51 protein-coding genes and 1 pseudogene (2 of these 52 running past the window's edge) are annotated in these 57671 nt (G+C 63.7%); 31 read left to right on the top strand and 21 right to left on the bottom strand.

Annotated elements, in window-relative coordinates:
• The 7 genes from ACVIN2_RS03580 to ACVIN2_RS03550 form a co-directional block, all read left to right on the top strand.
• Positions 1-173: the final stretch of an N-acetylmuramoyl-L-alanine amidase gene (locus tag ACVIN2_RS03580; protein ID WP_456764515.1), read on the top strand. It extends 1120 nt beyond the left edge of the window; 173 of the gene's 1293 nt are visible here — the last part of the coding sequence; its start codon lies beyond the left edge, outside the window; its stop codon occupies positions 171-173.
• A gap of 333 nt (positions 174-506) precedes the next feature.
• Positions 507-3008 carry a penicillin-binding protein 1A gene (locus ACVIN2_RS03575; RefSeq protein WP_354054830.1) on the top strand — a complete coding sequence of 834 codons (2502 nt, stop codon included), beginning with the start codon at positions 507-509 and terminating at the stop codon, positions 3006-3008.
• A 111-nt stretch (positions 3009-3119) separates the two neighbouring features.
• Positions 3120-4251 (top strand): peptide chain release factor 2 gene (gene prfB, locus ACVIN2_RS03570; protein ID WP_456764514.1). Its coding sequence is split into 2 segments (ribosomal slippage): positions 3120-3188 and positions 3190-4251, totalling 1131 coding nucleotides; the frame shifts between segments, so codons are not numbered across the junction.
• Entirely contained in the window at positions 4251-5132 is an 882-nt protein-coding gene (locus ACVIN2_RS03565; protein WP_456764513.1) for an NAD(P)-dependent oxidoreductase, read from the top strand. Before prfB ends, ACVIN2_RS03565 begins: the two co-directional genes overlap by 1 nt.
• Before the next feature lie 14 nt (positions 5133-5146).
• A complete protein-coding gene (locus ACVIN2_RS03560) occupies positions 5147-6022 on the top strand; it encodes a DMT family transporter (protein ID WP_456764512.1) in 876 nt (291 codons plus the stop codon).
• A gap of 79 nt (positions 6023-6101) precedes the next feature.
• Complete coding sequence (locus ACVIN2_RS03555; RefSeq protein ID WP_456764511.1) at positions 6102-7013, top strand: DMT family transporter; 912 nt, start codon at positions 6102-6104, stop codon at positions 7011-7013.
• 106 nt (positions 7014-7119) lie between these two features.
• The gene (locus tag ACVIN2_RS03550) at positions 7120-8355 is read left to right on the top strand and encodes an ABC transporter substrate-binding protein (protein WP_456764510.1); all 1236 of its coding nucleotides are present in this window, start codon (positions 7120-7122) and stop codon (positions 8353-8355) included.
• A 149-nt stretch (positions 8356-8504) separates the two neighbouring features.
• Here ACVIN2_RS03550 and ACVIN2_RS03545 read toward each other — a convergent pair whose 3' ends face one another.
• The 3 genes from ACVIN2_RS03545 to ACVIN2_RS03535 form a co-directional block, all read right to left on the bottom strand.
• On the bottom strand, positions 8505-8990 hold the full coding sequence (locus tag ACVIN2_RS03545; protein WP_456764509.1) for a low affinity iron permease family protein: 486 nt from the start codon (positions 8988-8990) through the stop codon (positions 8505-8507).
• A 98-nt stretch (positions 8991-9088) separates the two neighbouring features.
• Entirely contained in the window at positions 9089-10447 is a 1359-nt protein-coding gene (locus ACVIN2_RS03540; protein WP_456764508.1) for a peptidoglycan DD-metalloendopeptidase family protein, read from the bottom strand.
• A 110-nt stretch (positions 10448-10557) separates the two neighbouring features.
• On the bottom strand, positions 10558-11250 hold the full coding sequence (locus ACVIN2_RS03535) for a peroxiredoxin (protein ID WP_456764507.1): 693 nt from the start codon (positions 11248-11250) through the stop codon (positions 10558-10560).
• Positions 11251-11454: 204 nt separating this feature from the next.
• Here ACVIN2_RS03535 and ACVIN2_RS03530 point away from each other — a divergent pair, with 204 nt between their 5' ends.
• Positions 11455-15252, top strand: a complete 3798-nt coding sequence (locus tag ACVIN2_RS03530) for a YhdP family protein (RefSeq protein WP_456769636.1) — start codon at positions 11455-11457, stop codon at positions 15250-15252.
• Between the two features lie 185 nt (positions 15253-15437).
• Here the strand turns inward: ACVIN2_RS03530 and ACVIN2_RS03525 are convergent, their stop codons facing one another.
• The 4 genes from ACVIN2_RS03525 to tyrS form a co-directional block, all read right to left on the bottom strand.
• A complete protein-coding gene (locus ACVIN2_RS03525) occupies positions 15438-17132 on the bottom strand; it encodes a methyl-accepting chemotaxis protein (protein ID WP_456764506.1) in 1695 nt (564 codons plus the stop codon).
• A 397-nt stretch (positions 17133-17529) separates the two neighbouring features.
• The gene (locus tag ACVIN2_RS03520) at positions 17530-17934 is read right to left on the bottom strand and encodes a DoxX family protein (RefSeq protein ID WP_007609771.1); all 405 of its coding nucleotides are present in this window, start codon (positions 17932-17934) and stop codon (positions 17530-17532) included.
• Between the two features lie 222 nt (positions 17935-18156).
• Positions 18157-19428, bottom strand: a complete 1272-nt coding sequence (locus ACVIN2_RS03515; RefSeq protein WP_456764505.1) for an MFS transporter — start codon at positions 19426-19428, stop codon at positions 18157-18159.
• A gap of 57 nt (positions 19429-19485) precedes the next feature.
• Entirely contained in the window at positions 19486-20739 is a 1254-nt protein-coding gene (tyrS, locus tag ACVIN2_RS03510; protein WP_456764504.1) for a tyrosine--tRNA ligase, read from the bottom strand.
• A gap of 164 nt (positions 20740-20903) precedes the next feature.
• Here tyrS and ACVIN2_RS03505 point away from each other — a divergent pair, with 164 nt between their 5' ends.
• The 3 genes from ACVIN2_RS03505 (at position 20904) to ACVIN2_RS03495 (ending at position 23125) form a co-directional block, all read left to right on the top strand.
• Positions 20904-22007: an anhydro-N-acetylmuramic acid kinase gene (locus ACVIN2_RS03505; protein WP_456764503.1), complete on the top strand. Its 1104-nt coding sequence runs from the start codon at positions 20904-20906 to the stop codon at positions 22005-22007.
• A gap of 106 nt (positions 22008-22113) precedes the next feature.
• A complete protein-coding gene (locus ACVIN2_RS03500; protein WP_456764502.1) occupies positions 22114-22791 on the top strand; it encodes a glutathione S-transferase family protein in 678 nt (225 codons plus the stop codon).
• Between the two features lie 10 nt (positions 22792-22801).
• Positions 22802-23125, top strand: a complete 324-nt coding sequence (locus tag ACVIN2_RS03495; RefSeq protein WP_456764501.1) for a DMT family transporter — start codon at positions 22802-22804, stop codon at positions 23123-23125.
• Here ACVIN2_RS03495 and ACVIN2_RS03490 read toward each other — a convergent pair.
• Both ACVIN2_RS03490 and ACVIN2_RS03485 read right to left on the bottom strand, forming a co-directional pair.
• Complete coding sequence (locus tag ACVIN2_RS03490; RefSeq protein WP_456764500.1) at positions 23122-23634, bottom strand: DUF1697 domain-containing protein; 513 nt, start codon at positions 23632-23634, stop codon at positions 23122-23124. The genes ACVIN2_RS03495 and ACVIN2_RS03490 overlap by 4 nt on opposite strands.
• Positions 23635-23641: 7 nt before the next feature.
• Positions 23642-24289, bottom strand: coding sequence for an alpha/beta hydrolase (locus ACVIN2_RS03485; protein ID WP_007591562.1), 648 nt, complete (start codon positions 24287-24289; stop codon positions 23642-23644).
• Between the two features lie 344 nt (positions 24290-24633).
• Between ACVIN2_RS03485 and ACVIN2_RS03480 the strand changes: the two genes are divergently transcribed.
• The 8 genes from ACVIN2_RS03480 to ACVIN2_RS03445 all read left to right on the top strand — a co-directional run bounded on the left by ACVIN2_RS03480 (position 24634) and on the right by ACVIN2_RS03445 (position 32247).
• A complete protein-coding gene (locus ACVIN2_RS03480) occupies positions 24634-25773 on the top strand; it encodes a cysteine desulfurase family protein (protein WP_456764499.1) in 1140 nt (379 codons plus the stop codon).
• A gap of 116 nt (positions 25774-25889) precedes the next feature.
• Positions 25890-27386 carry a Fe-S cluster assembly protein SufB gene (sufB, locus tag ACVIN2_RS03475; RefSeq protein WP_007609805.1) on the top strand — a complete coding sequence of 499 codons (1497 nt, stop codon included), beginning with the start codon at positions 25890-25892 and terminating at the stop codon, positions 27384-27386.
• Between the two features lie 131 nt (positions 27387-27517).
• Positions 27518-28267: a Fe-S cluster assembly ATPase SufC gene (sufC, locus tag ACVIN2_RS03470; protein ID WP_027569859.1), complete on the top strand. Its 750-nt coding sequence runs from the start codon at positions 27518-27520 to the stop codon at positions 28265-28267.
• An 11-nt stretch (positions 28268-28278) separates the two neighbouring features.
• Positions 28279-29583 (top strand): Fe-S cluster assembly protein SufD, encoded by a 1305-nt coding sequence (gene sufD / locus ACVIN2_RS03465; RefSeq protein ID WP_456764498.1) that lies wholly within the window; start codon positions 28279-28281, stop codon positions 29581-29583.
• The gene (locus tag ACVIN2_RS03460) at positions 29580-30827 is read left to right on the top strand and encodes a cysteine desulfurase (protein WP_456764497.1); all 1248 of its coding nucleotides are present in this window, start codon (positions 29580-29582) and stop codon (positions 30825-30827) included. The genes sufD and ACVIN2_RS03460 overlap by 4 nt, the downstream gene beginning before the upstream one ends.
• Positions 30824-31195: an SUF system Fe-S cluster assembly protein gene (locus tag ACVIN2_RS03455; protein WP_007591551.1), complete on the top strand. Its 372-nt coding sequence runs from the start codon at positions 30824-30826 to the stop codon at positions 31193-31195. Before ACVIN2_RS03460 ends, ACVIN2_RS03455 begins: the two co-directional genes overlap by 4 nt.
• Before the next feature lie 61 nt (positions 31196-31256).
• Positions 31257-31667 (top strand): HesB/IscA family protein, encoded by a 411-nt coding sequence (locus ACVIN2_RS03450; protein WP_456764496.1) that lies wholly within the window; start codon positions 31257-31259, stop codon positions 31665-31667.
• A 136-nt stretch (positions 31668-31803) separates the two neighbouring features.
• Positions 31804-32247: a TfoX/Sxy family protein gene (locus tag ACVIN2_RS03445; protein ID WP_456764495.1), complete on the top strand. Its 444-nt coding sequence runs from the start codon at positions 31804-31806 to the stop codon at positions 32245-32247.
• A 3-nt stretch (positions 32248-32250) separates the two neighbouring features.
• Here ACVIN2_RS03445 and fabA read toward each other — a convergent pair whose 3' ends face one another.
• From fabA to ACVIN2_RS03425, 4 genes are all read right to left on the bottom strand, one after another.
• Positions 32251-32781 (bottom strand): bifunctional 3-hydroxydecanoyl-ACP dehydratase/trans-2-decenoyl-ACP isomerase, encoded by a 531-nt coding sequence (fabA, locus tag ACVIN2_RS03440; protein ID WP_456764494.1) that lies wholly within the window; start codon positions 32779-32781, stop codon positions 32251-32253.
• A gap of 108 nt (positions 32782-32889) precedes the next feature.
• A complete protein-coding gene (locus ACVIN2_RS03435; protein WP_456764493.1) occupies positions 32890-33957 on the bottom strand; it encodes a GGDEF domain-containing protein in 1068 nt (355 codons plus the stop codon).
• A 166-nt stretch (positions 33958-34123) separates the two neighbouring features.
• Positions 34124-35728, bottom strand: a complete 1605-nt coding sequence (locus tag ACVIN2_RS03430) for a DEAD/DEAH box helicase (RefSeq protein ID WP_456764492.1) — start codon at positions 35726-35728, stop codon at positions 34124-34126.
• A gap of 299 nt (positions 35729-36027) precedes the next feature.
• Entirely contained in the window at positions 36028-36993 is a 966-nt protein-coding gene (locus tag ACVIN2_RS03425; protein WP_456764491.1) for a helix-turn-helix transcriptional regulator, read from the bottom strand.
• Between the two features lie 210 nt (positions 36994-37203).
• On the opposite strand from ACVIN2_RS03425, the gene ACVIN2_RS03420 reads away from it, so the two are divergent.
• Positions 37204-38718 carry a caspase family protein gene (locus ACVIN2_RS03420; protein WP_219680313.1) on the top strand — a complete coding sequence of 505 codons (1515 nt, stop codon included), beginning with the start codon at positions 37204-37206 and terminating at the stop codon, positions 38716-38718.
• 66 nt (positions 38719-38784) lie between these two features.
• Here ACVIN2_RS03420 and ACVIN2_RS03415 read toward each other — a convergent pair whose 3' ends face one another.
• On the bottom strand, positions 38785-38919 hold the full coding sequence (locus tag ACVIN2_RS03415) for a hypothetical protein (protein WP_456764490.1): 135 nt from the start codon (positions 38917-38919) through the stop codon (positions 38785-38787).
• 118 nt (positions 38920-39037) lie between these two features.
• Between ACVIN2_RS03415 and ACVIN2_RS03410 the strand changes: the two genes are divergently transcribed.
• Both ACVIN2_RS03410 and ACVIN2_RS03405 read left to right on the top strand, forming a co-directional pair.
• Positions 39038-40294 carry an FAD-dependent oxidoreductase gene (locus ACVIN2_RS03410; protein WP_456764489.1) on the top strand — a complete coding sequence of 419 codons (1257 nt, stop codon included), beginning with the start codon at positions 39038-39040 and terminating at the stop codon, positions 40292-40294.
• 179 nt (positions 40295-40473) lie between these two features.
• The gene (locus tag ACVIN2_RS03405; RefSeq protein ID WP_456764488.1) at positions 40474-41241 is read left to right on the top strand and encodes an outer membrane protein; all 768 of its coding nucleotides are present in this window, start codon (positions 40474-40476) and stop codon (positions 41239-41241) included.
• 110 nt (positions 41242-41351) lie between these two features.
• Here the strand turns inward: ACVIN2_RS03405 and ACVIN2_RS03400 are convergent, their stop codons facing one another.
• The 4 genes from ACVIN2_RS03400 to parE all read right to left on the bottom strand — a co-directional run bounded on the left by ACVIN2_RS03400 (position 41352) and on the right by parE (position 45845).
• Positions 41352-42122, bottom strand: coding sequence for an SDR family NAD(P)-dependent oxidoreductase (locus ACVIN2_RS03400; protein WP_456764487.1), 771 nt, complete (start codon positions 42120-42122; stop codon positions 41352-41354).
• A 21-nt stretch (positions 42123-42143) separates the two neighbouring features.
• A complete protein-coding gene (locus tag ACVIN2_RS03395; protein WP_007591540.1) occupies positions 42144-42329 on the bottom strand; it encodes a hypothetical protein in 186 nt (61 codons plus the stop codon).
• Between the two features lie 225 nt (positions 42330-42554).
• Positions 42555-43337, bottom strand: coding sequence for an outer membrane protein (locus ACVIN2_RS03390; RefSeq protein WP_456764486.1), 783 nt, complete (start codon positions 43335-43337; stop codon positions 42555-42557).
• Between the two features lie 465 nt (positions 43338-43802).
• Complete coding sequence (gene parE / locus ACVIN2_RS03385) at positions 43803-45845, bottom strand: DNA topoisomerase IV subunit B (RefSeq protein WP_027569873.1); 2043 nt, start codon at positions 45843-45845, stop codon at positions 43803-43805.
• 273 nt (positions 45846-46118) lie between these two features.
• Between parE and ACVIN2_RS03380 the strand changes: the two genes are divergently transcribed.
• The 5 genes and pseudogenes from ACVIN2_RS03380 to ACVIN2_RS03360 all read left to right on the top strand — a co-directional run bounded on the left by ACVIN2_RS03380 (position 46119) and on the right by ACVIN2_RS03360 (position 50289).
• Positions 46119-46649 carry a DedA family protein gene (locus tag ACVIN2_RS03380; RefSeq protein ID WP_027569874.1) on the top strand — a complete coding sequence of 177 codons (531 nt, stop codon included), beginning with the start codon at positions 46119-46121 and terminating at the stop codon, positions 46647-46649.
• A 223-nt stretch (positions 46650-46872) separates the two neighbouring features.
• Positions 46873-47541, top strand: a complete 669-nt coding sequence (locus ACVIN2_RS03375; RefSeq protein ID WP_456764485.1) for an FMN-binding negative transcriptional regulator — start codon at positions 46873-46875, stop codon at positions 47539-47541.
• Positions 47538-48533, top strand: coding sequence for an N-acetyl-gamma-glutamyl-phosphate reductase (gene argC / locus ACVIN2_RS03370; RefSeq protein WP_456764484.1), 996 nt, complete (start codon positions 47538-47540; stop codon positions 48531-48533). Before ACVIN2_RS03375 ends, argC (ACVIN2_RS03370) begins: the two co-directional genes overlap by 4 nt.
• A 99-nt stretch (positions 48534-48632) precedes the next feature.
• Complete coding sequence (gene argC / locus ACVIN2_RS03365) at positions 48633-49679, top strand: N-acetyl-gamma-glutamyl-phosphate reductase (protein WP_456764483.1); 1047 nt, start codon at positions 48633-48635, stop codon at positions 49677-49679.
• Positions 49680-49693: 14 nt separating this feature from the next.
• Positions 49694-50289 (top strand): annotated as a pseudogene (locus ACVIN2_RS03360) (class I SAM-dependent DNA methyltransferase).
• 195 nt (positions 50290-50484) lie between these two features.
• Here the strand turns inward: ACVIN2_RS03360 and ACVIN2_RS03355 are convergent.
• The 3 genes from ACVIN2_RS03355 to ACVIN2_RS03345 form a co-directional block, all read right to left on the bottom strand.
• Complete coding sequence (locus ACVIN2_RS03355) at positions 50485-51252, bottom strand: outer membrane protein (RefSeq protein WP_456764482.1); 768 nt, start codon at positions 51250-51252, stop codon at positions 50485-50487.
• A gap of 181 nt (positions 51253-51433) precedes the next feature.
• The gene (locus tag ACVIN2_RS03350; protein ID WP_027517739.1) at positions 51434-51832 is read right to left on the bottom strand and encodes an MAPEG family protein; all 399 of its coding nucleotides are present in this window, start codon (positions 51830-51832) and stop codon (positions 51434-51436) included.
• 65 nt (positions 51833-51897) lie between these two features.
• On the bottom strand, positions 51898-53706 hold the full coding sequence (locus ACVIN2_RS03345; RefSeq protein ID WP_456764481.1) for a PHA/PHB synthase family protein: 1809 nt from the start codon (positions 53704-53706) through the stop codon (positions 51898-51900).
• 253 nt (positions 53707-53959) lie between these two features.
• On the opposite strand from ACVIN2_RS03345, the gene ACVIN2_RS03340 reads away from it, so the two are divergent.
• The 4 genes from ACVIN2_RS03340 to glpX all read left to right on the top strand — a co-directional run.
• Positions 53960-54235, top strand: coding sequence for a hypothetical protein (locus ACVIN2_RS03340; protein ID WP_027517741.1), 276 nt, complete (start codon positions 53960-53962; stop codon positions 54233-54235).
• 215 nt (positions 54236-54450) lie between these two features.
• Positions 54451-55671 carry an LL-diaminopimelate aminotransferase gene (locus ACVIN2_RS03335; protein ID WP_018454429.1) on the top strand — a complete coding sequence of 407 codons (1221 nt, stop codon included), beginning with the start codon at positions 54451-54453 and terminating at the stop codon, positions 55669-55671.
• A 29-nt stretch (positions 55672-55700) separates the two neighbouring features.
• Positions 55701-57017: a homoserine dehydrogenase gene (locus tag ACVIN2_RS03330; RefSeq protein WP_456764480.1), complete on the top strand. Its 1317-nt coding sequence runs from the start codon at positions 55701-55703 to the stop codon at positions 57015-57017.
• 157 nt (positions 57018-57174) lie between these two features.
• Positions 57175-57671, top strand: the start of a protein-coding gene (gene glpX / locus ACVIN2_RS03325; protein ID WP_007609885.1) for a class II fructose-bisphosphatase. It continues 505 nt past the right edge of the window; 497 of the gene's 1002 nt are visible here — the first part of the coding sequence; its start codon is at positions 57175-57177; its stop codon lies off the right edge, out of view.

The following is a 57671-nucleotide window of genomic DNA, read 5'->3' as shown; positions in this document are numbered from 1 at the left end:
TGAAGGCGCCCGACGTGCCGTCGGTCCTGGTCGAGATCGGTTATGTCTCCAACAAGGGCGACCTCGAGCATCTGGTCTCCGAGGGATGGCGGTCGCGTGCCGTGGGTTCGATGGCGCAGGCGATCGACGGGTTTTTGGCCAAGCGGATGGCCACGGCCGGATCGTCCAATTGACGACCGGCCGGATCGTCGAATTTACGACCGGGGGATCGTCATATTGACGACCCGGGGATCGTCGAATTGAGAGTGATTTTCCGTCCCACCGCAAAAGCCCTAGTTTGGCCACAGCGGGCGCTTTATAAAAACGCCGCAGGGGGTTCCGGAATCGGCGAGAATCCCGCTCGGCAAGCGTCTTGGGTCCGGCACTGCTAGTATTGAGTAAGGCCGGTGAATTCGCGATGGTTTGGTGCCTGTTTTCGGGTGCTGAGGGCTGATCTTAAGCTGGTCTTGGGCTGATCTTTGGGCTGATCTTTGGGCTGATCCAGAGTTTGAACGGATAAACAGATAATGCGCTTGCTGGTGCGGTTCATGGGCTTCCTGTTCGCCGCGGGAACGGTGTTGTTCCTTGTCGGGGTCGGTGCCATCGCAGGCCTGATCTGGCATTTCTCCAAGGACTTGCCGGACTACTCTCAGCTTCAGGATTACGAGCCGCCGGTGATGACCCGCGTGCACGCGACCGACGGCTCGCTGCTCGGCGAATACGCCAAGGAGCGGCGGCTTTACCTCCCGATCCAGGCGGTGCCGAAGCTCGTGATCAATGCCTTCCTCGCGGCCGAGGACAAGAATTTCTACGAGCATGGCGGCATCGACTACACCGGCATGGCGCGCGCCGGCGTGGTCTACATCCAGAACTACGGCTCCAACCGCCGTCCGCAGGGCGCTTCCACGATCACCCAGCAGGTCGCCAAGAACTTCCTTCTGACCAACGAGGTCTCCTTCGCCCGCAAGATCAAGGAAGCCTTGCTGGCGATGCGGATCGAGAAGACCTACTCGAAGGACAAGATCCTCGAGCTGTATCTGAATGAAATCTATCTGGGCCTAGGTGCCTACGGAATCGCGGCGGCGTCCCTGGTTTATTTCGACAAGTCGGTGAACGAGCTGACGGTGGCGGAGGCGTCCTATCTGGCGGCGCTGCCGAAGATGCCCGCGACCCTGCATCCCGTCCGCAACCGCGACCGCGCCATCGAGCGGCGCAACTACGTGATCGATCGTCTGGTTGAGAACGGCTGGGTCAAGCAGGCCGACGCCGACAAGGCGCGCAAGGAGCCGCTGGCCGTGACCAGCCGTTCCAATGGCGCCCACACCTTCGCCGGCGAATATTTCGCCGAGGAAGTGCGCCGCGACATCTTCGAGCGCTATGGCGAGAAGAAGCTGTACGAGGGCGGCCTCTCGGTCCGCACCACGCTCGATCCGAAGATCCAGGTCATGGCGCGCAAGACCATGGTCGCCGGTCTCGTGAACTATGACGAGCAGCAGGGCTATCGCGGCGCCATCAGCAAGCTCGATATTTCAGGCGACTGGGGCGTGAAGCTCGCCGAGATCAAGTCTCTGTCCGATATCTCGCCGTGGCGCATGGCGGTGGTGCTGGAGACCAGCGATCAGTCGGCGCGCATCGGCTTCCAGCCGAGCCGCGAGCTCGGCGGCGCCGTCAGCAAGCAGCGCGAGACCGGTCTCATCACGCTCGACGGTATCAAATGGGCGAGAGCGGCCTCGGGGGCTGCGAAGGGCAGGGCGGCAAGCGCAGTGTCGCAGGTGCTCCAGCCCGGCGACGTGATCTACGCCGATCCGCTATACAAGGACGCCCAGCCTGTCGAAGGCCAGTACCGGCTGCGCCAGATTCCCGAAGTGTCCGGCGCGATGGTGGTGATGGACCCCTGGACCGGCCGCGTGCTGGCGATGGTCGGCGGCTTCTCGTTCGACCAGAGCCAGTTCAACCGCGCCACGCAGGCCTATCGGCAGCCCGGTTCGTCGTTCAAGCCGATCGTCTATTCGGCCGCGCTCGACAACGGCTATACGCCCTCGACTGTCGTGCTCGACGCGCCCATCGAGATCGACCAGGGCCAGGGCGCGGGCGTGTGGCGGCCTGAAAACTTCTCCTCGGGCAAATTCCAGGGGCCGGTGACGTTGCGCAATGCGCTGCGGCAGTCGCTCAACACGGTGACGGTGCGCCTCGCCCAGGACATCGGCATGCCCCTGATCGGTGAATATGCCCGCCGCTTCGGCGTTTATGACGAACTGCCGAACTATCTTTCCTACGCGCTCGGCGCCGGCGAGACCACGGCGATGCGCATGGTCACGGCCTATTCGATGCTCGCCAATGGCGGCCGCCGGGTGAAGCCGACCCTGATCGACCGGATCCAGGATCGCTACGGCCACACCATCTTCAAGCACGACCAGCGCGAATGCCGCGGCTGCGACGCTCCGGGTGGTTGGAAGAACCAGAACGAGCCGCAGCTGATCGACCGCCGCGAGCAGGTGCTGGATTCCATGACCGCCTATCAGATCACCGAGCTGATGGAAGGCGTGGTCCAGGCCGGTACCGCGACCGTGGTCAAGCAGGTCGGCAAGCCGATCGCCGGCAAGACCGGCACCACCAACGAGGCCAAGGACGCCTGGTTCGTCGGCTTCTCGCCCGACGTCGCCGTCGCCATCTATATGGGCTACGATAAGCCGCGTCCGCTCGGCAAGGGTAACGCTGCGACCGGCGGCCATCTGGCAGCTCCCATCGCACGCGACTTCCTTCAGCTCGCGCTCGCCGACAAGCCCGCGGTCCCGTTCAAGGTGCCGGCCGGCATCAAGCTGGTGCGGGTCGTCGCCAAGTCCGGCATGCGCGCCGGTCCGGGCGAGACCGGCGGAACCATCCTCGAAGCCTTCAAGCCGGGCACGGCGCCGCCGGATAATTATTCGGTCATCGGCGTTGCCGATGCCGACGGCCGCATGCCGGCATCGCAGCAGCAGCAGCCGGATTCCGGTTTCTTCATGCGGCCGGGCACCGGCGGGCTGTACTAGGGCTTAGGACAAGACAGATGTTCGTCGCCGCGGCGGTTGCGCTTTGCAGCCGTCGCCGCTACATCCCGATGTCATTAGACGCGGAACAATCCCGCGAGACCAGAGAATCACATGCGCGCCGAAATCGAACGGTTGGTAGAAGAGATCAAGCAGTCTGTCGGGCTGCTGAGGAGGCATCTTTGACGTCGAGAAATCGACGGCGCGCCTCGCTGAGCTGAACAAGCTCGCAGAAGATCCCAACCTCTGGAACGATCCCCAGAAAGCCCAGAAATTGATGCAGGAGCGCACCTCGCTTGAGGATGCGCTCTCCGGCATCGGCAAGGTCGAGCAGGAGCTCGAAGACGACATCGGCATGATCGAACTCGGCGAAGCCGAGGGCGATGAGGGCGTCGTCAAGGAAGCCGAAGCCGCGCTCAAGACCCTCAAGAAGGAAGTCGCCCGACGCGAGCTCGAGGCGCTGCTGTCGGGCGAGGCCGATAGTTTCGATTCCTATCTCGAAGTGCATGCCGGCGCCGGCGGCACCGAGAGCCAGGACTGGGCGCAGATGCTGCTCCGCATGTACTCGCGCTGGGCCGAAACCCGCGGCTTCAAGGTCGAGATGTTGGAAGAGTCCGAGGGCGAAGAGGCCGGTATCAAGTCCGCGACCATCCAGGTCTCCGGCCACAACGCCTATGGCTGGCTCAAGACCGAGGCGGGCGTGCACCGCCTGGTGCGGATCTCGCCGTTCGATTCCAATGCGCGGCGGCACACCTCGTTCTCATCCGTAGCTGTGTTTCCGGTGATCGACGACACCATCAAGATCGACATCAAGGAATCCGACGTTCGCGTCGACACCATGCGCTCCGGTGGTGCCGGCGGCCAGCACGTCAACAAGACCGAGTCCGCGGTACGGCTGACGCATATCCCGACCGGCGTCGCCGTGGTCTGCCAGGCCGGCCGCTCGCAGCACAAGAACAAGGCGCAGGCCTGGGACATGCTGCGCGCCCGGCTTTACCAGATCGAGCTGAAGCGGCGGGAAGAGAAAGCCGCCGCCGACCAGGCCGCCAAGACCGACATCGGCTGGGGCCACCAGATCCGCTCCTACGTGCTGCAACCGTACCAGATGGTGAAAGATCTGCGCACGGGTGTGCAGACCTCCGACACGTCGGGCGTACTCGGCGGCGATCTCGACGACTTCATGGCCGCGACCCTGGCGCAGCGCGCCTTCGGCACTCCCGGCGCCGATATCGAGGATGTCGACTGATGCCGCGGATCGCCTTCATCGGGCTTGGGCGGATGGGCCATGGCATGGCCGGCCGCTATCTCGATGCTGGCTTCACGGTGACCGTGTGGAATCGCAGCAAGGCCAAGGCGGAAGATCTGCTCGCGCGCGGCGCGCAGTGGGCGACCTCGCCTGAGGACGCGGCGATCGACGCCGACGCGGTCGTGACCATGGTCGCCGATGACGAGGCCTCGCGCGCCGTCTGGCTCGGGCCCGAGGGCGCAGCCAAGACGGCGAAGGCCGGCACCATCGCGATCGAATGCTCCACCGTCTCCTATGACCATGCGCGCGAGATGGGCCGCGAAATGAATGCGCGCGGGCTGATCTATATCGATTGCCCCGTGACGGGATTGCCGGATGCGGCCGCCAGCGGAAAGCTGACGCTGCTCGTTGGTGCCGATGCCGCCGATCTCGAACGCGCGCGGCCCTATCTCGAACCGATCGGCTCGACCATCCGCCATTTCGGCGCGGTCGGCGCCGGCACGGTCTACAAGCTGATCAACAATCTGATGGGCGCGATCCAGATCGCCGGCCTCGCCGAGGGGCTTGCCATTGCCGAGCAGGCCGGGCTCGACATGAATCTCGTGCTGGACTCGATTCAGGCTGGCGTTGCCGCAAGTCCGCAGGTGCAGCGTCACTCCAGGCGCATGGTCGCCCGCGATTTTTCCGGAGCGACGTTCACGGCGTCGCTGCGGCACAAGGATGCCGCCTACGCGGTGAAGCTCGCCGAGAGCCTGCTGGCCGACAAGCCGCTGGTCGCACGCGCCGCGGTCGAGGCCTACGCGCAGGCGAAGGCCGCGATGCCTGACGACGACGAAGGCAAGATGATCGAGCTGGTGTCGCGGCCGAAGAAACCATCTTAGCGGATCACATCGAGATGGGGCAGCCTCGTTCGGAACGCGGTCTCGGCATTGCCCTCGTCATATCAGCCGCGATTGCCTGGAGCACGGCGCCGTTCTTCACGCGGCTTCTGCCGTTCGATCCCTGGACCATCCTGTTCTGGCGCGGCCTGTTCGGCGGCAGCCTGATCACGGTGTTTCTCGTCGTGATGCAGGGACGCGGCGCGCTGCGGAAATTGGTCGTTCCGGGGAAGGGCGGCTTGCTCGTCGCGTCATTGTCCACGGTCGCCATGGTCTCCTTCATTCCCGCTCTTCAGATCACCAACGTCATGAATGTCGCGGTACTGATCGCAACGCAGCCCTTCGTTGCGGCTGCGCTGGCATGGCTGTGGCTGGGTGAGGCCGCGACATGGCGGACGCTGATCGCGAGCCTGATTGCTTTTGTCGGCGTGGCCGTCACGGTGGGCGGCGTGCAGGCCGGCGCCGATCTCGGCGGCGTCGCTCTGAGCTGCCTGATGGTGCTCGCCGTCTCCGCCATGACGGTGGTCATCCGGCGCTACCGGCAGACGTCTATGGTGGCGGCAGCCGCACTCTCCAATTTCCTGGGAAGTCTCGTCAGTCTGCCGTTTGCCCGCGATCTCGCACATGTGGGCGGAGCTGATCTTCTGACTCTCGCTATGTTCGGCTGCCTCCAGGTCGCACTCGGCCTGACGCTGTTCGTGCTCGGCTCGCGCTTCTTGCCGTCGAGCCAGTCGTCCCTGATCGCGACGCTGGAGACGCCGCTGATGCCGTTCTGGATCTGGCTTGCCTTTCGCGAGATACCTGCGGTCCACGCCCTTGTTGGCGGTGCCCTGGTCATTGGGGCGGTGGTTGCGGATATCGCGGTTGACGCGCGAAGTCGCGATCGATCCTGAATCTCGCCCTTTCCGCGGAAATCGGGTGGCAATTTTGGTCGCGCAGTCCTAGCAGGTCGGACCATCGCTGTGAGACGCCATGCCCTCGAACGACAACCGGATCGACACGCGAGACTGGTCGCTGCTCGCTTTGCTCTCGGTGCTCTGGGGCGGCTCGTTCTTCTTCAATGGCGCGGCGTTGCGCGAATTGCCGCCGCTGACGTTGGTGCTTTTGCGTGTCGCGCTTGGCGCGGCCGTTCTGCTGCCGCTGCTCCGCATGCAGGGCATCAGTTTCCCCCGGGGCATCGCCGGCTGGAAGCCGTTCGTCGCGATTGGGCTCCTCAACAACGTCATCCCGTTCTCGCTGATCGTGATCGGCCAGACTTTCATTCCAAGCGGGCTGGCGTCGGTCCTGAATGCCACCACGCCGCTGTTCACGGTGATCGTGATGGCGGCGGCAGGCGAAGAGGCCTTACGGCTCCGCCGCGTCGCCGGCGTAGCACTGGGCCTCGCCGGCGTGATCATCCTGCGCGGATGGGGCGTCGAGACACGGGCGGGGCAGGGGCTGGGCATCCTGCTCTGCCTCGGCGGCGCCTTCAGCTATGGCTTTGCGGCGCTGGCAGCGCGACGGTTGTTGAGGGACTCCCCGCCGCTGGGGACGGCAGCATTTCAACTGATGGCTTCCACGGTGATGATGTCGATCGTCGCCGGCGCAGTGGAGCAGCCGTGGCGTCTACGAATGCCGGGCGTGACGATTTGGCTGGCGGTGCTCGGCCTTGCCGGCCTGTCGACGGCGCTCGCCTATATCGTCTTCTTCCAGATCCTGCGGCGGTCGGGTGCGACCAATGTGATGCTGGTGACGCTGCTCATTCCCGTCACCGCCATTCTTCTGGGATGGCTGGTGCTGGGCGAGCCGATCTCCCTGCGTGAAATCGCGGGCGCGATCGTGATCGGCAGCGCATTGCTGGTGATCGACGGGCGCGTTCTGAACCTGCTGCGGCGCGGCACATAGTTCTGGAGCGCTCGTTTCACCTCACGGAAAATCGCGGCGCTTGCCAGCCGTAAGCGAGCTTGCGACACTGCCGGCAAAACAAGACTATAAAACAGGGGAGAGAACGATGCCGGGTCGTCGCAATAACCTTGCTGCCCTCGCCATTCTAGCTGCCGGCGTGCTCGTCACGACACCGGCCCTGGCGCAGAAAAAGTACGATCCCGGCGCCACCGACACTGAAATCAAGCTTGGCAATATCATGCCCTATAGCGGGCCGGCGTCGTCCTATGGCGTGATCGGCAAGACCGAGGCCGCGTTCTTCAAGATGATCAATGACCAGGGCGGCATCAACGGCCGCAAGATCAATTTCATCAGCTATGACGACGCCTATTCGCCGCCAAAGGCGATCGAGCAGGCGCGCAAGCTGGTCGAGAGCGACGAGGTGTTGCTGATCTTCCAGCCGCTCGGCACGCCTTCGAACTCCGCGATCATGAAATACATGAATTCCAAGAAGGTGCCGCAGCTCTTCGTCGCCTCCGGCGGCACCAAGTTCGGCGACCCCAAGAATTTTCCATGGACCATGGGATTTCAGCCGAACTACCAGAGCGAGGGGCGGATCTACGCGAAATATATCCGTGACAAGTTTCCGAACAGCAAGATCGCGGTGTTCTGGCAGAACGACGACGCCGGCAAGGACCAGTTCAAGGGCCTGAAGGACGGGCTTGGCGACAAGGCCAATATGATCATCGCCGACAAATCCTATGAGGTCAGCGATCCCTCGATCGACTCGCAGATCGTTGCGCTTCACGATTCCGGCGCCGACATCTTCTTCTCATGGGCCGCGCCGAAAGGCTCGGCACAGGCGATCCGGAAAGTCGGCGAACTCGGCTGGAAGCCAAAATTCTTCCTGGCTAACACTGCGACCTCGGTCGCCTCGGTGCTCAAGCCCGCCGGGCTCGACTATTCCAAGGACATCATCTCGACCGTCTATCTGAAGGACCCGACCGATCCGACCTGGGACAAGGATCCTGCGGTGATCAAATGGCGCGAGTTCATGGACAAATATTACCCTGACGGCGACAAGGCGAATTCCAACAATGTTTACGGCTACGTCCAGGCCGAGGCGATGGCGCAGGTGCTGAAGCAGTGCGGCGACAATCTCACGCGAGACAACGTGATGAAGCAGGCCACGAACCTGAAGGATTTTCACACCGACCTGATGCTGCCCGGCATCATGGTCAACACCTCGGCCGACGATTATTTCCCGATCGAGCAGATGCAGCTGATGCGCTTCAACGGGCAGGCCTGGGAGCTGTTCGGCGACGTCATCACCGGTGAGGTCGGCCACGAGCGCGGCCAGTAGTCAAAGCTGGCTGCGGAGTGAAGTCGCGCAACTCTCCTCCGCGCCGCCTAAAAATATTTCCGGATCACAGCAGGATCGCTGGCGAGCAGAGCCTGCCGAAATGCTGCGATTTCGAACGAAGCTGCGCGCCTCGTCGTTTTCGGCCCCGCTTATTCGGTGACGAGATCGGCGGCGCGTTTCGCCTTCTTGCCGGCACTCTTGACCGTCTCTTCTCCGACCTTCTCGGCCTCGGCGCGAAGCTCACATTTGGTGCGGATCTCGTCGAGCTCGTCGTCGGTCAAATGCTCGATTCCTACGAATGAATTGTGCGCCGCGCTCACCCGGATCAGTTCGTCGAGCTTCACCTGGATCGCCGCGCTATCGCGATTCTGGGAATTCTGAATCAGAAAGACCATCAGGAACGTCACGATTGTGGTGCCGGTGTTGATCACCAACTGCCATGTGTCGGAGTAATGGAAGACAGGACCGGTGACCGCCCAAACCAGGACGATGCCGGCGGCAATCATGAATGTCAGCGCGCGCCCGGCAGCTTGAGATGTTCGGTTAGCAATATTGCTGAAGAGTTGAGCCGCGCTGTTGCGTGGCTGGTCCGCTTTACCCTTGGCCGGACGAGTTTTCGTATTGGTCGGTTGCATCAGAAGATCGCGCCATTGAGGACCTGCGACCTAACGCGGAGGGAACTCCGAAGTTCCGCGATGTAAACAGCGACTAGGCGAGCGCGCTCTCAACGAGCCTAGCCCGCACTGAGTCGCACGCCGGCGCGCAAGAACTTCTGCGGATCGACCGCTTCGCCGTCGATGCGGGTTTCATAGTGCAAATGCGGGCCGGTGGATCGGCCGGTCGACCCGACGAGACCAACGACCTGGCCGATCTTCACGATCTCGCCGACCCGGACATTGATCTCGGAGAGATGGCCGTAGCGGGTCGCAAGACCATTGCCGTGATCGACCTCGATCATGCGGCCGTAGCCGCCGGACCAGCCGGCGGAGACGACCTTGCCGTTGGCAGTGACGCGAACGGGATCGCCGCTCGCGGCGCGGAAGTCGAGCCCGGTGTGCATCGCGGGCCGGCCGAGGAACGGATCGCTGCGCACGCCGAAGCCGGAGGTGAACTCGACCTCGCCGATGACGGGCTTGCGATAGGGCACGAGTGCGAGCGTGCGATTGAGCCGGTCCATCTCGGCGCGGGTGCTGTTGATGCGATAGAGCTGCTTCTCGAACGGCCCCGAACTGGCGGTGAGCTTAACGGGTACGAAAGGCCCGCCCATTGCCGTGCGCGGTACGGCGGCTTCGAGATTTGCGAGGTTCAGGCCGAGATCGCTGACGACGCCGCGCATCCGGCGCATGCGCGAATCCATGCCTTCCTCGACGGCGTTGAGCGCCGCCATCTGGCGACGCTCGACCTGGTCCAGCGAGGTCGTGAGCCGAACGACGACGTTGTCGAACCCTTGATTCTTGGCGAATTGATTGACGGGCGGAGCTGCGAGGGTCGGCGCGCGCGACTCGAGCCGCGCTTCGCGATCCGGCGGTGCCACGAAGATGACGGTGTCGCTAATTGGCGAAGGCTTAGGCGTGCCCTGCGTCGTCTGGCTGGCATCGCCACGCTGCGGGGTGGAGCGGGGAATCGATCCGGTCACGTCCGGCATGGACCCGAGCGCCGTGGCACGGGACTCCAGCGCCGTCTGGCGCTTCATGATCTGGTCGAGCTTCTGGTCGAACTGCTCCTGGTCGAGCAACTGCCGGCTGGTGGTGCGGTCGACTTTGGCGCGTAGCTCGGCGATGCGGTCCTCATAGGCGTATTGCATCTCGGCCTGCCGGGCGATCAGCCGGGTGAGGACGTCGTCGCGGAAGGCGAAATAGGTCGCGGTTGCGGCCGACCAGAGCCCGAGCAATACGATCGTGCCGACCACGATCCAGAACACCACAGGCCCCAGGCGAACCTGCTTGCCGTGATGCACGATAGTGTAGGCATCGTCGGTGTCCGGAAGGGGAAGCGCGGTTGCCACCGCGGCAGCACGGCGATGAAAGGCGCGTCCGTGGTCGTGGGGGTGATGTTGGGGGTACTGCGAGAATTGGGCAGAACTTTTCGACATCGGCACTCCCGCGCCGATCGGATGAGTCCGTGCGGCCTAATTGCCGCGGCAATCTGGGCCGGTCATGGTTAATTTTCCGGAAACGGAACCGCTTGAATTTAAATGATTGGTTAAAGGCTCCTTGCGGCTTCCAGCACCTCGTCGGCGTGGCCGTCGACCCGGACATTGCGCCAGATCCGGGCGATCTTGCCGTCGGCGCCAAGCAGCATCGTGGTGCGAAGAACTCCCAGGAAGCTCTTGCCATACATGGACTTTTCGCCCCAGGCGCCGTAGGCCTCCAGCATCTCGTGCGTCTCGTCTGAAATGAGGGGCACGCCGAGACCGTGCTTGTCGCGAAACTTGTCCTGAGCCTTGACCGGATCGGCGGAGATACCGAGCACGGCGGTACCAGCCTTGGCGAAGGCGCCGGTCAGCCGGGTGAAGTCGATGGCTTCCCTGGTGCAGCCCGGCGTGTCGGCGCGGGGGTAGAAGAACAGGACCAGCTTCTGGCCGGCATAATCCGACAGCGCGACGACACCGCCACCGTCGCGGGGCAGGCGGAAGGCGGGGGCCTTCTGACCCTCGGCCAAGCCGGCCTTCGCCGTCGCTTTGGGCGCTGATGCCGATTTGGAAGAATTTAACCGTTTCGATGCGGCCTTATGCGATGCTGTCTTTGCTATGGTCCCAGTTGATTTGCTCGCCGGTGTCCGCTGTGTTTTCGCGGACTTGGTTTGAGTCGCAGCCCGCACTTTCACGGGTGTCTTTTTAGCCGTCGGACTGCCGGAGGGCGTTTTGGACGATTTCTTTCGGGATTTCTTGGACATACGCCTTCCTTTCGTCGCTTTCGGCGGGTCAACCAAAGCGGTATTGCAGCCCTTTTCCGCTATGCCGGAATCGTGCCCTCTGCGGGGGGAGTCTGACGACGCCGGAGTCTGGTTACAAGGAATTCCACGCACCACCCCACTGCTCGTTGAACGCGCTCCCGGGGCGACATGACGAACAGAAGGAATATTCGAGGTATGGCGGCAATGCCGGCGCGGGAGGCTTCGCTTCCCGTCGACGGCTGCGGCCCCGGCGGCGCTCAATCCCACGACGGGCGCCTGTATCGAGAGGCAATGGCAAGGAATACGTCGCCCCAGGATTACAATCGGGATTCGGATCGGCGCGGCAGCCAACCAGAGCAGCAGCAATGGGACGACGCCGATTGGGATCCGGATCAGGAAGCGGCGGCGGGCTATCGGGCGCGCCGGCTGCTGTCGCGTTCCAACTCGGGCTTCCATCGCTTCGCTGACGGGTTTGGGCCGCTGCGCCGCTGGCTGGGCGGCGGTCGCTGGCTGAAGCGCGTGGCCGTGGTCGTCGGTGCCCTGATCGTCATCTTCGTCGGCTGTTTCGGCGCACTGTGGTGGCGGCTCGGCGCCGGTCCCATCAATCTCGACATTGCGACGCCGTGGCTCGCGGCCGCGATCGAGGACAATATCGGTCACGGCAATACCGTGGAGGTCGGCGGCACGCAGATCGAACGGGCCGGGCGGATCCGGATCGCCGTGCGCATCCGCGATATCGTCGTGCGCGACCACGATCACGTCATTGTCGCCACGGCACCGAAGGCCGAGGTGAAGCTGTCGGGTGCAGGCCTGCTGATGGGGCATCTGCGCGCCGAAAGCCTCAACCTCGTCGATGCCGAGCTCGCGATCCGGATCGCGCCTGACGGCACCGTCACGGTATCTGCTGGCGACACCGCAAAGCCGCTCGCAACCGGCGTCGCATCCAAGAAGGACGCGGGGCTGCCGCCGACTTTCCCGCGCAACGGTGTGCCACCGCCGCCATTCGCCACCGAGCCTGCGACCTCCGACGCATCGCAAGCCGCGACCCAGGTCACGGCTCCGACCGGCATTCTTCAGAGCCTCGACTGGCTCGACAGTCTGAGCATGACCGGCCTCGACGGCCAGAATCTCAACGAGATCGGCCTGAAGAACGGCAATCTGATCGTCGACGACCAGCAGCGTGGCAGCAAATGGACGTTTGAGAATATCACGCTCAGCCTGCGCCGACCGAGCCGTGGTGGCGTCGCGCTCAGCCTCGGCGAGGAGGGCGCGCGTCCGTGGTCGCTGCGTGCCACGATCGGCCCCACCGAGAACGGGGTGCGCTCGGTCGATATCCGCGCCGACAAGGTTTCGACCGCCAACATCCTGCTGGCGCTGCGGGTGAAGGATCTCACCTACACCGCCGACCTCCCGCTGACCGGCGAGCTCAAGGGCGAGCTCGGCCGCGACGGCGTGCCGACCTTCTTTCGCGGCAAGATCGCAGTCGGTGCGGGCAACATCATCGACACCGATACACCCGATTATCCGATGGCGATCGACTCGGCCGAGATCAATGTCGAGTGGGACGCCAATCGGCGGGTGCTGGTCGCTCCGTTCAAGGTCCTCTCGGGCGCGAACCGTATGACGCTTCTGGCTCATGTCGAGCCGCCCAACGGCACCGTCAATGACTGGCAGCTCGGTTTCAGCGGCGGTTCGATCCTGCTCGGCGGCATCGACAACGAGCCGCCGCTGGTCTTCAACCGTATTGCGATCGGCTTCCGCTTCGACACCGACCACAAGAGGCTGCTGTTGACGCAGGCCGATATCTCCAACGGAGAGATCGGCGTCGCCGGCACCGGTGCCATCGACTATTCGGGCGAGCCACGGCTGACATTGGGTTTTGCGGGAACGCCGATGTCGGCCTCGGCGCTCAAGCGGATGTGGCCGACGCTTGTCGTTCCCGAATTGCGCGAATGGGTGATCGAGCGGATCGAGCGTGGAACGCTCCAGCGCATCGAGATCGGCGTTAATTCGCCGACGAAGAATCTTCCGCGCAAGGGCCCACCCATTCCCGACGACGGCTTGTCGGTCAATATCGTGGCGAGCGGTGTCACGGTTCGCCCTGTCGATGGCCTGCCGGTGGTGCACGATGCCGATTTGAAGGCGCGCGTGACCGGGCGCACCGCGACCGTGAACATCGGGCAGGGCATTGCCGATACGCCGGCGGGTCGCAAGGTCACGATTTCCGACTTCGTCTTCGAGGTGCCCGATATGGCGCCCAAGCCGTCGCCGTCGCGAACCAGATTCCGTGTCGAAGGTCCGGTGCCTGCGGCTGCCGAAATGCTTTCCAACGATCGCTTGAGCGATCTGTCGTCGACCGTCATCGATCCCAACGCCAGCAAGGGGACGTTCTCGGCGAACGTCCAGCTTGGGCTGCCGGTCAAGGGCGAGCTGACCAAAGCCGACACCACCTACAGCGTTACCGCCGATCTCAATGGTTTTGGTGCCGACAAGCTGGTGATGAACCAGAAGCTGGAGGCCAACAACCTCAAGGTCGTCGCGAGCAATCAGGGCTATCAGGTAAAGGGCGACGTCAAGATCAACGGGCAGGCGGCCTCGCTCGATTATCGCAAGCCGGCCGAGGGCGATGCGGACGTCAAATTGCAGACCACGCTGGACGATGCGAGCCGCGCGCGCCTCGGGTTCGATCTGGGCCCCGCCGTCAGCGGATCGGTGCCGATCAAGCTGTCAGGCAAGATCGCCGGGGGACCCGACCAGACGACCAAGCTCGGCATCGAGGCCGACCTGACCTCGGTCAAGCTCGACAACATCCTGCCCGGCTGGGTCAAGCTGCCGGGCAGAGCGGGCAAGGCCAGCTTCAAGGTGGTGCCGACAGCGCAATCCACGCGCCTGGAGGAGATCGTCATCGAAGGCGGCGGCGCCTCGATCAAGGGGTCGCTCGAGGTCGATGCCAACGGCGATCTCATGAACGCGAACTTCCCGACCTACGCGCCGTCCGACGGAGACAAGGCGTCGCTGAAGGTGGAGCGCAGCCAGGACGGCGTGGTCAAGGGCACCATGCGCGGCGACGTATTCGACGGCCGCGGCTTTCTGAAATCGGCGATCTCAGGCAATTCCAAGGACGATGCCAAGAGCAAGACGAAGAACGTCGATTTCGACATGGACGTGAAGCTCGGCGCTGTCATGGGGTTCAACGGCGAGGCGATGCGCAGCGTCGAGGCCAAGATGTCGCGGCGCAATGGTGCGGTCAAAGCCTTCACGCTGAGCGGCAGGATCGGAAAAGACACGCCTGTGGCCGCCGATTTGCGCGGCGGCCGCGCCCAGGGCAACCGCGAGGTGATCTATCTCCAGACCAGCGATGCCGGCAACTTCCTGCGCTTCACAGACACCACCAACAAGGTCTTCGGCGGCCAGATGGTGGTGGCCATGGAGCCGCCGACGTCAGAGCCTACGACGCGGGAAGGCCTGATCAACGTGCGCGACTTCTCGGTCAAGGGCATGGATCAACTCGATCGCGTGGCGGCGGGCGCTCCCAACGGTGCGCAGAGCGGCGTCGCCTTCACGGCGTTGCGCGCGGAGTTCACGCGGCAGAACGGCGCGCTCACGATCCGCGACGGCGTGGTCAAGGGGCCGATGATCGGCGCCACCATCGAGGGCTCGATCGACTTTCCTGGCAACCAGGTCTGCATGAGCGGCACCTTCGTGCCGATGTATGGCGTCAACAACATCTTCGGCCAGATCCCGTTGTTCGGCATCTTCCTCGGCGGCGGCAACAATGAGGGATTGATCGGCGTGACCTACGAGGTCGTCGGCACGCCGGCCGCGCCCGTGATGCGCGTCAATCCGATTTCGGCGATGGCACCCGGCCTGTTCCGCAAGATCTTCGAATTCAACACCGGCAAGCAGAACTCGCCGTTCGAGGAATTTCCGTCGCAGTCGAGCGACGGCTCGACCGGAACGACGCGCCAGCTCTCGAGCGGCTGCACCCTCGCGCGGCGATAGCGGCGAGCTACCCCCTTCTCGTGTCCGAGAATGAATGCGGATAGTGTTTTGCGCGCAGCCATCTTTCGAGACGCCCGCTCCGCGGGCTCTTCGGGATGAGGTCCTCTTCCAAAGCTGAAACTTAGATCCTCATGGTGAGGAGCCCGCGGAGCGGGCGTCTCGAAACACGAGGCCCGTACGCCGCCTTACGCCGCGCGCACGCCCGCCAGGAAGGTCCCGACTTCGCCGGAGAGCTGTTCGGCCTGCTTGGAGAGGTTTGAGGCCGCGGCGAGCACCATGCCCGCGGCATTGCCGGTCTCGTTTGCTGCCGTGCTGACGCCGCCGATATTGGTGGTGACTTCCTGGGTCGCCTCCGCCGTCTGCGAGACGCTGCGGGCGATCTCGGCAGTGGCGGCGCCTTGCTCCTCGATCGCAGCGCCGATCGAGGTGGCGATCCGGCTGACCTCCTCGATGGTGGCGGTGATGCCGCCGATGGCGTCTACCGCTTCCTTGGTCGCGCCCTGGATCTGGGCGATCTTGTCGCCGATCTCGCGGGTGGCTTCCGCGGTCTGGCTCGCCAGCGACTTCACCTCCGAAGCGACGACGGCAAAGCCGCGGCCGGCTTCGCCGGCACGTGCGGCCTCGATGGTGGCGTTGAGCGCGAGCAAATTGGTCTGCGCCGCGATGCTGGAAATCAGCTCGGCAACGTGTTCGATCTGCTGGGCGCCATCGGAGAGCGCGCGCACGATGGTGTCGGTGCGGCGTGCGCTGTCCACGGCGCGACCGGTGACCACGGCGGACTGCGCGACCTGACGGCTGATCTCCGTGATGGAGGAGGAGAGCTCCTCGGCGGCAGCCGCGACCGTCTGGACGCGTTGGCTGGCTTCGGTGGCGGCCGAGCCGACGACGGCGGCGCGGCGATTGGTGCCTTCCGCGGTCGACGACATCGACTTCGCGGTCACCTCCAGCTCGCCGGAGCCCGAGGCCATCAGGCCGACGAGCTGGCCGACGGAGGCATCGAAGCGATCGGCAAGCGAGATCAGCGCGTCGCGTTTCTCCTGTTCGCTGCGGGTCTTGGTGGCGACCTGCTCGGCCTCCAGCTTGCGCGCCGTCAGCGCGGTCTGCCTGAGCACTTCGAGGGTCTCGGCCATGCGGCCGATCTCGTCGCCGCGAGCGGTCTCCTCGACCGCCGTGTCGATGGCGCCTTCGGAAATGGCCTGCATGCGGTTCTTCTGGCGGTCGAGCGCGCCGAGCACGTCGCGGGCAATCAGCCAGGACAGCGTCGCCATCAGCAGCATCAGGCCGATGCCGATCGCACCCAGTTCCAGCGTCAAGGCTCGCACGTCGGCATCGATGTCGTCGACATAGAGGCCGTAGCTGATCGTTGCGTTCCAGGGCGCGAATTTGCGCGCGAACACGGTCTTGCGGACCGGCTCGGTCTGGCCGGGGCGGGGATAGAGATAGGAGGTCACGCCGCCCTGTGCGGTCTCAGCGCCGGCCTTGATAATGGCGTCGGCGATCAGGACGCCATTGGAGTCCTTCGCACCGGTGATCTTGCCTTCGAGCTGCTGGTTGGCGCCGTTGACGATGAGGGACGTATCGGCGTTATAGACCACCGGATAGCCTTGGCCGCCATTGAAGCTCATGCGGCGGCCGCGCTGGTGGAACTGGATTTTTGCTTCAGCCTGCGTCAGCTTGCCGGCGCCGACTTCCTCCTCAAGTGATTGGGCGAGGTTGTGGAGCATATCGACGGCGGTCCGCATCTGCTGGACGCGGTCCTCCAGCATGCGGCTCTTGCTGAGCACGGACGACACCCCGATGATGGCCGTGACCGTGAGTGCCGAAAGACAGACCATGCTGGCGAGCTTGGTGCGGATCTTGAGGTGGCTCAGCAGCTTCATCACGGCCTCGACGGAATGGTTATTGTTGCTCGCGTCGGTAGCATGAAATTCTTACCAATCATGAATGGACGCGTGCGACGAGCTGCCGCGCAAGAGGCGTCCGCGAGCTGCATGCGCAAACATCCATGCGGAAATGCGCCGCGTCGGCGCTTGGCAAGTCAACTGGGAGAAAGATTGTGTGGGTCTTTAGTCCCGACCGAATCCGGTGGGAGCGGACATGAACCGATTCGTCCACCGCCTCATCATGTCGATGCTGCTGGTCGCGGTCCTCGTCCTCGTCTGGAACGTGCTGGGCTCGCGCTGAGATGGCGCCCGTAAATGTACGGGTGCCATCCCTTTATTCGCGAATCAATTGCTGACGCCTCAGCGCCGCGCGAACGCGCCGCCGGTTGTGCCGCTAGTCCTTGCCCATCGCCGCATCGGCGCTGACCGAGCCGCCGCCGGCTGCCGAGAGATAAAGGCAGGCGAAGCAGAACAGGATCGCCGCGGTGCCACCATTGAGCAGGGGCAGGAACACCGGCGTCTCGCCCTTGAACATGTGGCCCATGAAGTAGGCGAAGGCCATCTCACCCGACAGGATGAACGCCGCGAGGCGGGTGAACAGGCCGATCATCAGCAGCGCGCCAAGCACCAGCTCAAGCGTACCGGCTGCGTAGATGATCGGCGGGATGTTTGCGAAGTAGGGAAGCACCGGAAACTTGAACAGCTTGGCGATGCCGTACTGGAGCAACAGGAGTCCAGTGATGAAGCGAAACAGGCTCAAGAGAACCGGTTGAAAGCGAACGAGATAGGGAAAGTTCATTGGTTTGTGCCCTCCATCCAATGCTTGCGACTAGGACCGCATTCAGTTCTGCCCTGCAAGCCGCCCAAGGGCAATCTGCGCTGACATTTTTGTCATGTCGGACAAAAACACCGCAGCCGGGACGTTCAGTCGCGCGCCATCCACATCTTTTGCAGCTGTTCGCGTCGCGCCCATCCGTAATTTCCCGGTGACGCGAATGTCCGCAGGTTACCTTCGGGAGACCTAGCGCCGCAAGGCGGGCACAACCAGGAACGGAATCATCCCGAGCACCACGCTCGCAAGCGCGAAGGCGAGCAGCGCGTTGTAGCCGTGGGTCGCGTCATGGATCAGGCCGCCGCTCCAGGAGCCGAACGCCGAGCCGAGCCCGCTGCCGATCGAGATCGTGCCGTAGATGGTGCCGACGCGCTTGCCCCCGAAGATTTTCATCGCGGTCGCCGTGATCAGCGGTCCACGTGAGCCCATCATGCTGCCGAAGCAGACCACGAATCCCGTGAGCAGGAGGAGATTGGCGGAGTATTGCAACAGCCACAGCAGGAAGATGCCGAGGATCGAGATTGCGTAGCTGAGCAGCACCGACGGCCGACGTCCGATCAGGCCGTCGAGCGCGGACACGCCGAGCATGCCGAACACCAGCACGACGCCGGAGAAGCCCCAGGCGGTCGCGGCCTGCAGCGGCGGAAAGCCGGCATCGATCAGATAGGCCACGATCTGGGCTGCGATCGCATACATGCCGACCGCGGTGAAGAAGAATGTCGAGAACAGCGCCCAAAAGGCGTGATGGCGCATCGCGCTCGGAAGGGTCCAGCCGTGATCGACGAAATCCGGATCGGTCTTCTTTGCGATATGCGGCGAGCCCGAGGCGAACAGCCGCCACGGCAGCAGCATGAGCGGCACCAGCAGGCCGAGCGCGGCGAAGCCGAACAGCTGGTAGGTTTCGCGCCAACCGAGATGATCGATCAAAAGCTGCGAGGCCGGCAGCAGCGCCAGTACGCCGCCACCCATGGCCGAGTAGACCACCGCCATCGCGGTCGGCAGCTTTGGGCCGAACCAGCGGCCCAGCAGGATCGAGTTCGGCACATTGCCGATGAAGGCGACGCCGATGCCGACGCAGAGTCCGATCGAGAGCTGGAACTGCCAGAGTGACTGCGCGTGGCTTGCGATCAGGAAAGCCGAGCCGAGCAGCAACAGGCCGAGTGCGTAGACGATGCGCGGTCCGGAATGATCGAACAGACGGCCGACCAACGGCGCGGTCAGTCCGCTGACGAGCCAGGTCAGCGAATAGATCGAGACCACCTGGGCGCGATCCCAGCCAAAGTTTTCCGAGATCGGCTTCAGGAAGACGGTGAAGCTTTCGCTGAGGCCGCGGCCGAGCACGGCGAGTGTGAAGCAGAGCGCGAGCACCACGAGCGCGGTGCGCACGACGCCCTGCGGCGTCGCCGTGACGCGTTCCCTGGTCGCTTGCTTGGACTGTTCCTCTAGCGTGTTCTGGTCCATTGCCGATCAGGGAGCGCGCTTCAGCGCGCCCTGACAAGCAGCGAAAAGCTCATACGCCTATGCAGGCCTGAGGAGGATGTGCTTCTTCTTGCCGAACGACAGCTTGATCACACCTTCCGGCGTCAGGTCGGCTGCCGACAACGCCATCTTCTCGTCGGTGACGGGCTCGTCATTGACGCGCAGGCCGCCGCCCTTGATCTGGCGCCGTGCTTCGCCGTTGGAGGCAACGAGGCCCGCCTTGACGAAGGCATTGAGCACGCCGAGGCCGGCGTCGAACTCGCCACGTGGAATTTCCACGGTCGGCAGGCTTTCGGCCAGCGCGCCTTCCTCGAAGGTGCGGCGCGCGGTCTCGGCCGCCTCGTTCGCGGCCTCGCGGCCGTGCAGCAGCGCGGTTGCCTCGGTGGCGAGCACCTTCTTCGCCTCGTTGATCTCGGAGCCTCCGAGCGCCTCGAGCTTCCTGATCTCGCTCATCGGCAGCGTCGTGAACAGCTTGAGGAATTTGCCGACGTCGGCGTCTTCGGTGTTGCGCCAATACTGCCAGAAATCATACGGCGAGAACTGGTCGGCGTTGAGCCAGACCGCGCCTTGCGCGGTCTTTCCCATCTTGGCGCCCGATGCCGTCGTCAGCAGCGGCGTCGTCAGCGCATACAGTTGATGGGTGCCCATGCGACGACCGAGATCGACGCCCATGATGATGTTGCCCCACTGGTCGGAGCCGCCCATCTGCAAGTTGCAGCCGGTCCGCCTGGCGAGCTCGACATAGTCGTAGGCCTGGCAGATCATGTAGTTGAACTCGATGAAGCTCATCTCCTGCTCGCGCTCGAGGCGGAGCCGCACCGAGTCCATGGTCAGCATGCGGTTGACCGAGAAGTGCCGGCCGACGTCGCGCAGCATCTCGATGTAGTTGAGCTTTGTCAGCCACTCGGCATTGTCGAGCATGATGGCGTCGCTCTTGCCCTCGCCATAGCGCAGCACTTTTGCGAACACACCACGGATCGATTCCTTGTTGGCCTCGATCTCGGCGACGGAGCGGATCGCACGCGTCTCGTCCTTGCCGGAGGGGTCGCCGACCATGGTGGTGCCGCCGCCCATCAGGGTGATCGGCTTGTTGCCGGACTGCTGCAGCCAGTGCAGCATCATCATGGTCAGGTAATTGCCGATGTGCAGCGAGCGGGCGGTGCAATCGTAGCCGACATAACCGGTCACCTCGCCCTTGGCGGCGAGTGCGTCCAGCCCCTCGAAATCGGAGCACTGATGGACGAATCCACGTTCCTGCAGCGTGTTGAGGAAATCCGATTTGAATGCAGTCATTTGTCGGCGCGCCTGACAATTCTTGGTTTACTGTTTTGGGAGCAATTTAAGGGTCTTCCGTGGGAACTCGGTTGCTGCCCGCTACTTTGGCCTGTGGCATTATAAGATGTGTCCCTCTGGCACAAGATCGGCATGCCGGAAGGGTCTCTTGAGGACGCTGATCCATGATGTTGACGGCACTCGGTTTGATGAGCGGCACCTCGCTGGACGGGGTGGATGTCGCGCTGATCGAAACCGACGGAAAGCAGGTGAAGGCATTCGGGCCCTCCGGCTACCGGCCTTATAGCCCGGCGGAACGCAACCTGCTGCGTCAGGCGCTGAGCGAGGCCGTGCATCTGCCGCAGCGCGATGCCCGGCCGGGGATCTTGGCCGAGGCCGAGCGCGCGGTGACCCAGGCGCATGCTGAGGCGGTGGCCGCCTTCGTCGCCCAGAACCGGATGAAGCCGGAAGACATCGACATCGTCGGCTTCCACGGCCAGACCGTGCTGCATCGCCCCGAGAAACGGCTGACGGTGCAGATCGGCGATGCGCCGGCGCTGGCCAAGGCGATCCATATCCCGGTGATGCATGATTTCCGCGCCGCCGACGTCGAGGCCGGCGGGCAGGGCGCGCCATTCGTGCCGGTCTACCACCGCGCACTCGTCCATTCGCTGGAGCGCGAAGGGCCGATCGTTGTCGTCAATATCGGCGGCGTCTCCAACATCACCTATATCGACGGCAACGACACGCTCATTGCCTGCGATACCGGGCCCGGCAACGCGCTGCTCGACGATTTCATGTACCGCACCATGAACCAGGCGTTCGACGCGGACGGAAAGTTCGCCGCGCTCGGCAAGGCCGACGAGGCCTGGATCGCGCGGGCGCTGGAGTTGCCGTTCTTCGCAAGCCCGCCGCCGAAATCGCTCGACCGCAACGATTTTGCCGCACTAAAGCTCGGCGAGGTGCAGCCGGCCGACGGCGCCGCGACGCTCACCGCCTTCACCGCGGCGGCCATCGCCCGCATCGTCCCGCTGCTGCCACGCAGGCCGCGAAGCTGGATCGTCTGCGGCGGCGGCGCCCGCAACCGGACCATGCTCCAGATGCTGCGGGAGCGCGTGGGGTCCGCCACTGTCGAGGCCGCCGAGACAGTCGGCTGGGCCTCCGACGCCATCGAAGCGCAGGCCTTCGGCTTCCTGGCCGCCCGCGGCATGAAGGGCCTGCCGTTGTCGTATCCCGCTACCACGGGGGTGCCGATGCCGATGACGGGAGGGGTGATCGCGCGGCCGTGAGGTGATCCTACATCGATACCGGTCGATGCAAATGCATTGAACTTGACGAGTGTATGCAAATGCATCTATATTGGATGCAGTTGCATCCAGCTGCTGGGATCATGCCATGACCGCTTCCCTCAAACTGATTAGCCACAAGCTCTGCCCATACGTGCAGCGCGCGGTGATCGCGCTCAACGAGAAAGGTGTGCCGTTCGAGCGGGTCGACATCGATCTCGCCAACAAGCCCGACTGGTTTCTCAAACTGTCGCCCCTCGGCAAGGTGCCGGTGCTGGTCGTGACGAGCGAGAAGGGTGAGGTCGCTCTGTTCGAGAGCAACGTGATCTGCGAGTACATCGAGGAGACGCAAGGCGGTCTGAAGCTGCATCCGACTGATGCGCTCGAGCGTGCCGAGCATCGCGCCTGGATGGAGTTCGGTTCGGCGATTCTCGGCGATCTCTGGGGGCTGGAGACCACGACCGACCCGACGACCTTCGAGAGCAAGCGTCAGGCGCTTGCGGCGAAATTCGCGCGTGTCGAAGCAGCGCTCGTGGCGGGGCCTTATTTCTCAGGCGAGGCGTTCAGCCTGGTCGATGCGGTGTTCGCGCCGATCTTCCGCTATTTCGATCTGTTCGACGAACTGACCGAGCACGGCATCTTCAAGGATCTGCCGAAGATCCAGGCGTGGCGCGCCGAGCTGGCAAAGCGTCCGAGCGTCCGTACTGCGGTGGGCGCGGACTATCCGCAATTGCTGCGCGCCTTCCTCGTGCGCCACGACGCGCATCTGCTCAAGCTTGCGGCCTGAGCCCACGCCGATGTCGCAATCCATGGCCTGGCTGATGCTGGTGATCGCCGGCGCACTTGATGTCGGTTGGGCGATCTCGATGAAATATGCGGAAGGCTATACGCGCGCAGGCTGGAGCGTCGTTTCGCTCGTGCTGCTCGTAGCCTTCGTTGTCCTGCTCGGGCGTGCCTTGAAGGTGCTCGAGGTCGGCGTCGCCTATTCGGTGTGGACCGGGATTGGCGCCGCCGGCACCTTCATCATGGGCGTCGTGCTGTTCGGCGAGACCTTGAGCGCGATGAAGCTTGCGGGCATCGCGCTCGTCTTGATGGGAATCGTCGCGCTCAAGCTGGCCTAGAGCGCTGCGGCCATTTTCGCGAGCGTCGCGATCGTGTTCATGTTGCGCGCGGTGCCGGTCTTGGCGGCGGGGATGACCAGCTTTGACGTGCCCATGCCGTCGCCGTAATGCACGTAGATCTCGCGGCAGCCGAGGCGGACCTCCTCCTTGTTCTGGCCGCGAATGCCGGCGAGCGCATCCGCCGGCGGCGCCTTGTCGAGGAAGATCGCGACGGTGCGGTTGGGCGCGGCCTTTGGAAACGGATTATCGGCCAGGACCCGCGCGATCTCGGTGGCGCTGCGCACGTGCACGCCGACCGGCGCGCCGGCATAGGCGTGCAACCGCTTTTCGAGTGCGGTCTTGATCGCAGATTGCGACTTGCGGCTTGTGAAGACGACGTTGCCGCTTGCAATATAGGTGCGCACGGCGGCGTAGCCGAGCTCCTCGCAAATGGCCTTGAGTTCGCTCATCGGCAATTTGCCGGTGCCGCCGACATTCACGGCACGCAGCAATGCGATGAACGCGCCCACGGAAAGCTCAGCGGACGTTGGCGAGCCGCATGTCGAGATAGGCGGTGATGGTTTCCATCAGCGGCTCGAGCTTGGCGTCGAAGAAGTGATTGGCGCCGGGGATGACCTGCTGGTCGATCACGATGCCCTTCTGCGTCTTCAGCTTCTCGACCAGCGTGTTGACGTCCTTGGGCGGCACCACCGCGTCCTTCTCGCCATGCACGATGAGCCCAGAGGACGGGCAGGGCGCGAGGAACGAGAAGTCGTAGAGGTTGGCGGGCGGCGCGATCGAGATGAAGCCCTCGACCTCCGGACGGCGCATCAGCAGCTGCATGCCGATCCAGGCGCCGAAGGAGAAGCCGGCAACCCAGCAGGCGCGCGCTTCGGGATTGATGGTCTGCGCCCAGTCGAGCGCCGCGGCCGCGTCCGACAATTCGCCGGTGCCGTGGTCGAACGAGCCCTGGCTGCGGCCGACGCCGCGGAAATTGAATCGCAGCACCGAGAAGCCGCGATGCGCGAACGCATAGTAGCACTGGTAGATGATCTGATGATTCATCGTGCCGTGGAACTGCGGATGCGGATGCAGGACCATCGCGATCGGCGCGTTCTTCTGCTTGGCCGGATGGTAGCGGCCTTCGAGACGGCCGGCGGGGCCGGTGAAAATAACTTCAGGCATGATGATCTCTTGATTGATCCCTTGAAGACGCTCTTCAACAATCAACCGATTGTGCGGATTTCATCGGCTGCTGGGCCGATCAAGCCGCAAATGGAAGGGTGGAGCGGCGCCCTCGGATGATGCGCGAGCGGCGCGCGGCGAACTGACGCGCGCGTTCTAACATGAGGCGAGGGTCAAAAAGCAAGCATCTTGAACATCCCGCAATCGGCTCAAGACGTTAGCGTGTCATGGCCGTCATCGCGCGAAGGCGATTGGGAATCGAGATTGCCAAGTGCTGCCCGGGGGCCCATGTCGGGTACCAGTGCGGGCGAAGCAGCCTGATCCGAATGGTAATATAATACGTCATGCTGAGCCGTGTTTATCTCGACTGGAACGCGACCACGCCGCTTCGCCCTGAGGCGCGAAGCGCAATGCTCGCAGCCTACGAGCTAATCGGCAATCCGTCCTCGGTTCACGCCGAGGGGCGCGAGGCGCGACGGCTTGTCGAGGGGGCGCGGGCCATCCTTGCGACCGCAGTAGGCGCGCTGCCGCGGAACGTGGTCTTCACCTCCACCGGAACCGAAGCCAACGTGCTGGCGCTGTCACCGGGGCTTCGGGGGCCGTCGGGGGGGCCTGTCGAGCGGCTTCTGGTCTCGGCCGTCGAGCATGCTTCGGTACTGGCAGGCGGCCGGTTCCCGGCAGATGAGATCGGTCAGATCAGGGTCACACGCTCCGGCGTGATCGACCTCGATCACTTGAAGGCGCTGCTCAGCGATGGCCCGCCGGCGTTGGTCTCGGTCATGGCCGCCAATAATGAGACGGGCGCGCTGCAGCCGATCACTGACGTCGCGGGAATCGTTCACGAGGCCGGCGGCCTCCTGCACGTCGATGCGATCCAGGCGCTTGGAAAAATCCCGTTCGATATCAAGGTTATCGGCGCGGACCTTGCGACCTTTTCTGCGCACAAGATCGGCGGCCCCAAGGGGGTCGGCGCGCTGGCCGTGGCCGAGGGCGTGGCCGGACTTGAGCCGGTGCTGCGGGGCGGCGGGCAGGAGCTGAACCGGCGCGCCGGAACTGAGAATGTCGCCGGCATTGCCGGCTTCGGGGCATCCGTGCGGGTTGCCGTTCAGGCTTTGCCGGAGGATGCGGAGCGCATGGCAACCCTCAGAGATCGCTTGGAAAATGGCATTCGCTCCATGGCCGGCGCAACGGTCTTCTCAGATGGCATCAGGCGGTTGCCAAATACCGTTCTTTTCACGGTTCCCGGCTTGAAAGCCGAGACCGCGGTGATCGGATTTGACCTCGAAGGTGTCGCGGTGTCCTCGGGCTCTGCCTGTTCCTCGGGCAAGGTACAGCCGTCCCACGTGCTATCGGCGATGGGGTATGACCCCACCATCGCCCAAGGAGCGGTGCGTCTCAGTCTGGGCTGGTCCACGGAGCCGGATGACATCAATAGGGCGTTAGAGGCTTGGCGAAAGCTCGGTAATACCCTACTTAAGGGATAAGCGATGAAACACGGCTTGAACGGTTCTAAGCGCGTGCGTCCCGCCAAGAAACATCGTAATAGTCGTCCGAATTTGATGATCCACCGCGGTCCTTGAAACCGCGAGCGGAGGATAGAATGCCAGCCGTGCAAGAGACGGTCGAGCGCGTAAAGCGCATCGACGTCGATCAGTATCGTTATGGGTTTGAGACCCTGATCGAGTCCGACAAGGCCCCCAAGGGGCTGTCGGAAGAGACCGTCAAGTTCATCTCCGAGAAGAAGAACGAACCCGCCTGGATGCTCCAGTGGCGGCTCGAGGCCTATCGGCGCTGGCTGACCATGACCGAACCGACCTGGGCCCGCGTCGATTATCCCAAGATCGACTTCCAGGACCTCTATTACTATTCGGCGCCGAAGCCGAAGAAGACGATCACCTCGCTCGACGAGATCGATCCCGAGATTCTGAAGACCTACGAGAAGCTCGGCATTCCCTTGCGGGAAGTCGCCATGCTCGAAGGCGTCGAGCCGAAGCCCGGCGAGGAAGATCCTAACCGGCGCAAGATCGCGGTCGACGCCGTGTTCGATTCGGTCTCGGTTGCGACCACCTTCAAGGCGGAGCTGAAGAAGGCCGGCGTGATCTTCATGCCCATCTCCGAGGCGATCCGCGAGCATCCCGAGCTGGTGCAGAAGTATCTGGGATCCGTGGTGCCGACGTCGGACAATTTCTATGCGACGCTGAACTCAGCGGTGTTCTCGGACGGCTCGTTCGTCTACGTGCCGCCGGGCGTGCGCTGCCCGATGGAGCTGTCCACCTATTTCCGCATCAACGAGCGCAACACCGGCCAGTTCGAGCGCACGCTGATCATCGCGGACAAGGGCTCCTACGTCTCATATCTCGAAGGCTGCACCGCGCCGCAACGCGACGAGAATCAGCTGCACGCCGCCGTGGTCGAGCTCGTCACCCACGACGACGCCGAGATCAAATATTCGACGGTGCAGAACTGGTACCCGGGCAATTCGGAAGGCAAGGGCGGCATCTACAATTTCGTCACCAAGCGTGGCGACTGCCGCGGCAACAATTCCAAGATCTCCTGGACCCAGGTCGAGACCGGTTCGGCGATCACCTGGAAATATCCGAGCTGCATCCTGCGCGGCGACAATTCGCGTGGTGAATTCTACTCGATCGCGATCTCGAACGGCTATCAGCAGGTCGACTCGGGCACCAAGATGATCCATCTCGGCAAGAACACGTCGAGCCGCATCATCTCCAAGGGCATCGCGGCCGGCAGGTCGCAGAACACCTATCGCGGGCTCGTCACCGCGCATCGCAAGGCGACCGGCGCGCGCAACTTCACCGCCTGCGATTCGCTGTTGATCGGCGACAAATGCGGCGCGCACACCGTGCCCTACATCGAAGCCAAGAACTCGTCGGCGACGTTCGAGCACGAGGCCACTACGTCCAAGATCTCCGAGGACGTGCTGTTCTATTGCATCCAGCGCGGCCTCACGCAGGAGGAGGCGGTCGGCCTCGTCGTCAACGGCTTCGTCAAGGACGTGCTGCAGCAACTGCCGATGGAGTTCGCGGTGGAAGCGCAGAAGCTGATCTCGATCTCGCTCGAAGGATCGGTCGGCTAGCACCGACTCATCCTGAGGAGGCCGCGTAAGCGGCCGTCTCGAAGGATGGATATGGAAAGATTGTTGGCCTCAATCCTTCGAGACGCGCCTGCGGCGCTCCTCAGGATGAGGAGATAGATGGAAACAAGATAATGGCTTTGCTTGAAGTGAAAGACCTCAAGGTTCGTGTCGAGGAGCGTGAGATCCTCCATGGGCTGACGCTGACCGTGAACGAGGGCGAGATCCACGCGATCATGGGGCCGAACGGCTCCGGCAAGTCGACGCTGTCCCACGTCATCGCCGGCAAGCCGGGTTACGAGGTCACTGACGGCGAGATCCTGTTCAAGGGCGAAGACCTGCTCGCGATGGCCCCGAACGAGCGCGCGGCCAAGGGCGTGTTCCTGGCGTTCCAGTATCCGGTCGAGATTCCCGGCGTCTCCACCATGAATTTCTTGCGCACCGCGCTGAACGCGCAGCGCAAGGCGCGCGGCGAGAGCGAATATTCGACGCCGGACTTTTTGAAGAAAGTCCGCGACGTCTCGAAATCGTTGAACATCCCGCAGGACATGCTCAAGCGCGGCGTCAATGTCGGCTTCTCCGGCGGCGAGAAGAAGCGCAATGAGGTGCTGCAGATGGCGCTGTTCGAACCCAGCCTGTGCATCCTCGACGAGATGGATTCCGGCCTCGACATCGACGCGCTGCGCATCGCAGCCGACGGCGTCAACGCGCTGCATTCGCCCAAGCGCGCGATGGTTGTCATCACCCACTATCAGCGGCTGCTGAACTACATCGTGCCTGACGTCGTGCACGTGATGTCAAAAGGCCGTGTCGTGAAGAGCGGTGCCAAGGACCTGGCGCTGGAGCTGGAGTCGTCCGGCTACGCCCAGTACGAGGACGCGTAAGGAATTTTGCGATGAACGTTGCTGTGGCAAAGACCGGAAACGGCCGCGCGGTGAGCGATCTGTTCGCCAGCGCCGAAGGCCGCCTGCCGGGTTCGCCTTCCGTGATCGCCGTGCGCCGCGAGGCGTTCGAGACCTATGAGCGTCTCGGCCTGCCGCACCGCCGGATCGAGGAATGGAAATACACCGATCTGCGCGCGCTGGTCGGCGAGGTGCTGCCGCTCGCGGCTGCGCCCGATGCGGCCGCGCTGAAGCGCGCTGCGGAGGCGGTGAAGGCGCACGCGATCGCAGGCGCCCGCAAGCTGGTTCTGGTGGACGGCGTGTTCGCTGCCGATCTGTCCGACGTCAAGGCGCTGGCCTCCGAGGCGGGCTTTAAGACCTTGCGGGAGACGCTGGAGAAGGATTCCAGTCTGTTGAAGACCGCGGCCACCGATGCGGTGATCGCGCTGAACGCGGCGATGGCGACCGACGGTGTCGTGCTTACGGTCGCCGATGGCGCGCAGCTCTCCGCGCCGATCCAGATCATCCACATCGCGATCACGTCTTCCGCGTCGACGTTCACCCGCTCGCAGATCGGGATCGGGAAGGGCGCTCGTGCCACCATCATCGAGAGCTTCGTCGCGGCCGGCGCCAAGGCTTACCAGGTCAGCGATGCCGTCATCCTCTCGGTCGGCGACAACGCAGACGTCGCGCATATCCGCCTGATGGATGATTCGCCGGATGCGGTGAACATCACCTCGCAGTTCGTCACCGTTGGCGCGAATACAAAACTCAATTTCTTCAACATGACCACCGGTGCTGCGGTCAGCCGTCTGCAGGGCTTCATTACGCTGGCAGGTGAGGGCAGTGAGCTTTCCGTCAACGGCGTGAACCTGTTGCAGAAGACCGAGCATGGCGACACCACGCTGGTCGTCGACCACGCCGTGCCGAATTGTGTGAGCCGCGAGGTCTTCCGCGCCGTGATCGACGATCGCGCCCATTCGGTGTTTCAGGGCCGCATCATCGTTCGTCCCGACGCACAGAAGACCGACGGCAAGATGATGATCCGGGCGCTGCTGCTCTCGGACGAAGCCGAGGCCGACAACAAGCCCGAGCTCGAGATCTTCGCGGACGATGTCTCCTGCGGCCACGGTGCCACCGCCGGTGCGCTCGACGACAGCCTGCTGTTCTATCTAAAGGCGCGCGGTCTACCCGAGAAGCAAGCCCAGGCGCTACTGATCCAGGCTTTCGTGGGCGAGGCGATCGAGCAGATCGCCGACGATGATCTGCGCGAGCACGTGATCGGCATTGCCGAGCGCTGGCTGGAGCGGCGCCAATGAGCACGCATCCGGCAGTCAAGAACGGCTCTTACGACGTCGCGCGCGTGCGCCAGGATTTTCCGGCGCTGGCCATGCAGATCTACGGCAAGCCGCTGGTCTATCTCGATAACGCGGCTTCCGCGCAGAAGCCGAGCGCCGTGCTCGATCGCATGACGCAGGCTTACACCTCCGAATACGCCAACGTGCACCGCGGCCTGCATTATCTCGCCAACGCCGCGACAGAAGCCTATGAGGGCGGCCGCACCAAGGTGGCGCAGTTCATCAACGCTGCCCGGACCGAGGAAGTGATCTTCACCCGTAACGCGACCGAGGCGATCAATCTCGTCGCCTCGTCCTGGGGCGAGCCGAACATCAAAGAAGGCGACGAGATCGTCATCTCGATCATGGAGCACCACTCCAACATCGTGCCCTGGCATTTCCTCAGGGAACGCCATGGTGCCGTGATCAAATGGGCGCCGGTCGACGACGAGGGCAATTTTCTCATCGACGAATTCGAGAAGCTGCTGACATCGAAGACCAAGCTGGTCGCGATCACGCAGATGTCGAACGCGCTCGGCACCATCGTCCCGGTCAAGGACGTCGTGAAGATCGCCCACGCCCGCGGCATCCCGGTGCTGGTCGACGGCAGCCAGGGCGCCGTGCATCTGCCCGTCGATGTCCAGGACCTCGGCTGCGACTTCTACGTCTTCACCGGCCACAAGGTCTACGGTCCGACCGGCATCGGCGTGCTCTGGGCCAAGTACGACCACCTCGTCGCGATGCGTCCGTTCAACGGCGGCGGCGAGATGATCCGCGAGGTCTCGCGCGACATCGTCACCTACGGCGATCCCCCGCACAAATTCGAGGCTGGCACGCCGGCGATCGTCGAGGCCGTCGGGCTTGGCGCCGCCATCGACTACGTCAATTCGATCGGCAAGGAGCGTATCGCCGCGCACGAGCACGATCTCGTCACCTACGCCCAGGACAAGCTGCGCGAGATCAACTCGCTGCGGCTGATCGGCACGGCGCGGGGCAAGGGCCCGGTGATCTCTTTCGAGCTCAAAGGCGCCCACGCCCATGACGTCGCCACCGTGATCGACCGCCAGGGCATCGCGGTGCGCGCCGGCACCCATTGCGTGATGCCGCTTTTAGAGCGGTTCAACGTCACAGCCACATGCCGGGCGTCGTTCGGCATGTATAATACGCGGGAAGAAGTCGATCATCTGGCACAGGCGCTGTTGAAGGCGCGGGATTTGTTCGCATGAGTGACACGGCAGAAATCAAAGCCAATCCGATGGAAACCCAGTCGGCGCTGCCGCCTGAGGAGACCGAGCGTCTCACCACCGAGATCATCGCCGGGCTCAAGACCGTGTTCGACCCGGAAATCCCGGCTGACATCTACGAGCTCGGCCTGATCTACAAGGTCGAGATCAAGGACGATCGTTCCGTCGACGTGCAGATGACCCTGACGACGCCGAATTGTCCGGCCGCCGGCGAGTTGCCGACGATGGTCGAGAACGCGGTTGCCAGCGTCCCCGGCGTCGGCGTAGTCGACGTCAAGGTGGTCTGGGAGCCGGCCTGGACGCCGGAACGCATGAGCGACGAGGCCCGCCTCGTGCTCAACATGTGGTGACGCGTAACCTGCTTTCGATCCTTGGCATTGAATTCGCTCGGCAACGGACCACATCACTGACATGACACAGATATCGTCGGGCTCGACACCAGCATCCACTCCAAAGCCGCGGCGGCCCCGCCCGCAGGTGATGCGGCTGACGGACGCCGCTGCCCAGCGCATCAGCGAGCTGACCCAACGGGCCGATTCCGAGATCGTGGGCCTGCGCGTCGGCGTCAAGAACGGCGGCTGTGCCGGACAGTCCTACACCGTCGAATACGCCCATGATGTTCGCCCGACCGACGAGGTCGTCGAGGACAAGGGCGTCAAGATCCTGGTCGATCCGAAGGCCGTGCTGTTCCTGCTCGGCACCGAGATGGACTACAAGGCCGACAAGATGCAGGCCCACTTCGTCTTCAACAACCCCAACCAGATCTCCGCCTGCGGCTGCGGCGAGTCGGTCGAGCTGCGCCCGGCACAGATCGACGGGTAGTTTTTCCGTCATTGCGAGGAGCACTTGCGACGAAGCAATCCAGGCTGTCTCCGCGTCGACAGCCTGGATTGCTTCGCTTCGCTCGCAATGACGGCGGTGCTATGAAGGCTGGCCTGCTCGCCCCGGGAAGCCAGCCATGGACCGCGAATTCCTGATCGACCTGTTCGCCGATTTCGGCCCCGTCGCCATCCGAAAAATGTTTTCCGGCTACGGCATCTCCGTCGACGGCATCAATTTCGCGCTGTCTCTGCGCGCGGGCCTGTTCTTTCGCGCCGACGAGATGACCATCCCGGACTTTGAAGCGGAAGGCGCGAAGCCGTTCCAATATTCGACCCGCGCCAAGACCGTGGTGGTGAACTCCTATTGGGAGCTGCCGGCCCGCCTGTTCGACGATTCCGCGGAGCTTGCGCAGTGGGCGAGGGCGGCTCTCGCCGCCGCCCAGCGCGCCAAGGTGAAGAAGCGGGCCAAGGTCAAGAAGGCGGTAAAGAAGCCAGCGAAGAAGGTCGCCAAGCCTGCGAAAGCGGCGAAGAAAGTCGGCAAGAAGAGCCCGGCCCGCAAGCGCGCCACGCGAAGGGCTTGAGGTTCAATCCACGGCCTTGGTCAAACCAACCCGCATGTCCTTGGCGGTGAAGACGCAGGTGCCGTCGGCAAGCACGCGACCATCGGCAATTCCGAGCACCAGCTTGCCGCGCCGGACCATCCGCATGGCGACCTCGTAGCGCACGCGTTGCGCGTTTGGTGCAACCTCGCCCGTGCACGCGACCTCGCCGACGCCGATCGCGCGGCCCTTGCCCGGCGAGCCCGACCATCCCAGCCAGTAGCCGACCATCTGCCACATGGCATCCAGCCCCAGAGACGCCGGCATCATGGCATCGCCGCGATAGTGGCAATCGAAGAACCAATGGCCGGGCGCGATATCGAGTTCGCCGACGATATGGCCCTTGCCGAACTCGCCGCCGTCCAGGCTGATCTCCGTGATGCGATCCATCATCAGCATTGGCGGCGCCGGCAATTGCGCATTGCCCGGGCCGAAATAGCCGCCCTCGCTCGATCTCAGCAGGTCGTCCCTGGTGTAGGACGGTTGCGGCGTGTGAAAATCATGCGGGTTGGGCAAGACGACAAGTCCTCCGGATGCGCGCAGTCGGACGCCTCAAGACGGCGAGGGAGATGTCGTTCGTCAGGCCAGAATGTCAAGCGCGGGTGGCGGTGCGCAGCTTCGGCGTCACGCCACCCGGTTGTGCGTCTCGACCGCGAATTCCGGATCGGCCTCGCAGATCACGCGGTTGCGGCCGTTGCGTTTGGCGGCGTAGAGGCAGGCATCCGCGCGTTCGATCAGCGCATCGGTGTCGTCGCCCTGCTTGAGCATGGAGACGCCGACGGAGATGGTGACGCGGCCGAGGATTTCGCCGGTGGACTTCTTTTTCAATTCCTTGGCCATCACCGCGCGGCGGATGTGATCGGCCACCGTGAGGGCCTGGCGCAGCGCTGTGTTGGGCAGCACGACCGCGAATTCCTCGCCGCCATAGCGCGCGGTGATGTCCTGGCCCTTGATGGTCTGCTTCAGCGACAGGCCGACCAGCCGCAGCACTTGGTCGCCGGTGAGATGGCCGTAGGAATCGTTGAACGACTTGAAATGATCGATGTCAACCAGCAGCAGCGACAGCGGCTCGCCGGAGGCGAGGGCGCCTTGCACGGCCATGTCGATCATGCGATCGAAATATTTGCGGTTGCCGAGCCCCGTCAGCGGATCGGTCAGGCTCTCGGCGCGGATCGCCTCAAGGCTCTGCTGGAGGTTGCTGATCTCGCTCTTCGACAGCGTCAGCCGGTCTTCCAGCGCTTTGTTGGTCTCGCGCATCTCGCTGGTCGAATGCAGCAGCGTCTCGACGATCGACTTGAGCTGCTCGCGGCTCTGGGCCGATGAGAGCTTTTCGGTCGCGCCCGACAGGCTGGCATCGTAGGAGCCGGTCATCCCGAGCGCATCACCGAGTACCTTCATCACGTCGTCGATCTCGCCGATGACGCGCGCGCCGACCTTGTCGATGCGGTCGGTGGTCTTGATGTGGGAGAGGTAGGTCTCGTAGATCTGATCGAGATCGGCTTCGGTCAGCTTGCCGCTCCGCGCCAGTGTCTCGTTGATGATCTTGTTAAGCGGGGCGTTGTAGCCGGTGGCGTAGACGAACCAGATCTCGTAATTGCGGGGAATTGCCGTCTGTCGTAGCGATCGGATCTGACCGAGCGCTACCTCGGCGAACGCCATCGTGCGTTCGTGTTCGTCGAGCACCTTGACCACGGAACATACCCCACAGCGATCGGCGTGCCGTCGACCGCAGCAATACTTAAATTATGTTCGTAGGCTAACGGACGATCGTGAACGCCCCGTAAATATACGTCCACGAATACGTCCAAAAAAGTGCGCGCCAGCTTTATTTCAACCAAAGCCGGGCGCGCATCGGGCTTCAGGCGCCGGCTGGGGAGCGAACCGGACGCAGCAGAAAGGCCGGCAGATGCGAGTGGTCGCCCGGCTCGCTGTCGGCCTCGCGTTGGCGGCGCGGCTCGGGACGGCCGATCGACGGCACATGCGACGGATTGGCCTGCTGGCGCGCACCGTCACGCGGCTCGGATGATGGCTTGGCTTCGCGCGGAGGCCTGGCTTCACGCGAAGGTCTGGCTTCACGCGAAGATCTGGCTTCACGTGGAGGCCTTGCCTCGCGCGCGGGCCTTGCTTCGGAAGCAGGTCTTGCTTCGGAAGCCAACCTTGCCTCGGGAGCGGACCGTGCTTCGGCTGAAGGCTGTGCTTCGCCACGCGCTTCGCGCGGCTCCTGGCTGCGCTCACGATCGCGACCGCGTTGCGGCTTGCCGCGTCCGCCGCGTGAACGTTCACGGCCGCGCTGCTCGCGCGGACGCTCGCTCGCATCGGAAGCATCGGTGCGGACTTCGAAATCGCCTTCGGCGCGCGGAATGCTCTGTCCGATCAGCTTCTCGATCGCCACCATCGACTTCTGGTCGGGCGGCGTGACGAGCGAGATCGCCATGCCGGACCGGCCTGCGCGACCGGTGCGGCCGACGCGGTGGACATAGTCGTCGGGATGGTGGGGAACGTCGAAATTGAAGACATGGCTGACCTCGGGGATGTCGAGGCCGCGGGCGGCGACGTCGGATGCGACCAGCAGCGGCAGCTCTCCCTTGCGGAACTGTTCGAGCGCCGCCGTGCGGGCCGACTGATCCATGTCGCCGTGCAGCGCGCCGACGCTGAAGCCGTGCTTTTGCAGCGACTTGTGAACGACGGCGACATCGCGCTTGCGATTGCAGAAGATGATCGCGTTCTGGAGATCCTTGGCCTCGCGGAGCAGTCGGCGAAGCAGCTCGCGCTTCTCGTGCGCCTCGCGCCCGGCTGGGACCTGACACTGCGTAACGGTGACAGCGGTGGTGGCGGGCTTCGATACCTCGATCTTCTGCGGATTGTGCAGGAAGGTTTCGGTGATGCGCCGGATCTCCGGCGGCATGGTCGCGGTGAAGAACAGGGTCTGCCGCGTGAACGGGACGAGCTTGCAGACGCGCTCGATGTCGGGAATGAAGCCCATGTCCAGCATGCGGTCGGCTTCGTCGATGACGAGCAGCTCGACGCCGGTGAGCAGCAGGCCGCCGCGCTCCGTGTGGTCGAGCAGGCGGCCGGGAGTGGCGATCAGCACATCGACACCGCGCGTCAGCTTGGCATCCTGGTCGCCGAAGGAAACGCCGCCGATCAGGAGGGCGACGTTGAGTTTCTGGCCCACGCCGTAACGGTCGAAGTTTTCCTTCACCTGCGCCGCGAGTTCGCGGGTCGGCTCAAGGATCAGCGTGCGCGGCATGCGCGCCCGGGCGCGGCCCTTTTCGAGAATGGTGAGCATCGGCAGCACGAAGGCGGCGGTCTTGCCGGTGCCGGTCTGGGCGATGCCGAGCACGTCCTTGCGAGCGAGGACGTGAGGGATCGCCTGTTCCTGAATGGGGGTGGGGGTGGTGTAACCGGTGGCCGCCACTGCGGCGAGGACTTTTTCGGATAGTCCGAGATGGGTAAAAGACATTGAGCCTCTGGTCGAAACCGCCGTTCGGATTCGAGGGTAATAAGGCTGTCGCGTTCCACCCCAAAACGGCGCGCTCTCAAAGAAGCTGGGGGTGCTGACTCACGCGAACAAAGCGCCAAGCTCAGGAATCGCTCTTCGATACCGAGCCGCGTCGACCCGGAACATAGGCGGGAATCGGCCAAAGTCAATGGAGCAGCCGCGGGAAGGCCCTAAAAAACCTGAGGTTTTCGCTCAAATAGCGGGCGAGGCTGCGGTTTTCCGCCCAATCCAGCGGTCGGCCGGAGCTGCCCAAACGTCGGCTAACGCCCTTCCGGACCCTGGGCGCGGAAGTCGCCGGGGGCCATCCCATAGGCGGCGTTGAAGACCCTGTAATAGGTCGCGAGGCTGTCGAAGCCGCAGGCGGTCGCGATGTCGGCGATCAGCCGGTCCGGGGCTTCGCGCATCAGGCGGCGGCTCTGGTTCAGGCGTTCCTCCGTCACGGTTTGCGAAAAACTCTTGGCTGCGCCTTCGAACAGCATGTGCAGGTGACGGACCGACACGCCGAGAAGGTCGGCCACCATCGTTGGCGCCATATCCGGATCTTGCAGGTGACGCGCGATCAGGCGTCGCGCCTGCGAGAGCCGGGCGATCCGCAGCGCGGCCTGCCCGAGGCGGCTGCCGGGCCGCAGGATGCCGCGCTCGATCAGCGCCAGATGGGCTAAAGCCTGGACGAGGGGGACGGCATCGGCGGCGCCGTCATCGCCCGCGGCAACCGTACCGAGATCGGCAAAGCAGGCGTCGAGCAGGGGCGCCAGGGTGGGATCCTCGAACGTCCGGGGCGCAAGCTCGCGCATGCGCTTGTCCTGCGTGGAGAGGCCGCTCACGGGAATCTTCAGGATCCGCAGGTGGAAGCCTCCCGCGCCCAGCGGCGCCGCGCGATAGGGCTGGTCGGTATGGCTGGTGGCGAAGCTGCCATTGGCGATCGTGAAGTCGCTGCCGCGCATGCCGCCGAACCAGGCGCCGCTACCGAGCTGCTGATAGACGCAGAGGCTGTCGCCCGGCGCGTCAGCGATGTCGGTCATGCTGCGCTCGACCGTGTAATGCGAAGCCTTCAGCTCGACGAAGCCGGCTCCGCCAAGCTGACACAGCGAGAATTCGCCGAAGAAGTCCGCGCGGCGTTCGCGCTCGAGTTCGGCGGTGACGCCGAACAGGCCCTTGGCGCGCACCTCGCGCCAAAACTCGAAGCGGTCGTGCGGCTCGACCTCGTCGGTGCACCAGCGATACACGGCGTCCCCTCGCTTCCAGCGGAATTGCCCACAAGAATTGACCGAGAAAAAGCAAATTCCGGTGGCATCTACCATAGGCTAGACGACAGACCTGAGTCCTCAGGGCTGTTGAACCAGCGCTATGGCTGGGCCGACTATCACATCAACGACGCGGTTCCCATGAACCGCTGTTCGAAGGAACCGGCGTGGGCCGTTCTTGAGGGATTTTCGATGACACGTCGGCTTTTCAGAGTACTGGCAGCGCTTGGCCTCGCGGCCGGCCTCAGCGGTTTCGCGCTTCCCGCCTGTGCCGAGAAGCGCGTCGCGCTCGTGGTCGGCAACAACGACTATAGGAACGTTCCGAAGCTGCTCAAGGCGGTCAACGACGCCCGCACCATGGGCGATACGCTGAAGCAGCTCGGCTTCTCGGTGATGGTCGCCGAAAACCAGAGCCGGCAGCAATTTTCGGAGACGCTGCTCGCGTTCGATCGGACGATCGAGCCCGGCGACACCGCGTTCTTCTTCTATGCCGGCCACGGCTTCGAAATCGCCGGCCAGAATTACCTGCTGCCGACGGACGTGCCGGCAGCGACGGAAGGGCAGGAAGAGCTGGTGCGTGACGCCTCCATCCTGGCCGATCGCATCGTCGAGCGCCTCCAGAACAAGAAGGCGCGAACCTCGATCCTGGTGTTCGACGCCTGCCGCAACAACCCGTTCGAGCGCAAGGGTACCCGCGCCGTCTCCGGTGGTGGCGGGCTTGCCCCGATGGTGCAGCTGCCCGAAGGGGTGTTCTCGGTCTTCTCCGCGGGCCCGCGCCAGACCGCGCTCGACCGCCTCTCCAACGACGACGCCAATCCCAATTCGGTGTTCACGCGCACCTTCGCCAAGGAGCTGCTCCAGCCCGGCGAGAACCTGGTGCAGGTGGCGCAGCGTACGCGCCGTCTCGTCAGCGAGATGGCCGACACCGTCAAGCACAGGCAAGTGCCGGTCTATTTTGATCAGATGGTCGACGACGTCTTCCTCAGCGGCATCGCCAAGGATGCCGCCGCGCGCCCGGCCGATCCGCCGGCGCAGAAGCTCGCGGCGCTACCACCGGTCTCGGTGCCGCGCGTGCCAAAGGAAGAGACCACCAACGCGCCGATCGCGAGCTTCTCGCGCCACAATGGCGGGTGGAGCGTGGTGTTCTCCTTTGCAGATCCGACCCTCGGCGTTTCCTGGCGCATGGCCGGCAATGGCGACTTCCGCGAAACCGGCTTCATCGATACGCTCGACCCGCGCACGCGCAAGAGAATGCCGAACCCGTCGATCGAATTGCCGCCGGACGCGCAGGCCGGCACCATCGAGGTCCGCTATGTCGACCAGTCCGGTGACATGCAGGGCCCGTTCCCGATCAGGTTCGATCCCGAAGCCGCGCTGATCCGCGACCAGCGCAAGATCCTCGACATGACCGCGACGAGCTGGCTGTCATTCCGCGAGTTCAACGGGCTGCTGGTCTACTACACGCACCTCGTGTCCTACCGCTGCGCCATTCGCGAAGTGCGCATCGGCATCGACACCGCCGTTCCGAACCAGGTCTTGAAGATGCCGGGCTGCGACATGCGCGACCCCAGCGCGATCAGCGCCGGCATGCCGCTCTACATGAAGCTCGCACCGGCAACGCAGTTCATCTCGGTGGAGCTGACCTATCGCGACGGCAGCGTGTCGGAGATCAAGAGCTTCCGCAGCGCGAACCGCAGCAACAACTGATGAAGCGGGCGAAGGCGTCGCGCACGCTTTTGCCACCCGCTTCCTGATGAAGCGCTTGAGCTTGTCCTACTCCTCGTAAGGATAACCGTTGTGTTCGATGCGCACCGGCGCAAGCGGCGGCCTGCGCGGTGCGATCATGATCAAGACGAAAAGCACGTTGATCAGGATCCAGACGCCGAGCAGTATGAGGATTGTCTGCACTGCAATTTCCTGAATGAGTCGGAATTGACAGCAAGGCTAACGGCCATTCACAACTGCGGCAAATGAATCTTGCTTGCTGCAGTGCACGCAAACCTTGACCCGTAATGAGGACCCGGCCGTGAACCCCAATACGTCGCCGCATCCCCATGGATCCTCGGTGAAGGTCCGCTGTTGCATCGTTGGCGGTGGACCGGCCGGCATGATGCTCGGCTATCTCCTTGGGCGCGCCGGCATCGATGTCGTGGTGCTGGAGAAGCATGCGGATTTCTTCCGCGACTTCCGCGGCGACACCGTGCATCCCTCGACGCTCCAGGTGATGGACGAGCTCGGCCTGATCGACGGATTCCTGAAGTTGCCGCATCAGCGCTTGCAAAAGATGGACGGCCTGTTCGGCGGTACCCCCGTTCGCATCGCCGATCTCAGCCGCCTCCACACCAAGTACCCCTTCATTGCCTTCATGCCGCAATGGGATTTCCTGAATTTCCTGCGCGAGGCCGGCCAGCGCTTCGCCTCGCTGAAGGTGATGATGAACACGGAAGCGGTCGATCTGATCCGCCGCGGCGAGACCATCGCCGGCGTGCGGGCGAATACGCCGGATGGCATCGTGGACATCGAAGCCGATCTCACCATCGCCTGTGACGGCCGGCATTCGACCGTGCGCCAGCGTTCCGGCCTCGAGGTCGAGGAGATCGGCGCGCCAATGGACGTGCTGTGGTTTCGCGTTGGCCGCAAGGCGAACGAGACCGAGAACGTGTTCGCTCGCGTCGAGCCCGGCAAGATGATGATCACCTTCGACCGCGGCGACTATTGGCAATGCGCCTATGTCATCGCCAAGGGGCAATACGACGCGGTGAAGGCGAGGGGATTGCAGGCGCTGCTCGACGATGTCGTTCGCATGGCGCCGATCCTGAAGAGCGGCATTGCCGATGTGAAGAGCTTCGACGATTTCAAGCTGCTCACCGTCGCGATCAACCGCCTGAAGCGCTGGACGCGGCCGGGCCTGCTTCTCATCGGCGACGCCGCCCATGCGATGTCGCCGGTCGGCGGCGTCGGCGTCAATCTCGCCGTGCAGGATGCGGTCGCGACCGCAAATTTGCTGGCGGACAAGCTGCAGCGCGGCTGCCCGTCGGAGGAGGAGCTCGATGCCGTGCGCCGTCGCCGCGAATTCCCGGTAAAGATGACGCAGCGAATGCAGATGATCGTGCAGAACAACATCATCAGCGGCGCCTTGCAGGGCGGCGACCGGCCGCTGAAAGTGCCGATGATCGTGCGTCTCATCACCGCGGTGCCGTGGCTCCAGGGCATTCCGGCGCGCCTGCTCGCGCTTGGCGTCCGGCCCGAGCACGTGCAGTCGAAGGCTGCGCCGGCACGGTAGCGCAAGGACTTGGTAGGGATAACGCGGCGTTAAATCACGCGCGGCGCGTTGCCTGCGTACAACAGTTCAGATGCATTGAAGGCGCGCTGCTTGCCAATCCGGCGTCTTAACTGTCTTGATTCAAATTTGAGTAAGAACTGCGTGTGAGCGTGCATCCATCAAAGGACACGGGGTGTACCATGCGTAACAAGTTGATTGCCGCCTTCGCCTGCACGACCGCTCTGGTTTCGACCGGCGCCGCTTCCGCCGCCGATCTCGGTGCGCGCTACACGAAGGCGCCCGCCTATGCGGAGCCGCTGTTCAACTGGACCGGCTTCTATGTCGGCGGCCACATCGGCGGAGCATGGACCAACGAGCAGTTCATCAACAACGGGACCGGCGCGCCATTTGGCGATCTGACCCCGGGGCAGGGCTACCGTCAGCGCAACTCCGGCATCCTGGGCGGCGCCCAGATCGGCTACAATTGGCAGGCCAACAACTACGTGTTCGGTATGGAAGGCACGATCTCGGGCCTCGACAACAAGGGCTCGTTCTTGAACACCGCGTTCGGCGCGGGTGACGACGTGTTCTCCTGGCGCGCCAATGTGCTTGCCACCGTCGTCGGTCGCGCGGGCTTCGCCGTGCAGAACAACCTGTTCTACATCAAGGGCGGCTATGCCGGCGTGAACAACCGTCTCTCGGTCACCGACACGGTCGGCGTGGCCACCGGTTCTGGCGGTCAGACCCATTGGGCCAACGGCTGGACCGTCGGTGCCGGCTGGGAATACGGCATCACCCGCAACTGGATCGTCGGCCTCGAGTACAACTACGCAGCCTTCACCAGCCAGACCTATCAACTTGGCGGCACGTCGGGCAATTACAGCTTCGATGCCAAGCCGCGCGACCTCCAGTGGGCCGTCGTGCGCGCCAGCTACAAGTTCGACGCGCCTGTCATCGCCCGCTACTGAGTTGGGTCAACGAACGACCAAGCAGCCATAAAAGACGATCACTGCCCAAATTTAAAAGCCCCGGCATTGTCCGGGGCTTCTTTTTTGTGTGCAGGTTTTTGGCCTACGGCCTACGCCATCACCGAGAACCCGCCATCGACGGGGATCGCGGTGCCGGTGACGAAGTTGGACGCGGACGAGGCAAGAAACACGGTGATGCCGGCGAAGTCGTCGATGTCGCCCCACCGTCCCGCCGGCGTGCGTGCCAGCACCCGCTCGTGCAATCCCGATACCTGCTGCCGCGCACCGCGGGTCAGGTCGGTGTCGATCCAGCCCGGCAGGATGGCATTGACCTGGATGTTGTCGGGCGCCCACGCATTGGCGCAGGCGCGCGTGTACTGAACGATGCCGCCCTTGCTCGCCGCATAGGCCGTTGCGAAGCTCGCGCCGAAGATCGACATCATCGAGCCGATGTTGATCACCTTGCCGTTGCCGGACGCCTTCAGCGCGGGATAGGCCAGCTTCGAGCATAGGAAGGCGCTGGTGAGGTTGGTGTTGATCACCGTATTCCATTCGTCGAGCTCGAGCTCGTGCGGCGGCTTGCGGATGCTCATGCCGGCATTGTTGATGAGGATGTCGATGCGACCGAGATCCCTGACGACACGCTCGACCATCGCGGCGATGGCCGCCTTGTCGGTGACGTCGGTGGCAACACTGATCGCCTTCACACCGCGTTGACTGAGATCGGCCACCGCGGCTGCCGATTTGGTTTCGTTGCGTCCGACCACGGCGATGTTGGCGCCGGCATCGGCGAGGCCGCGGGCCATGCCGAGCCCGATGCCGCCATTGCCTCCCGTGACGATCGCGACCTTGCCGCGGAGATCGAACCGACTGGTTGTCATGCTGCTATTCCCTGGTTTCTTCTATTGGTTGCTCTGCCAGATCAGCACCAGCCCGAAGCCGGCCATGGCTGCGCCATAGCCGGCCCATTGCAACTGGTTGACCATGAAGCTCGATCGCGGCCACGCGACGGTGCCCGTGCCCTGTCCGATCCAGAGCAGCCCGACGGCAAGGGCAAACAGGCCTGCTACAAGCAGAAATCTGCGCATGCATTCCTCCCCATTGGTCCGCTTCTGTCGTGCCGCAGCATGACGATTGCCGCGGCCCGAAAACTTGCCGGGAGACTAGCCGTAGCCGTGGTCGGGATACAATGGCTGCTGATGCAGGCCGCAGGGCGGATGCATGTCCATACGCAAGGTCCGCTGAAGCACTGTACAACGAAAAAGCCCCGGCGATGCCGGGGCTTTGACGTCTGAAGATTAGGTCAGATCAGATCAGTACTTCGCGACGACCGGACCGGTCCAGTTGAAGCGGTAGACCAGCGAGGTCGAGATCGTCTGGTTCCAGGTGTTGGCGCGGATGTCGCGGCCGACGAGGACGTTGCCGGCATCGAACAGTTCGTTCTGGGTCTTGGCGTTGTAGAAGGCCGAGCGATATTCGGTCTTCATGAACCAGCCGGGCGACTGGATGCCGAAGATGTTCAGGTTGTTCTCGACGCCGCCGCCGATGAACCAGCCATTGCGGTTGTAGCTGTTGAGATGGATACCGGCGGGCACGCCGGCCAGGGTCATGAAGTTGGTCTGGCCGAAGTGAGCGCCCGAGTAACCGCCGTTGACATAGGAGAGAACATTCGGGGCAACCAGCCAGCCGAGGCGCACACCGGCGGCCCAGGAATCTTCCAGCTTCTGGTTGCCGGTGATGCCAGCGATCGGATCCTGAATGGTAGCACGGATGCTGCCGAACTGACCGTCAGCGAACACGCCGGCGACCCAGGTGCCGCTGAACTGCCAGTCGTAGCCGAGACCGACGGTGCCGAACCAGCCCGAGCCACCCTGGCGCTGATCGATCGTCAGGGGAACTGCGCCGACCGTGGTCTGCACGCGCTGGTCAGCGGCAGAGAGGCCGCCGCCGGCGCCGCCGAAGAGGTAGAAGCCGGTCCAGCTGGCGACGGGAGCCGCCATCGGCGCCTTCACGTAGGGACGGGCGCCAAGGTCAGCGGCCGAGGCCGAACCGGTCATCGCGGCAACCGCGGTCAGTGCGAGCAAAATCTTCTTCATCTTAAAATCCCCAAGCTTTGGTCTGTCTGGAAGGCGCGAGCGCACTGAAGTCCGTGTGATCTGATGTCCCGGACTATACCTGCTTCTCTCCGAAATGCTGTTGCAGAGCAGGCACAGTCGCCGGGAAACGCCGCACGGCAGGGAATCTGAGTGCCGTCGTCGGAATGTAAAATAAGCGCGTATTATCAATGCATTACGTCGAATTTTACGATTTGTATTTTGGTAACTTCTCGTTAGCAAATCCGGCTTTGTCCGAAACGGAGGCAATCCTGCATCAGCCTGGCTGGGTGAGTCGTTGGCCGAGTCGCGATGCGACGAGGCAGGGAATCACCGAAGCCGAGGCGGACCGTTGGCAGGATCGGCGGGCGGATCGTCAGGAAATGGCGGTTGTCGTCCCCAAAAACAAAGAGCCCCGGGCTTCATGCCGGGGCTCTTGATGGGATGCGACCGGGCAGCGCCTGCGGGTCAGACGTCCAGCAAATCGTCATTGGCGAATTCGGCCTTGTCCGAGATGAACGCGAAGCGCGCTTCGGCCTTGGTGCCCATCAGGCGCTCCACCGAATCCGCCGTGGTGTCGCGGTCGTCGGCGAGCAGAACCACTTTCAGCATGGTCCGCTTGGCCGGATCCATGGTGGTTTCCTTGAGCTGCGCCGGCATCATTTCGCCAAGGCCTTTGAAGCGATTGACCTCGACCTTGGCGTTGGCGTTGAACTCGCTCTTGATCAGCGCTGCCTTGTGCGCGTCATCGCGGGCGTAGACCGACTTCGTACCGTTGGTCAGCTTGTAGAGCGGCGGCACGGCGAGGAAGAGGTGGCCTTCGTCGATCAGCCGCGGCATCTGCCGGTAGAAGAAGGTGATCAGCAGCGAAGCGATGTGGGCACCGTCGACATCGGCGTCGGTCATGATGATGATGCGCTGATAGCGCAGATCCTCCTCGCGATACTGCGCCAGCATCCCGCAGCCGATCGCCTGCACGAGGTCGGCGAGCTGCGTGTTTGCCGTCAGCTTGTCCTTGCCGGCGGAGGCGACGTTGAGGATCTTGCCGCGCAGCGGCAGCACGGCCTGGGTCTTGCGGTCGCGCGCCTGCTTGGCACTGCCGCCGGCCGAGTCTCCCTCGACGATGAAGAGTTCTGAGCCGTCCAAACCCGCATCGCTGCAATCGGCGAGCTTCCCCGGCAGGCGCAGCTTCTTGCCGGCGGTCTTGCGCGCGGTCTCCTTCTCCTGCCGGCGGCGCAGCCGCTCCTCGGCGCGGTCGACCACGAAGTCGAGCAGCCTGTTGGCCTGGTTCGGATTGCCCGACAGCCAATGGTCGAACGGATCCTTCATCGCCTGTTCGACGATGCGCTGCGCTTCGGCGGTGGCGAGACGGTCCTTGGTCTGGCCCTGGAATTCGGGCTCGCGCACGAATACCGAGAGCATCACGGCTGCACCGACCATCACGTCTTCAGACGTAATGGACGACGCGCGCTTGCCCTGGCCGACGCGCTCGGCGTGATCCTTCAGACCGCGCAGCAGCGCGCTGCGCAGGCCGGATTCATGCGTACCGCCATCGGGCGTCGGCACGGTGTTGGTGTAGGACGACAGGAAGCCGTCGGCATCCGCGGTCCAGGCCACCGCCCATTCGCAGGCGCCATGCGCGCCGTTGCGGCCCGATTTGCCGGAGAAGATATCGGGATGCACCAGCGTGTCGGCATGGATCGCGGCCGCCAGATAATCCTTGAGGCCGCCAGGAAAGTGGAACGTCGCTTCCGCCGGCACGTCGTCGACGCCCTTGAGCAGTTCGGGCGCGCAATTCCAGCGGATCTCGACGCCGCCGAACAGATACGCCTTCGAACGCGTCATCTTGAACAGGCGCTGCGGCTTGAACGCTGCCTTTGCACCGAAGATGTCGGTGTCCGGCTTGAAGCGCACGCGGGTTCCGCGGCGGTTGTTGATCTTGCCGAGATCCTCGAGCTTGCCCTTCGGGTGGCCGCGCTCGAACGTCATGCGGTAGAGTTTCTGGCTGCGCGCGACCTCGACCTCCAGCAGCGAGGAGAGGGCGTTCACCACGGAGATGCCGACGCCGTGCAGGCCGCCCGAGGTCTCGTAGACCTTGCTGTCGAACTTGCCGCCTGAGTGCAGCGTGCACATGATGACTTCGAGCGCCGACTTCTTCGGGAATTTTGGATGCGGATCGATCGGGATGCCGCGGCCGTTGTCTGTGACGGTCAAGAAGCCGTCCGCGCTCAACTCGACTCCGATGAAGGTCGCATGCCCCGCCAGCGCCTCGTCCATCGAGTTGTCGATGACTTCGGCAAAAAGGTGATGCAGCGCCTTCTCGTCGGTGCCGCCGATATACATGCCGGGCCGGCGGCGCACCGGTTCCAGACCTTCGAGGACCTCGATGTCGGCTGCGGTGTAGTCGGCCTCGGCACCGCCTGCGCGCGGGGTCGCCTTGGCGGCGCGGGGCTTCGGCTCATCGCCGCCGAAAAAATCGTCTTTTGCTTTGGGCTTCAACTGCTTGGACATATATCTTTATGCGTTTTGAGGGCCGCATGAGCGGCGAATCGGTTGGGCCGACTATGCCACTTCTGACCTGGAAAGGTTATCGCAGGGCGGGCCGGGCGGTGTGGTTGGGAGCCAATCCCGGCGATTTTACGCCGCAGCCCCATCAATTCCCGGCAATGTGACGTTCCGGTCCGGTCTGGACCTGACTTTGTGACTTGATGTCACACAAGTCCTTGGCTTACCAGTCCTTTTCATCGAGCAGCACCTTCGGGCAGGGCGGAAAGGCTATTTTGAATGGAGCAGTTTGCGCACGCGCTGGCCGATTTCGTGCGCGCTCACCAGACATGGGCAGCTCCCATCGTGTTCGTGCTCGCCTTCGGGGAGTCGCTCGCCTTCATCTCGCTGTTGATCCCGGCCTGGGGCGCGTTGGTCGCGATCGGCGCGCTGATCGGCGCGAGCGGCATCAGCTTCTATCCGGTCTGGATCGCCGGCGGCATCGGCGCGGCGCTGGGCGATTGGGTCTCCTACTGGTTCGGCTACCGCTACAAGGAGAAGGTCGCCCAGATGTGGCCGCTCTCGCGCTATCCGGAACTCCTGCCCCGGGGCGAGGCCTTCGTGCGCAGCTGGGGCGTGCCGAGCATCTTCATCGGCCGCTTCTTCGGCCCGTTGCGTGCCTCCGTGCCGCTCGCAGCCGGCATTTTCGAGATGCCCTATTGGAGCTTCCAGGCCGCCAATTTCGTCTCGGCGCTGATCTGGTCGGCGGCGCTCCTGCTGTTCGGCGACGTGATCGCGAAGATCATGGAATGGATCTGGCGCGTGGTGTGACGTCCGAACCTTGACGCGAACCGCAACTGGCCCTATAGCCCCGCGCCATGATCAACGCTGCGACCATTTTGTTCGCCCGTCGCCGCCGCCGCTCTTTAGCGGTTTGGGCGGTCGATCGCGTTTGAGATCATCGTCTTTGCCGCTGGATCCGATCCGCGGCATTCTCTCTCCTGTCAGTGCGATCTGATCCGGCGGCCACCAAGGAGGCCAGCAGGAGACTACGATGTACACGCCACCCTTTTTCAAGCAGGACCGCGCCGCGAGCCTGAAGTTCGCCGACACGCGCGGCTTCGGCACCATCTGCGCCTTCGACGGCCACAAGCCGGTCGCCTCGCCAATTCCGTTCTATTTGACCTATGCCGCCGACGGCACGCCGCAGGCCGCCTTTCACGTCGCCCGTCACAATCCGCTGCTAAAGCTTGCGGACGGGACGACCTCCTGGCTGCTCGCGGTCAACGGCCCTGATGCTTACGTGTCGCCCGACTGGTACGTCTCGCCGGATCAGGTGCCGACCTGGCTGTATCAGTCGGTCCATCTGACCGGGCCGGTGCGGTTGTTGTCGAATGGTGAACTGGCCGTGCAGATCGACACGCTCAGCGACAAGTTTGAGAGCTGGCTGTTGCCGAAGAAGCCGTGGACCTCAGCCAAAATGACGGCGGGGCGGCTCGAGGCGCTGAAGAAGGGAATCGTGGGTCTGGTCATGACGGTTGAAGAGGTCGAAGGCAGCTTCAAGCTCAATCAGCACAAGTCCGACGCCGACTATACGGCGATCGCCAACGCGCTTGGCGCGCAAGCCCATGCCGACGCCAGGGAGATCGCGCAACTGATGCAGGACGTCAGGCCGGAGGCCTTCGCGTCCGAAACCAACATGCTCGAAAGGAGCGCGCCATGACCTTTTCTGAAGCCAGCCTCGACACCAAAAATGCCCCGAAGACCGGCGGTGCGACAAAGCCCGCCAGTGTCTTCGTCGACGGTGGCTCCGGCACCACCGGGCTCGGCATCAACGAGCGGCTGAAGCTGCAGAACGACGTGGTCGTGAAGACGATCGCCGACGACAAGCGCAAGGATCCCGCGGCCAAGAAAGCGCTGATGGAGGAGGTTGACCTCGTCATCCTCTGCCTGCCGGACGACGCTGCCAGGGAAACGGTTGCGCTCATCGACAGCATGGGGCCGTCAGGCCCGAAGGTGCTGGATGCCTCGACCGCGTACCGGGTCGCGCCCGATTGGGCCTATGGCTTTCCGGAGCTGACGCCGGATCAGGCTGGCAAGATCAAGGCTGCGAAGAAGGTCTCCAATCCCGGCTGCTATCCGACCGGCGCGATCGCGCTGCTGCGACCGATCGTCGATGCCGGCCTGCTGCCTGCGGACTATCCCGTCACCGTCAATGCGGTGAGCGGCTATTCCGGCGGCGGCAAGTCGATGATCGCGAGTTTCGAGGACGGCAGTGCGCCGTCGTTCGAGCTCTACGGCCTCGGCTTCGAGCACAAGCACCTGCCGGAGATGCAGCTCTATTCGAACCTGACCCGGCGGCCGATCTTCATCCCGTCCGTCGGCAATTTCCGGCAGGGCATGCTGGTCTCGGTGCCGCTCCAGCTCGACACGCTGCCCGGCAAGCCCAGCGGCGCCGATCTCCAGGCCGCGCTGGCCAAGCGTTACGCCAGCTCGAAATACGTCTCGGCGATGCCGCTTCAGAACGAAGCGACCAAGGCGGGCAAGCTTGAGCCGGAAGGGCTCAACGAGACCAACATGCTCGAGCTCTACGTCTTCGCCAGCGACAAACATCACCAGGCGGTGCTGGTCGCCCGGCTCGACAATCTCGGCAAGGGCGCGTCCGGCGCGGCCGTGCAGAACATGCGGCTGATGCTGGGCCTTGCCGAGGCGTAGCCGATCAGCGTTGGCTGCCAGACCGGTCCGGTGGACGAAGCGACGCTGCAACTTTCTACTCCGGCAAGACGATCCTGCGATGCCTGAAAGGAACGTGTGATGAGTTCGAAGAAAATCGGCATTCTCGGTGCCTCCGGCTACACCGGCGCCGATGCGGTGCGCCTGCTGGCGCGGCATCCGAATGCGGAAATCACGGCACTCACCGCCAACACCCATGCCGGCAAGGCCATGAGCGAGGTGTTTCCGCATTTCTTCATGCTGGATTTGCCCCAACTCGTGGAATGGGAAAAGGTCGACTGGACCAAGCTCGACGCGGTGTTCTGCGGGCTACCGCACGGCACCACGCAGCAGATCATCGCGGCCGTGCTGAAGGCCAACCCGAAGATCAAGGTCCTCGACATGTCCGCCGATTTCCGGCTGCGCGACAAGGAAACCTACGCGCAGTGGTACGGCCACGAACATCAGGCGCTCGCGTTGCAGGGCGAAGCCGTCTACGGCCTGACCGAATTCTATCGGGAGAAGATTACCGCGGCGCGGCTGGTCGCCTGTCCCGGCTGCTATCCGACGGCAGCGTTGTTGGCGCTGGTGCCGCTGGCGAAAGCAAAACTGATCGACGTCGAGGACATCCTGATCGACGCCAAGTCAGGCGTCACCGGCGCCGGACGTGGCCTGAAGCAGAACACACTATTCAGCGAGGCGGGCGAGGGGATTTCGCCATATTCGGTCGGCACGCACCGGCATGCGCCGGAGATCGAACAAGAGATCGGCGTCGCGGCGGGCGCGCGCGTGACCGTCAATTTCACGCCGCATCTCATACCGATGTCGCGGGGCGAACTCTGCACGTCCTACGTCAAGCTCAACGGCGCGACGCCGGACGATTTGCGGGCCGCCCTCGCGCAAGCCTACGCGAACGAGCCCTTCGTGCATGTCGTCAAGAAGGGCGTGCTGCCGCAGACCCAGAACGTACGCGGCTCGAACTATGTCCAGATCGGCGTCATCGCCGACCGGATCAAGAACCGCGCCATCGTGATTTCGGTGCTCGATAATCTGGTGAAGGGCTCGGCCGGTCAGGCGATCCAGAATATGAACCTGATGTTCGGATTCCCCGAGACCGCTGGACTGGAGCAGATCGCGCTGTTTCCCTGATCGGAGGGGTCGCTGTGGACGAAGGGACTCTGCAATTCTATCGCAGCAACGCCAGGTCCTATGCGGACTGGGCGAAGGCGCCCTCGACGCGGCTGCGAGGCTTTCTCGCTCTGCTGCCGTCCGGCGGCTCGATCCTCGATCCTCGAGCTCGGCTGTGGCGCCGGCAATCATTCGGCGGTGATGCTGGCCGAAGGTTTTTCGGTGCGCGCCACCGACGGCTCGCCTGAAATGGCCGAGATCGCGTCGCAGCGGCTCGGTCATGCCGTCGAGGCGATGCGGTTCGACCAGCTTGACGCGCACGAGGCCTATGACGGCGTCTGGGCCAGCGCCTGTCTCCTGCACGTGCCGCGCGACGAACTCGCCGGCATCCTGGCGCGGGTTCATCGCGCGCTCAGGCCCTCAGGCGTGTTCTATGCCAGCTACAAGATGGGCGAGGACGACGGCCGGGACAGTCTCGGGCGCTATTACAATTATGCGTCGCCAGAATGGCTCGAGGCGACCTACGCGAACGCAGGTCGATGGATCACGCTGTCGTCGGACAGGGAACGTCATCCAGAGCTTTGACGAGACGCCCGCGAACATGCTGCACCTCGTCGTTCGCAAGGCCTGATCTAAAACAACGAGGCCTGATCTCAAACCACCTTGAAGATCGCGACGGCCATCCCGGCCTGCGCGATGAAGCCGACGGTGAAGGCCACCGCCGCGGTCGAGGAGAACGTGTATGTCCGGGCCTCGGCCTCACCGAAGCGGCTTCGGCCGCGCAGGCGCGACCAGCCCGGGCATGACGACTGCGAGAGGCGGTTTCTCAGTACTTCGCGATGATCGGGCCGCCGAATTTGTAGTTGATGCGGGCGGTGATCAAATCGACGTCCTGGCCGATGCGGTCGGTGCGTGAGAACGTGCCGACCGGCGTCAGCGCGCCGTTGGAGGTGAGCGTGACGTCGTGGCGGCCCATGAACAGATGGTCGTATTCGAGGCCGACCGACCAGTTCGGGGCGAAGCCGTACTCGATGCCGACGCCGACCGTGCCGCCCCAGCGGGTGTCGTCGGCACCGTCGAACTCGGCTCCGGCCAGACCGCCCGTTCCGATGCCGCGGTAGCGGTTGCGGGTGACGGCGGCGCCGCCCTTCACGTAAAGCAGTGCGTTATTCCAGGCGTAGCCGACCTGGCCGGTGAACAGGCCGAAAGCATCGACACGGGTGCGGTTGGCGACGCCGGCCACGGCGCTGGCGTTCCGGCCCGAGAGATCGGCCCAGTCGCCCTGCGCTTCGAGGCCGAACACGAAGGCGCTGCTCTGCCAGCGATAACCGATCTGGCCGCCGGCGACGGCGCCCGTCGCGTCATGGCAGCCTTCCGCAACGCCGGGCGCGAAACCAACAGTCTGGTCCCAGCAATTGCGTGACGAGCCATAGCCGCCGTTGGCGCCGATGTAGAAGCCGCTCCAATCATAGATCGCGGCGATCATCGGCGGCGCCTTGGTGTAGGGACGGGCGGCGAGATCTGCGGCATTGGCCTGGGTCGCGACGGCTGCGAGCGACAACGCGCCGAGCGCGGATGCAATCTTCCAATTCATGTCTGCCTCGAATCATCAATGGGATGGCCAAATATACCTGTGGATGGCCGATCCTTCGCCGCAGCCCAAGGACGGCATCCCGGTTTTTGTCGGACTGTCATCCTTTGGCAACACCGGCAGTTGGGCAGGCTATCGAGGATTTTACTCCTTTGTTGCAGGCGCTAAGCCATCGGAGGCGCGCTCAAACCACCTTGAAGATCGCGACGGCGAGCACGGCCTGCGCGATGAAGCCGACGGTGAAGGCCACCGTGCGGAACACCGGGATCCCGAGCGCATAGACGATCAGATGCGCGACGCGGGACCAGAAATAGACGGCGCAGGCAAGCACCGTCCATTTCGAGGAGTAGTCGATCGCGTTCAGGATCAGCACCAGCGGCGCGAACAGCACGAGGTTCTCGACGGCGTTGTCATGCGCGAACATCAGCCGGTTCGCCCATTCTGATTGCGGCTTGTCGGTGCGCGAGGGATTGGCCATCGCGCCACCGAGACCGCGAATCTGGCAGCGGTTGATGGTGTAGGGAATCCAGAGGATTCCGGTCAGGACCACCGTCAGTGTCAGCCAGAACAATTCACGCGTCATAACCCGGTCCCCTCATCAATTTCTGCTGCAGGCGTGGAGCTTATACGAAAGCGCGGAAGATTCTGCTATGCGCGAACCCTGACATAGCTGCCGGGCGCGTCCTCGATCGGGGGAAACGCCTCGCTGCCGACCGTGCGGGCCGGGACTTCCTCAGGATCGAGTGCGCCCAGCCATTGCCGCCAGTCCGGCCACCAGGAGCCCTTGTGCTCGACCGCGCCCTTCATCCACTCGGCGACGTTGGCGGACTTGACGTTGTCGTTGGTCCAGTACTGGTATTTGTTCGAGGCGGGCGGATTGACCACGCCGGCGATGTGGCCCGAGCCGGACAGCACGTATTTCACCGGGCCGCCGAAGAACTGGGAGCCGTACAGCACCGATTCCGCCGGCGCGATATGGTCCTCGCGGGTTGCGAGATTGTAGATCGGCACCATGACCTTGGAGAGATCGAGCAGGGTGTTGTCCAGCACCAACGTGCCGGTCGAGAGCCGGTTCTCCAGATAGCAATTGCGCAGATAGTACGAATGGTTCGACGCCGTCATGCGCGTCGCGTCCGAATTCCAGTGCAGCAGGTCGAACGCGCTCGGCTGCTGGCCCTTGAGGTAATTGCTGACGACATAGGACCAGATCAAATCGTTGGAGCGCAGCATGTTGAAGGCCATCGCCATCTTCGAGCCTTCGAGCACGCCCGCCGCCTTCATGTCCTGCTCGAGGGATGCGATCTGCTCCTCGTCGACGAACACGAGCAAATCACCGGCATGGGTGAAGTCGACCTGTGCCGCGAAGAACGTCGCGGATGCCACGCGCTGGCGGCGCTTCTCGGCGAGCCAGGCCAGCGTGGTCGCGAGCATGGTGCCGCCGACGCAATAGCCGGCGGTGTGCACCTTCATCTCGCCGGTGACCTTCTCGATCACGTCCATCGCCGTGAGCGGGCCTTCCTTCATGTAGTCTTCCCAGCTCTTGGCACCTAACCGCTTGTCGGGATTGACCCATGAGATCACGAACACGGTGATGCCCTGGTCGACGCACCACTTGATGTAGGATTTTTCCGGCTTGAGATCGAGGATGTAGAACTTGTTGATCCAGGGCGGGATGATCAGAAGCGGCGTGCGCAGCACGTTCTCCGTCGCCGGCGCATACTGGATCAGCTGCATCATCTCGTTCTGGTAGATCACCTTGCCGGGCGTCGTCGCCATGTTCACGCCGACGACGAGATTGTCCGGATTGGACTGACGGATCTTCAGCGTGCCCTTGCCGGCGGCGATGTCCTCGGCCAGCATCTTCAGCCCGCGCGCGAGATTTTCGCCGCTGCTGGCCACCGTCGCGCGCAGCACTTCCGGATTGGTCAGCACGAAGTTGGAGGGCGATATCGCGTTGGTGAGCTGCTGGACGTAGAACTCGGCCTTGCGGCGGGTCTGCGGATCGAGCCCCTCGGCGTCGCGCACAAGCTCCTGCGCAAATTTGGTCGTGAGCAAATAGAGCTGCATCATGAAATCGAAGAACTGGTTCGACTTCCATTCCGGATCGGCAAAGCGCTTGTCGCGCGGCGAGGGCGCGATCGCGGGCGGGGCGTCCTGACCGGCCATCCGTCGCGCCGCCGAGCCCCAGAGGTCGAGATAGTCCTTGGCGAGCTTGGTCTGGAGTGCGGAGGACCGCGACGTATCCGACAGCCAGTATTCGGCGACGGCAGTGAAGGTCTTGACGACCTCGGCAAGCTCGGCCGGCGGACGATCCTGCACCTCGCCGCTCTCGCGCGGCTTCAGGTACGCGGCGAGCGCCTTGCCGCCGCTCTCCATCGCCCGTGCGACATTCATCGCGAAGGCTTCCGCATCGAACTTGGTCTCGGGTTTGGGCGTATCGGTCGTGGCCATACTCATGAGCAGAACAGTAACGATTCATTCCGTATTCGTCACCGCGAAGCTCGCATGTTTGGCATTAAACACTCTCGAAGATGTGTTGCAGTGCGACAAATTTTCTTGGTTCCGTCACAATCGAGCCGCACCGCTCGGCTTGGTGGACTGGGGCTAATTTCTCGCTCGGACCATTTGGGCAGCAATGGTTTGAGCTTGGGCGCGGACTTGGGTAAGGTTGCCCGGGGCCGTGCTTTGGGACGAAGTGGGGATTTCCCTAGTGTTGGCGTTGAGGGACCTGCAAAAGTCGCGACGGATCTGTGGCGCGCTGCTGATGGCGACGCTCGCCCTGGGCGGTTGCTCGAGCCAGCTTGCGGATATGACGCCGTCCGATGCGCAAGCGCATCCCAGGGAGGCCGGTAGCTATCTGCCGGTGCACGATCTGCCGCCGGATCGCGATCAGGCCGTCATGCCGCCGGACCAACGCGCCAAGATCGAGGCCGAGCTTGCTGCCGCGCGCGACCGTCAGGCGGTTGCCACCAAGGACGCGAAATAGCGCGCTGCAAGGTAATCGCTGGCGCCTCCGCCTCGCCGTGCTAAAAGACCTTAGTTCAGCCGAGAGTCAGGGCGAACGACTTCAGTCACCGTCGTCGATAATTGCTCTAAGTATTTGATCTTGAGTAATTTTCGCGAGGGAGGCGAGCGCCTTTCCGCATCGCCATTATGGCCTGTCGATTCTGTCCTGACCGGTTGCCCGGAGCCGAGAGAGCCATGGAAGAGTTTTACCGCATCCGCCGCCTTCCGCCTTACGTGTTCGAACAGGTCAACCGGGCCAAGGCAGCCGCGCGGAATGCCGGCGCCGACATCATCGACCTCGGCATGGGCAATCCCGACCTGCCGGCGCCAGCGCACGTGCTGGAGAAGCTGAAGGAGACGCTGGGCAAGCCGCGCACCGACCGCTACTCGGCCTCCCGCGGCATCCCCGGGCTGCGCCGGGCCCAGGCCGGCTACTACGCCCGCCGTTTCGGCGTGAAGCTCAATCCCGACACTCAAGTGGTGGCGACGCTCGGCTCCAAGGAGGGCTTTGCCAACGTGGCGCAGGCGATCACCGCGCCCGGCGACGTCATCCTTTGTCCGAATCCGAGCTACCCGATTCACGCCTTCGGCTTCTTGATGGCAGGCGGCGTGATCCGCTCGGTGCCCTCGGAGCCGACGCCGCAATTCTTCGAGGCTGTCGAGCGGGCGATCGTGCATTCGATCCCGAAGCCGCTGGCGCTCGTCGTCTGCTATCCTTCGAACCCGACCGCCTATGTCGCGAGCCTCGACTTCTACAAGGACCTGGTCGCATTCGCGAAGAAGCATGAGATCCTGATCCTGTCCGATCTCGCTTATGCCGAGGTTTATTTCGACGAAAGCAACCCGCCGCCCTCGGTGCTCCAGGTGCCGGGCGCGATGGACGTCGCTGTCGAGTTCACCTCGATGTCGAAGACCTATTCGATGGCTGGCTGGCGCATGGGCTTCGCGGTCGGCAACGAGCGCGTGATTGCGGCACTCGGCCGCGTCAAATCCTATCTCGACTACGGTGCGTTCACGCCGATCCAGGTCGCGGCGACCGCCGCGCTGAACGGACCGGACGATTGCATCAAGGAGATGCGCGACACCTACCGCAAGCGGCGCGACGCGCTGGTGGAATCCTTCGGCCGTGCCGGCTGGGAGATCCCGCCGCCGGAAGCGTCGATGTTTGCCTGGGTGCCGCTGCCGGAAGCCTTCCGCAGCGTCGGCAGCATGCAGTTCGCGACCCTGATGGTGGAGAAATCCGGTGTCGCGGTCTCGCCCGGCGTCGGCTTTGGCGAGCATGGTGAAGGATATGTCCGTATCGCCATGGTGGAAAACGAGCAACGGATCAGGCAGGCCGCGCGCGGCGTGCGCCGCTTCCTTGAAAGCGGCATCGAAACGTTGCACAACGTCGTTCCGCTCGCCACTCGGCGTTAAGTTCTCTTCCGCAGGTTTTCCAAGGCATCATGGTTGCACCCCTGAAAGTGGGCATAGCGGGGCTCGGCACCGTGGGCGCCGAAGTTGTCCGTCTGATTGAAACGCAGGCGCGCGTGCTTGCCGGCCGCAGCGGCCGCGGCATCCGTGTCGTCGCCGTCACCGCGCGCTCGAAGGCCAAGAAGCGCGGCGTCGATCTGCGCGGCATCGAATGGGTCAAGGATCCGCTTGCCCTTGCGACGCATCCCGGCATCGACTGCTTCGTCGAGCTGATGGGTGGCTCCGGCGATCCCGCGCTGGCGGCGGTGGAAGCTGCGCTGAACGCCGGCAAGTCCGTTGTCACCGCCAACAAGGCGTTGCTGGCAAAGCACGGCCTCAAGCTGGCAAAGGCCGCCGAAAAGCATGGCGGCGCGCTGAATTTCGAGGCAGCCGTCGGCGCTGCGATCCCTGTCATCAAGACGTTACGCGAAGGTCTTGCCGGAACCGGCATCAACCGGGTCTACGGCATCCTCAACGGCACCTGCAATTACATCCTGACCCGGATGGAGCAGGAGGGCCTGTCCTTCGCCGAATGCCTGAAGGACGCGCAACGGCTCGGCTATGCCGAGGCCAATCCGTCCTTCGACGTCGACGGCCACGATACTGCGCAAAAGCTCGCCATTCTCGCCAGCCTCGCTTTCGGCACGAAAGTTGCTCAAAGCGCCGTGTATGTCGAAGGTATCTCCTCCATCGCGCCGGAAGATCTCCGTGCCGCCGACGATCTTGGTTACCGGCTCAAGCTGCTCGGCGTCGCCGTTCGCACCGCCAAGGGTATCGAGCAGCGCGTGCATCCGACCATGGTTCCAAAATCCTCGTCGATCGCACAGGTGATGGGTGTCACCAATGCTGTCACGATCGATGGCGAGGGCATCCCGCCGATCACGCTGGTCGGCCCCGGTGCCGGGGGAGCGGCGACCGCATCCGCCGTCGTCGCCGACATTGCTGACGTCGCGCGCGGCATTCGCGCCAATCCGTTCGGCCGGCCGATTGCGCAGCTGCGCGATACCAAGAAGGCGCCGATGGAGCGCCACGAGGGCGGCTACTATATCCGCCTTCTGGCACGCGATTTCCCGGGCACCGCGGCTGCGATCGCGACGCGGCTCGCGGAGCAGAAGATTTCGATCGAGTCGATCGTGCAGCGCCATCCCAATGGCGGCGCTGCGCCGGCAGACGGCAAGGCGGTCCCGGTGCCCGTCATCCTGATCACCTATGCCACGCACGAGGACGCCGTGCGCCGCGCGCTCGCGGCCGTGCAGAAGGACAAAGTGATCAGCGGACGGCCGCAGGTCATACGGATCGAGAAGAACTGAGCATGCTCCGGACCCGAAGGACCGCATTAGCGTGAAGTGTGAAGCGGTTTTCCGGAAAGAGCATGCTTAAGCAATGACACGGTTCGAACGAACTGTGGGTGTTACGAGTTGATGCGGCGGAGATGTCCGTCCAAAACTGTTTCGAAGGAGTGAGCCGATGTCGACCCATATTTCAGTCCCGCCGCAAGCGTTGCTCGAGCGCATTCTCACGCTGGAGATCGTGCGTGTGACGGAGCGGGCGGCGGTGTCTTCGGCGCGTCTGCGCGGGCACGGCAACGAGAAGGCGGCCGATCAGGCCGCCGTGGACGCAATGCGGCGCGAGCTCAACAAGCTCCCGATCGAGGGCACCATCGTCATCGGCGAGGGCGAGCGCGACGAGGCGCCGATGCTCTTCATCGGCGAGAAGGTCGGCATGAACGCCGGCCCGCAAGTCGACATCGCGGTCGATCCGCTCGAAGGCACCACGCTGTGCGCCAAGAACATGCCGGGCTCGATTGCCACCATGGCGATGGCCGACGGCGGCACGCTGTTGCACGCCCCCGACGTCTACATGCAGAAGCTCGCGATCGGTCCCGGCTATGACAAGGGCGTCGTCGAGCTCGATGCGACACCGGCCGAAAACGTCCGCCGCCTCGCCAAGGCCAAGGGCGTCAA

Source organism: Bradyrhizobium sp. USDA 3650 (assembly GCF_054057395.1).
Note: the sequence above shows the minus strand (reverse complement) of the source record. Positions and strands in the feature narration are given on the sequence as shown.

Bases quoted from the DNA above. Each gene is read 5' to 3' on its own strand.
- ACVIN2_RS03560 (WP_456764512.1), top strand. From the start codon at position 5,147: ATGGGGCAGCCTCGTTCGGAACGCGGTCTCGGCATTGCCCTCGTCATA.
- argC (WP_456764483.1), top strand. From the start codon at position 48,633: ATGAGTTCGAAGAAAATCGGCATTCTCGGTGCCTCCGGCTACACCGGC.
- ACVIN2_RS03485 (WP_007591562.1), bottom strand. From the start codon at position 24,289: ATGCCTGAAGTTATTTTCACCGGCCCCGCCGGCCGTCTCGAAGGCCGC.
- ACVIN2_RS03535 (WP_456764507.1), bottom strand. From the start codon at position 11,250: ATGTCCAAGAAATCCCGAAAGAAATCGTCCAAAACGCCCTCCGGCAGT.
- ACVIN2_RS03395 (WP_007591540.1), bottom strand. From the start codon at position 42,329: ATGCGCAGATTTCTGCTTGTAGCAGGCCTGTTTGCCCTTGCCGTCGGG.
- tyrS (WP_456764504.1), bottom strand. From the start codon at position 20,739: ATGACTGCATTCAAATCGGATTTCCTCAACACGCTGCAGGAACGTGGA.
- sufB (WP_007609805.1), top strand. From the start codon at position 25,890: ATGCCAGCCGTGCAAGAGACGGTCGAGCGCGTAAAGCGCATCGACGTC.
- ACVIN2_RS03480 (WP_456764499.1), top strand. From the start codon at position 24,634: ATGCTGAGCCGTGTTTATCTCGACTGGAACGCGACCACGCCGCTTCGC.
- ACVIN2_RS03530 (WP_456769636.1), top strand. From the start codon at position 11,455: ATGCCGGCGCGGGAGGCTTCGCTTCCCGTCGACGGCTGCGGCCCCGGC.
- parE (WP_027569873.1), bottom strand. From the start codon at position 45,845: ATGTCCAAGCAGTTGAAGCCCAAAGCAAAAGACGATTTTTTCGGCGGC.
- ACVIN2_RS03515 (WP_456764505.1), bottom strand. From the start codon at position 19,428: ATGGACCAGAACACGCTAGAGGAACAGTCCAAGCAAGCGACCAGGGAA.
- ACVIN2_RS03575 (WP_354054830.1), top strand. From the start codon at position 507: ATGCGCTTGCTGGTGCGGTTCATGGGCTTCCTGTTCGCCGCGGGAACG.
- ACVIN2_RS03520 (WP_007609771.1), bottom strand. From the start codon at position 17,934: ATGAACTTTCCCTATCTCGTTCGCTTTCAACCGGTTCTCTTGAGCCTG.
- ACVIN2_RS03450 (WP_456764496.1), top strand. From the start codon at position 31,257: ATGACACAGATATCGTCGGGCTCGACACCAGCATCCACTCCAAAGCCG.
- ACVIN2_RS03345 (WP_456764481.1), bottom strand. From the start codon at position 53,706: ATGAGTATGGCCACGACCGATACGCCCAAACCCGAGACCAAGTTCGAT.
- ACVIN2_RS03420 (WP_219680313.1), top strand. From the start codon at position 37,204: ATGACACGTCGGCTTTTCAGAGTACTGGCAGCGCTTGGCCTCGCGGCC.
- ACVIN2_RS03500 (WP_456764502.1), top strand. From the start codon at position 22,114: ATGACCGCTTCCCTCAAACTGATTAGCCACAAGCTCTGCCCATACGTG.
- ACVIN2_RS03540 (WP_456764508.1), bottom strand. From the start codon at position 10,447: ATGTCGAAAAGTTCTGCCCAATTCTCGCAGTACCCCCAACATCACCCC.
- ACVIN2_RS03380 (WP_027569874.1), top strand. From the start codon at position 46,119: ATGGAGCAGTTTGCGCACGCGCTGGCCGATTTCGTGCGCGCTCACCAG.
- ACVIN2_RS03400 (WP_456764487.1), bottom strand. From the start codon at position 42,122: ATGACAACCAGTCGGTTCGATCTCCGCGGCAAGGTCGCGATCGTCACG.
- ACVIN2_RS03460 (WP_456764497.1), top strand. From the start codon at position 29,580: ATGAGCACGCATCCGGCAGTCAAGAACGGCTCTTACGACGTCGCGCGC.
- ACVIN2_RS03565 (WP_456764513.1), top strand. From the start codon at position 4,251: ATGCCGCGGATCGCCTTCATCGGGCTTGGGCGGATGGGCCATGGCATG.
- ACVIN2_RS03355 (WP_456764482.1), bottom strand. From the start codon at position 51,252: ATGAATTGGAAGATTGCATCCGCGCTCGGCGCGTTGTCGCTCGCAGCC.
- ACVIN2_RS03555 (WP_456764511.1), top strand. From the start codon at position 6,102: ATGCCCTCGAACGACAACCGGATCGACACGCGAGACTGGTCGCTGCTC.
- ACVIN2_RS03350 (WP_027517739.1), bottom strand. From the start codon at position 51,832: ATGACGCGTGAATTGTTCTGGCTGACACTGACGGTGGTCCTGACCGGA.
- ACVIN2_RS03405 (WP_456764488.1), top strand. From the start codon at position 40,474: ATGCGTAACAAGTTGATTGCCGCCTTCGCCTGCACGACCGCTCTGGTT.
- ACVIN2_RS03445 (WP_456764495.1), top strand. From the start codon at position 31,804: ATGGACCGCGAATTCCTGATCGACCTGTTCGCCGATTTCGGCCCCGTC.
- argC (WP_456764484.1), top strand. From the start codon at position 47,538: ATGACCTTTTCTGAAGCCAGCCTCGACACCAAAAATGCCCCGAAGACC.
- ACVIN2_RS03550 (WP_456764510.1), top strand. From the start codon at position 7,120: ATGCCGGGTCGTCGCAATAACCTTGCTGCCCTCGCCATTCTAGCTGCC.
- ACVIN2_RS03375 (WP_456764485.1), top strand. From the start codon at position 46,873: ATGTACACGCCACCCTTTTTCAAGCAGGACCGCGCCGCGAGCCTGAAG.
- sufC (WP_027569859.1), top strand. From the start codon at position 27,518: ATGGCTTTGCTTGAAGTGAAAGACCTCAAGGTTCGTGTCGAGGAGCGT.
- ACVIN2_RS03525 (WP_456764506.1), bottom strand. From the start codon at position 17,132: ATGAAGCTGCTGAGCCACCTCAAGATCCGCACCAAGCTCGCCAGCATG.
- ACVIN2_RS03430 (WP_456764492.1), bottom strand. From the start codon at position 35,728: ATGTCTTTTACCCATCTCGGACTATCCGAAAAAGTCCTCGCCGCAGTG.
- ACVIN2_RS03505 (WP_456764503.1), top strand. From the start codon at position 20,904: ATGATGTTGACGGCACTCGGTTTGATGAGCGGCACCTCGCTGGACGGG.
- ACVIN2_RS03330 (WP_456764480.1), top strand. From the start codon at position 55,701: ATGGTTGCACCCCTGAAAGTGGGCATAGCGGGGCTCGGCACCGTGGGC.
- sufD (WP_456764498.1), top strand. From the start codon at position 28,279: ATGAACGTTGCTGTGGCAAAGACCGGAAACGGCCGCGCGGTGAGCGAT.
- ACVIN2_RS03545 (WP_456764509.1), bottom strand. From the start codon at position 8,990: ATGCAACCGACCAATACGAAAACTCGTCCGGCCAAGGGTAAAGCGGAC.
- ACVIN2_RS03455 (WP_007591551.1), top strand. From the start codon at position 30,824: ATGAGTGACACGGCAGAAATCAAAGCCAATCCGATGGAAACCCAGTCG.
- ACVIN2_RS03390 (WP_456764486.1), bottom strand. From the start codon at position 43,337: ATGAAGAAGATTTTGCTCGCACTGACCGCGGTTGCCGCGATGACCGGT.
- ACVIN2_RS03335 (WP_018454429.1), top strand. From the start codon at position 54,451: ATGGAAGAGTTTTACCGCATCCGCCGCCTTCCGCCTTACGTGTTCGAA.
- ACVIN2_RS03495 (WP_456764501.1), top strand. From the start codon at position 22,802: ATGTCGCAATCCATGGCCTGGCTGATGCTGGTGATCGCCGGCGCACTT.